53 protein-coding genes, 1 pseudogene and 5 riboswitches (1 of these 59 only partly in view) are annotated in these 57,671 nt (G+C 45.3%); of the genes and pseudogenes, 47 read left to right on the top strand and 7 right to left on the bottom strand.

Annotated elements, in window-relative coordinates; all coding sequences use genetic code 11:
* Window positions 1–135: 135 nt before the first annotated feature.
* The 3 genes from GKZ89_RS11005 (at window position 136) to GKZ89_RS10995 (ending at window position 4,523) form a co-directional block, all read left to right on the top strand.
* Window positions 136–1,620, top strand: a complete 1,485-nt coding sequence (locus GKZ89_RS11005; RefSeq protein ID WP_155112452.1) for a UDP-N-acetylmuramoyl-L-alanyl-D-glutamate--2,6-diaminopimelate ligase — start codon at window positions 136–138, stop codon at window positions 1,618–1,620.
* 105 nt (window positions 1,621–1,725) lie between these two features.
* The gene (locus GKZ89_RS11000; protein WP_155112451.1) at window positions 1,726–2,886 is read left to right on the top strand and encodes a D-alanyl-D-alanine carboxypeptidase family protein; all 1,161 of its coding nucleotides are present in this window, start codon (window positions 1,726–1,728) and stop codon (window positions 2,884–2,886) included.
* Between the two features lie 383 nt (window positions 2,887–3,269).
* Window positions 3,270–4,523 (top strand): cation:dicarboxylate symporter family transporter, encoded by a 1,254-nt coding sequence (locus tag GKZ89_RS10995; protein ID WP_155112480.1) that lies wholly within the window; start codon window positions 3,270–3,272, stop codon window positions 4,521–4,523.
* Window positions 4,524–4,560: 37 nt separating this feature from the next.
* Here the strand turns inward: GKZ89_RS10995 and GKZ89_RS10990 are convergent, their stop codons facing one another.
* Window positions 4,561–5,976, bottom strand: coding sequence for an amino acid permease (locus GKZ89_RS10990; RefSeq protein ID WP_155112450.1), 1,416 nt, complete (start codon window positions 5,974–5,976; stop codon window positions 4,561–4,563).
* A 102-nt stretch (window positions 5,977–6,078) separates the two neighbouring features.
* Window positions 6,079–6,257, bottom strand: a riboswitch (Lysine riboswitch).
* 197 nt (window positions 6,258–6,454) lie between these two features.
* Between GKZ89_RS10990 and GKZ89_RS10985 the strand changes: the two genes are divergently transcribed.
* The 11 genes from GKZ89_RS10985 to GKZ89_RS10935 all read left to right on the top strand — a co-directional run bounded on the left by GKZ89_RS10985 (window position 6,455) and on the right by GKZ89_RS10935 (window position 21,678).
* Window positions 6,455–6,652: a twin-arginine translocase TatA/TatE family subunit gene (locus GKZ89_RS10985; RefSeq protein ID WP_155112449.1), complete on the top strand. Its 198-nt coding sequence runs from the start codon at window positions 6,455–6,457 to the stop codon at window positions 6,650–6,652.
* Between the two features lie 225 nt (window positions 6,653–6,877).
* Window positions 6,878–9,241, top strand: a complete 2,364-nt coding sequence (locus tag GKZ89_RS10980) for a glycoside hydrolase family 10-like protein (RefSeq protein ID WP_155112448.1) — start codon at window positions 6,878–6,880, stop codon at window positions 9,239–9,241.
* 270 nt (window positions 9,242–9,511) lie between these two features.
* Window positions 9,512–10,837 (top strand): ABC transporter substrate-binding protein, encoded by a 1,326-nt coding sequence (locus tag GKZ89_RS10975; protein WP_155112447.1) that lies wholly within the window; start codon window positions 9,512–9,514, stop codon window positions 10,835–10,837.
* 70 nt (window positions 10,838–10,907) lie between these two features.
* Window positions 10,908–11,855: a carbohydrate ABC transporter permease gene (locus tag GKZ89_RS10970; protein WP_155112446.1), complete on the top strand. Its 948-nt coding sequence runs from the start codon at window positions 10,908–10,910 to the stop codon at window positions 11,853–11,855.
* Between the two features lie 17 nt (window positions 11,856–11,872).
* Entirely contained in the window at window positions 11,873–12,697 is an 825-nt protein-coding gene (locus tag GKZ89_RS10965; RefSeq protein WP_155112445.1) for a carbohydrate ABC transporter permease, read from the top strand.
* Between the two features lie 25 nt (window positions 12,698–12,722).
* Window positions 12,723–14,081 carry an FAD-dependent oxidoreductase gene (locus GKZ89_RS10960; protein WP_155112444.1) on the top strand — a complete coding sequence of 453 codons (1,359 nt, stop codon included), beginning with the start codon at window positions 12,723–12,725 and terminating at the stop codon, window positions 14,079–14,081.
* Window positions 14,078–16,636, top strand: a complete 2,559-nt coding sequence (locus GKZ89_RS10955; RefSeq protein ID WP_155112443.1) for a glycoside hydrolase family 38 N-terminal domain-containing protein — start codon at window positions 14,078–14,080, stop codon at window positions 16,634–16,636. Before GKZ89_RS10960 ends, GKZ89_RS10955 begins: the two co-directional genes overlap by 4 nt.
* Before the next feature lie 33 nt (window positions 16,637–16,669).
* On the top strand, window positions 16,670–18,346 hold the full coding sequence (locus tag GKZ89_RS10950) for an ROK family protein (protein WP_155112442.1): 1,677 nt from the start codon (window positions 16,670–16,672) through the stop codon (window positions 18,344–18,346).
* A gap of 145 nt (window positions 18,347–18,491) precedes the next feature.
* Window positions 18,492–19,454: an acetylxylan esterase gene (locus GKZ89_RS10945; RefSeq protein ID WP_155112441.1), complete on the top strand. Its 963-nt coding sequence runs from the start codon at window positions 18,492–18,494 to the stop codon at window positions 19,452–19,454.
* 1 nt (window position 19,455) lies between these two features.
* Complete coding sequence (locus GKZ89_RS10940) at window positions 19,456–20,982, top strand: DUF4127 family protein (protein ID WP_155112440.1); 1,527 nt, start codon at window positions 19,456–19,458, stop codon at window positions 20,980–20,982.
* Window positions 20,983–21,678, top strand: a complete 696-nt coding sequence (locus tag GKZ89_RS10935) for an N-acetylmannosamine-6-phosphate 2-epimerase (protein WP_155112439.1) — start codon at window positions 20,983–20,985, stop codon at window positions 21,676–21,678.
* 35 nt (window positions 21,679–21,713) lie between these two features.
* Here the strand turns inward: GKZ89_RS10935 and GKZ89_RS10930 are convergent, their stop codons facing one another.
* Complete coding sequence (locus tag GKZ89_RS10930) at window positions 21,714–22,619, bottom strand: DUF6612 family protein (protein ID WP_155112438.1); 906 nt, start codon at window positions 22,617–22,619, stop codon at window positions 21,714–21,716.
* Window positions 22,620–22,808: 189 nt separating this feature from the next.
* Window positions 22,809–22,950: riboswitch (cyclic di-AMP (ydaO/yuaA leader) on the top strand.
* Window positions 22,951–23,094: 144 nt separating this feature from the next.
* Between GKZ89_RS10930 and GKZ89_RS10925 the strand changes: the two genes are divergently transcribed.
* The 4 genes from GKZ89_RS10925 to GKZ89_RS10910 all read left to right on the top strand — a co-directional run bounded on the left by GKZ89_RS10925 (window position 23,095) and on the right by GKZ89_RS10910 (window position 27,444).
* Complete coding sequence (locus GKZ89_RS10925; protein ID WP_155112437.1) at window positions 23,095–24,342, top strand: dicarboxylate/amino acid:cation symporter; 1,248 nt, start codon at window positions 23,095–23,097, stop codon at window positions 24,340–24,342.
* 124 nt (window positions 24,343–24,466) lie between these two features.
* Window positions 24,467–25,063 carry an undecaprenyl phosphate transporter UptA gene (gene uptA, locus GKZ89_RS10920; protein ID WP_155112436.1) on the top strand — a complete coding sequence of 199 codons (597 nt, stop codon included), beginning with the start codon at window positions 24,467–24,469 and terminating at the stop codon, window positions 25,061–25,063.
* Between the two features lie 175 nt (window positions 25,064–25,238).
* A riboswitch (cyclic di-AMP (ydaO/yuaA leader) is annotated at window positions 25,239–25,380 on the top strand.
* 79 nt (window positions 25,381–25,459) lie between these two features.
* Window positions 25,460–26,116 carry a potassium channel family protein gene (locus tag GKZ89_RS10915; protein WP_155112435.1) on the top strand — a complete coding sequence of 219 codons (657 nt, stop codon included), beginning with the start codon at window positions 25,460–25,462 and terminating at the stop codon, window positions 26,114–26,116.
* Window positions 26,117–26,118: 2 nt separating this feature from the next.
* Entirely contained in the window at window positions 26,119–27,444 is a 1,326-nt protein-coding gene (locus tag GKZ89_RS10910) for a TrkH family potassium uptake protein (RefSeq protein ID WP_155112434.1), read from the top strand.
* A gap of 137 nt (window positions 27,445–27,581) precedes the next feature.
* Here GKZ89_RS10910 and GKZ89_RS10905 read toward each other — a convergent pair whose 3' ends face one another.
* Together GKZ89_RS10905 and GKZ89_RS10900 are read right to left on the bottom strand one after the other, a co-directional pair.
* Complete coding sequence (locus GKZ89_RS10905; RefSeq protein WP_155112433.1) at window positions 27,582–28,307, bottom strand: ZIP family metal transporter; 726 nt, start codon at window positions 28,305–28,307, stop codon at window positions 27,582–27,584.
* Between the two features lie 109 nt (window positions 28,308–28,416).
* Entirely contained in the window at window positions 28,417–29,403 is a 987-nt protein-coding gene (locus GKZ89_RS10900; protein WP_155112432.1) for an ABC transporter substrate-binding protein, read from the bottom strand.
* Window positions 29,404–29,574: 171 nt separating this feature from the next.
* Between GKZ89_RS10900 and GKZ89_RS10895 the strand changes: the two genes are divergently transcribed.
* The 5 genes from GKZ89_RS10895 to GKZ89_RS10875 are packed head-to-tail and all read left to right on the top strand — an operon-like array spanning window position 29,575 to window position 33,508.
* On the top strand, window positions 29,575–30,579 hold the full coding sequence (locus GKZ89_RS10895; protein WP_155112431.1) for a FecCD family ABC transporter permease: 1,005 nt from the start codon (window positions 29,575–29,577) through the stop codon (window positions 30,577–30,579).
* On the top strand, window positions 30,576–31,625 hold the full coding sequence (locus GKZ89_RS10890; RefSeq protein WP_155112430.1) for a FecCD family ABC transporter permease: 1,050 nt from the start codon (window positions 30,576–30,578) through the stop codon (window positions 31,623–31,625). The genes GKZ89_RS10895 and GKZ89_RS10890 overlap by 4 nt, the downstream gene beginning before the upstream one ends.
* 32 nt (window positions 31,626–31,657) lie before the next feature.
* Entirely contained in the window at window positions 31,658–32,473 is an 816-nt protein-coding gene (locus tag GKZ89_RS10885) for an ABC transporter ATP-binding protein (RefSeq protein WP_155112429.1), read from the top strand.
* On the top strand, window positions 32,466–33,248 hold the full coding sequence (locus GKZ89_RS10880) for an IucA/IucC family C-terminal-domain containing protein (protein ID WP_155112479.1): 783 nt from the start codon (window positions 32,466–32,468) through the stop codon (window positions 33,246–33,248). The genes GKZ89_RS10885 and GKZ89_RS10880 overlap by 8 nt, the downstream gene beginning before the upstream one ends.
* 2 nt (window positions 33,249–33,250) lie before the next feature.
* Window positions 33,251–33,508: a DUF2573 family protein gene (locus GKZ89_RS10875; protein ID WP_155112428.1), complete on the top strand. Its 258-nt coding sequence runs from the start codon at window positions 33,251–33,253 to the stop codon at window positions 33,506–33,508.
* A 1,122-nt stretch (window positions 33,509–34,630) separates the two neighbouring features.
* Here GKZ89_RS10875 and GKZ89_RS10870 read toward each other — a convergent pair.
* Both GKZ89_RS10870 and GKZ89_RS10865 read right to left on the bottom strand, forming a co-directional pair.
* The gene (locus tag GKZ89_RS10870) at window positions 34,631–34,987 is read right to left on the bottom strand and encodes a spore coat protein (protein WP_155112427.1); all 357 of its coding nucleotides are present in this window, start codon (window positions 34,985–34,987) and stop codon (window positions 34,631–34,633) included.
* A 24-nt stretch (window positions 34,988–35,011) separates the two neighbouring features.
* Window positions 35,012–35,278 carry a hypothetical protein gene (locus GKZ89_RS10865; protein ID WP_155112426.1) on the bottom strand — a complete coding sequence of 89 codons (267 nt, stop codon included), beginning with the start codon at window positions 35,276–35,278 and terminating at the stop codon, window positions 35,012–35,014.
* A gap of 229 nt (window positions 35,279–35,507) precedes the next feature.
* Here GKZ89_RS10865 and GKZ89_RS10860 point away from each other — a divergent pair, with 229 nt between their 5' ends.
* Window positions 35,508–36,425 (top strand): proline dehydrogenase family protein, encoded by a 918-nt coding sequence (locus tag GKZ89_RS10860; RefSeq protein WP_155112425.1) that lies wholly within the window; start codon window positions 35,508–35,510, stop codon window positions 36,423–36,425.
* Between the two features lie 44 nt (window positions 36,426–36,469).
* On the opposite strand, the gene GKZ89_RS10855 is transcribed toward GKZ89_RS10860, so the two are convergent.
* Window positions 36,470–36,619, bottom strand: coding sequence for a YuzL family protein (locus tag GKZ89_RS10855; RefSeq protein WP_155112424.1), 150 nt, complete (start codon window positions 36,617–36,619; stop codon window positions 36,470–36,472).
* 168 nt (window positions 36,620–36,787) lie between these two features.
* Between GKZ89_RS10855 and GKZ89_RS10850 the strand changes: the two genes are divergently transcribed.
* The 23 genes and pseudogenes from GKZ89_RS10850 to GKZ89_RS10745 form a co-directional block, all read left to right on the top strand.
* The gene (locus tag GKZ89_RS10850; RefSeq protein WP_155112423.1) at window positions 36,788–39,169 is read left to right on the top strand and encodes a 3-hydroxyacyl-CoA dehydrogenase/enoyl-CoA hydratase family protein; all 2,382 of its coding nucleotides are present in this window, start codon (window positions 36,788–36,790) and stop codon (window positions 39,167–39,169) included.
* 13 nt (window positions 39,170–39,182) lie between these two features.
* Window positions 39,183–40,358, top strand: a complete 1,176-nt coding sequence (locus GKZ89_RS10845) for an acetyl-CoA C-acetyltransferase (protein WP_155112422.1) — start codon at window positions 39,183–39,185, stop codon at window positions 40,356–40,358.
* 23 nt (window positions 40,359–40,381) lie between these two features.
* The gene (locus GKZ89_RS10840; protein ID WP_155112421.1) at window positions 40,382–42,166 is read left to right on the top strand and encodes an acyl-CoA dehydrogenase family protein; all 1,785 of its coding nucleotides are present in this window, start codon (window positions 40,382–40,384) and stop codon (window positions 42,164–42,166) included.
* Window positions 42,167–42,419: 253 nt separating this feature from the next.
* A complete protein-coding gene (locus tag GKZ89_RS10835; protein WP_162356746.1) occupies window positions 42,420–42,776 on the top strand; it encodes a Spx/MgsR family RNA polymerase-binding regulatory protein in 357 nt (118 codons plus the stop codon).
* A gap of 51 nt (window positions 42,777–42,827) precedes the next feature.
* Entirely contained in the window at window positions 42,828–43,211 is a 384-nt protein-coding gene (gene gcvH, locus GKZ89_RS10830; RefSeq protein WP_155112419.1) for a glycine cleavage system protein GcvH, read from the top strand.
* Between the two features lie 59 nt (window positions 43,212–43,270).
* The gene (locus tag GKZ89_RS10825) at window positions 43,271–43,516 is read left to right on the top strand and encodes a YusG family protein (protein ID WP_155112418.1); all 246 of its coding nucleotides are present in this window, start codon (window positions 43,271–43,273) and stop codon (window positions 43,514–43,516) included.
* Window positions 43,517–43,631: 115 nt separating this feature from the next.
* Window positions 43,632–43,973 (top strand): toprim domain-containing protein, encoded by a 342-nt coding sequence (locus GKZ89_RS10820; protein ID WP_241680216.1) that lies wholly within the window; start codon window positions 43,632–43,634, stop codon window positions 43,971–43,973.
* Window positions 43,974–43,992: 19 nt separating this feature from the next.
* Window positions 43,993–44,301 (top strand): thioredoxin family protein, encoded by a 309-nt coding sequence (locus GKZ89_RS10815; RefSeq protein ID WP_155112416.1) that lies wholly within the window; start codon window positions 43,993–43,995, stop codon window positions 44,299–44,301.
* A 280-nt stretch (window positions 44,302–44,581) separates the two neighbouring features.
* Window positions 44,582–44,686: riboswitch (SAM riboswitch) on the top strand.
* A 58-nt stretch (window positions 44,687–44,744) separates the two neighbouring features.
* Window positions 44,745–46,061 (top strand): O-acetylhomoserine aminocarboxypropyltransferase/cysteine synthase family protein, encoded by a 1,317-nt coding sequence (locus GKZ89_RS10810; RefSeq protein ID WP_430697138.1) that lies wholly within the window; start codon window positions 44,745–44,747, stop codon window positions 46,059–46,061.
* A 95-nt stretch (window positions 46,062–46,156) separates the two neighbouring features.
* Window positions 46,157–46,269, top strand: a riboswitch (SAM riboswitch).
* A 94-nt stretch (window positions 46,270–46,363) separates the two neighbouring features.
* Window positions 46,364–47,389: a methionine ABC transporter ATP-binding protein gene (locus tag GKZ89_RS10805; RefSeq protein ID WP_155112414.1), complete on the top strand. Its 1,026-nt coding sequence runs from the start codon at window positions 46,364–46,366 to the stop codon at window positions 47,387–47,389.
* Window positions 47,382–48,050 (top strand): methionine ABC transporter permease, encoded by a 669-nt coding sequence (locus GKZ89_RS10800; RefSeq protein WP_155112413.1) that lies wholly within the window; start codon window positions 47,382–47,384, stop codon window positions 48,048–48,050. The genes GKZ89_RS10805 and GKZ89_RS10800 overlap by 8 nt, the downstream gene beginning before the upstream one ends.
* 11 nt (window positions 48,051–48,061) lie before the next feature.
* Window positions 48,062–48,889 carry a MetQ/NlpA family ABC transporter substrate-binding protein gene (locus GKZ89_RS10795; protein ID WP_155112412.1) on the top strand — a complete coding sequence of 276 codons (828 nt, stop codon included), beginning with the start codon at window positions 48,062–48,064 and terminating at the stop codon, window positions 48,887–48,889.
* Between the two features lie 144 nt (window positions 48,890–49,033).
* Window positions 49,034–49,402, top strand: coding sequence for a carboxymuconolactone decarboxylase family protein (locus tag GKZ89_RS10790; protein WP_155112411.1), 369 nt, complete (start codon window positions 49,034–49,036; stop codon window positions 49,400–49,402).
* Between the two features lie 332 nt (window positions 49,403–49,734).
* On the top strand, window positions 49,735–49,887 hold the full coding sequence (locus GKZ89_RS20990; RefSeq protein ID WP_164502881.1) for a YuzK family famiily protein: 153 nt from the start codon (window positions 49,735–49,737) through the stop codon (window positions 49,885–49,887).
* 327 nt (window positions 49,888–50,214) lie between these two features.
* On the top strand, window positions 50,215–51,000 hold the full coding sequence (sufC, locus tag GKZ89_RS10785; protein WP_155112410.1) for a Fe-S cluster assembly ATPase SufC: 786 nt from the start codon (window positions 50,215–50,217) through the stop codon (window positions 50,998–51,000).
* Window positions 51,001–51,018: 18 nt separating this feature from the next.
* Entirely contained in the window at window positions 51,019–52,317 is a 1,299-nt protein-coding gene (gene sufD / locus GKZ89_RS10780; protein WP_155112409.1) for a Fe-S cluster assembly protein SufD, read from the top strand.
* Entirely contained in the window at window positions 52,317–53,537 is a 1,221-nt protein-coding gene (locus GKZ89_RS10775; RefSeq protein WP_155112408.1) for a cysteine desulfurase, read from the top strand. Before sufD ends, GKZ89_RS10775 begins: the two co-directional genes overlap by 1 nt.
* Window positions 53,527–53,964, top strand: coding sequence for a Fe-S cluster assembly sulfur transfer protein SufU (gene sufU / locus GKZ89_RS10770; RefSeq protein ID WP_155112407.1), 438 nt, complete (start codon window positions 53,527–53,529; stop codon window positions 53,962–53,964). The genes GKZ89_RS10775 and sufU overlap by 11 nt, the downstream gene beginning before the upstream one ends.
* Window positions 53,965–54,001: 37 nt before the next feature.
* Window positions 54,002–55,399 carry a Fe-S cluster assembly protein SufB gene (gene sufB / locus GKZ89_RS10765; protein WP_155112406.1) on the top strand — a complete coding sequence of 466 codons (1,398 nt, stop codon included), beginning with the start codon at window positions 54,002–54,004 and terminating at the stop codon, window positions 55,397–55,399.
* A gap of 635 nt (window positions 55,400–56,034) precedes the next feature.
* Window positions 56,035–56,178 (top strand): hypothetical protein, encoded by a 144-nt coding sequence (locus GKZ89_RS20985; protein WP_155112405.1) that lies wholly within the window; start codon window positions 56,035–56,037, stop codon window positions 56,176–56,178.
* A gap of 81 nt (window positions 56,179–56,259) precedes the next feature.
* Window positions 56,260–56,433, top strand: a pseudogene (locus tag GKZ89_RS10755) (DinB family protein); the annotation flags it as partial.
* A 204-nt stretch (window positions 56,434–56,637) separates the two neighbouring features.
* Window positions 56,638–57,552, top strand: a complete 915-nt coding sequence (locus GKZ89_RS10750; protein WP_155112404.1) for a hypothetical protein — start codon at window positions 56,638–56,640, stop codon at window positions 57,550–57,552.
* A gap of 84 nt (window positions 57,553–57,636) precedes the next feature.
* On the top strand, window positions 57,637–57,671 hold the beginning of the coding sequence (locus tag GKZ89_RS10745; protein WP_155112403.1) for a DinB family protein. Its footprint extends 436 nt past the window's final position; only the first 35 of its 471 coding nucleotides appear in the window; the start codon lies at window positions 57,637–57,639; the stop codon falls past the right edge of the window.

Here is a 57,671-nt window from a genome sequence, read left to right as displayed (position 1 = left end):
CGGAAGCGGAAATTACCGATCGGGACAAACTATACAAAAAACAGATGCGAAGGCTAGAAAATGCAGACGGGTTTCGAACCATTATGGAAGACAGGCCGCATGATGGCTAATAGATAAAATGAAGGAGTTTACCCCATGAATCTGCACCAATTACTTTTATCTTCAGCGATTTTTCCCCAGCATGTCCGGAATCTGAAGGAAAACATTGAAATTACAGGGATTACCTCTGACTCAAGATGTGTCCGGCCGGGAGATTTATTCATTGCCATCAGCGGCTATGAAACGGATGGGCATGAATACATCGAGGCAGCTTTACAGGCGGGAGCTGCAGCAGTGGCAGGAGAAACACCGCAAACAGAACTGCCAGTTCCTTATATCCGGCTCGAGGACAGCCGGAAGCAGATGGCAGCACTTGCCGTCTCCTTTTACGGCAACCCGCACACAAAACATAAAATGATCGGAATTACAGGCACAAACGGCAAAACCACTACCGCCTTTATGCTTAAGCATATATTGGAATGCGCGGGACACAGCTGCTCGCTTTTCGGTTCGGTTGCGAATTATATAAATGGAAAGTGGTACACTGCCTCCAATACAACCCCGGACAGCCTGGAGCTTCAGAAGCTGCTGTATGGGAGCAGGGATGAATTCGCTGTGATGGAGGTCTCTTCTCATGGCATCAGCCAGCATCGGGTAGAAGGGGTGGAGTTTGATTACGCCCTGTTCACGAATCTGGACCAGGACCATCTCGATTTTCATGAAACGATGGACGAATACTTTGATGTCAAATCGAAGCTTTTTAAGCAGATGAAAAAAAACGGAACTGCCGTAATCAATACAGACAGCAGCTGGGGAGAAAAGCTTTATGAAAACACAGCGGCTGCCGGCGGCAAAGTACTTGCCTTCGGTGAGAACCTGCAGGCCGATCTGATCCTCTCCGATTGGAAAACAAGCGATTTCCCTGCTGCTATTTTAAATGAAAGCGATACAAGAGGCCATTTTATGCAGCTCTCTACACCCGGGCTTCACAATGTATACAACGCAGGCCTCGCTTTTCTGACTGCATTGGAAATTGGAATTGAACCCAGAGTGATTCAGGACGCGCTGATGAATTTTCCGGGTGTTCCCGGCAGAAATGAAGTGTACAAGCGGGAAGGCCGGCCTTCTGTCATGCTTGACTATGCACACACAGCAGAGGCCCTTTATCACTGTCTGAAAACGGCAAAAGAGTGCGGAGCGGAACGGGTCTATCACGTATTCGGCTTTAGAGGAGGAAGAGATGAATCCAAAAGAGCCGATATGATTGGAATATCCGCCGATTTAAGTGATGGCTACGTTCTGACCTCTGATGATTTGAACGGAATGTCGGATGAAGACCAGATTCAACTTTTGCAGACTCTGCAAAACCAATATGGAAATGAAAAAGGAAGCATTGTTACGGACAGGCCGCTTGCGATCAGAAAAATGATTTTGCAGGCTTCACCGGGGGACTGGGTGGTCGTTACCGGAAAAGGAGCAGAGGCTTACAAACAGAGTTTCTCGCTGCCTTTTGCTTCAGATGGGGAAACCATCCGCTATCTGCTGGATGAGGACCCTCTGGAATATGAAAAAACCGAATAACGGCAATGGAGCCTCTGATAGAGGTTCCTGTTTTATTTAATGCCTGTTTTCCATTCGTTTACAAACTATACATATTATTGAGAAGGCAGCAAGGAGAATGCAGCGATGAAGTATATACTGATATTAACGATCCTTTTACCGGTCTTTTTGCTTCTTCCGTCTATGCAGGTGAAGGCGGGCGAAACAGATTTGGAGCTTCAGAGTGAATCTGCTGTGCTGATCGATGCGAAAACCGGCAGAGTACTGTATGAGAAGAACAGCAAAAACAGCATGTATCCGGCGAGCATCACCAAAATCGCCACCGCTATTTATGCGATCGAACAAGGACATACAGAGGAAGAAGCCGTTGTGAGCAAAGAAGCAAGGAACACAGAGGGAACGAAGGTTTTTCTGGAAGAGGGTGAGCGTGTCCCGGTAAAACGCCTCATTCAGGGAATGATGATTAATTCAGGGAATGATGCAGCCGTTGCGATTGCAGAGCATGTCAGCGGAAGCACCGGCAGGTTTACGGAACAATTAAATGATTATTTAAAAGCCCGTGTCGGGGTAGAGCAGACAAACTTTGTGAATCCAAACGGCTTATTTTCTCCCGAGCATCAGACGACAGCAGCCGATATGGCGAAAATAACCCGGTACGCCCTTAAGAATGAAGAGTTTGCTGAAATATTCGGGACTAAACAGTTGAAGTGGAAGGGCAAGTCGTGGGATACCACCATTTTTACCCATCACAAAATGATGAAGCAAGATCCCTATGAGGGAGTAACAGGAGGAAAGAACGGCTTTGTGAGCCAAGCCGGCTATACACTGGTTACTGCGGCAGAGCGAAACGGTCTTAATCTGATTGCCGTTACGCTGAAATCTGCAGACAGCAGTGGATCGTATAAAGATACGAAAAGCCTGCTGGACTTCGGCTTCAGCAACTTTGAAATGAAGAAAATAAGTCCGGATGCTGCTTTGAAGAACAGCCGGAACGGACAGCTTCAGCTGACCAAGGAAGTATCCTATGTGAAGAAGAAGCTTGAAAAGACCTCTACTGAGATTACGGATACGAATCACCTTGCAATAAAAGGGGAAGATGGTAAAGTGATTGCCACTGCAAAACTAACATCAGCTGAACCGAAATCCCAAGGGTTATCGGTCCCATCCGAACGGGAGGACCAGCCTTTTTCTCCGCTGACCTTTGCAGCCCCGGCAGCTGCGCTGCTTGGAGTCTGTATGACGGTTATCCTGATCCGCCAGGCAAGACGGCCTTCAAAAAAATGGTGAGGACATGGTCATTCATCTCCCATTTCTCCGCAAAATCTTCACTGCTTTAATAGACTCAGATGATTTATGCCTTCTTAATAGAAAACACCAGTCTCCTAAAGGCTGGTGTTTGAAGGCTATAGCAGAAGCACGTTGATGAGCAGCACTAAAAGCCGCCCATTCGTGCTTCTTTTTGGTTTGTTTAAATAGGTCTTTGACTAATATGCCTCTTATATATTTTATTAGAATATTTAAATTTATCTTACTAATCCCGTTTTACTAACGATAAGCTTAAAAAATAGGTAGAAAAATATATTGTAAAAAACTAAAATTTACTTTAAGATTGTGTACTATCCGTGTTCAAAGAGTTGCAGCTTATCACCCTTTTGTCCCATTTTCTTCTATTGAAAAAAATAAGTTTGGCTGGGCAAATATTAATCGGGCTGGCACTGGGAATTGCAGTAGGAGCCATTTTCTATGGCAATGAGGCAGTAGCAGGTTATTTGCAGCCAATAGGAGACATTTTCCTTCGGCTGATTAAAATGATCGTCATTCCGATCGTCATATCCAGTATAATAGTCGGCGTTGCAAGTGTAGGAGATACGAAAAAGCTTGGAAAGCTTGGCGGAAAAACCATTATATACTTTGAAGTAATTACGACCATTGCCATTATTGTCGGCCTTCTTTCGGCTAATTTGTTCCAGCCTGGCGCTGGAGTAGATAAAGAAGGACTTCAGAAAACGGACATTGGGAGCTATGTAGATACAGCTGAAGGCGTGCAGAGCCACGGCTTTGCAGATACGTTTGTAAATATCGTTCCATCGAATATCTTCACCGCATTCGTGGAAGGGGATATGCTTGCCATCATTTTCTTCTCTGTCCTATTCGGTTTGGGTGTAGCGGCAATTGGAGAACGGGGAAAACCGGTTCTTGCATTCTTTCAGGGTACAGCAGATACGATGTTCTACGTGACGAACCAGGTGATGAAATTTGCTCCATTCGGAGTGTTCGCCCTTATAGGAATCACTGTTTCTAAATTCGGTTTGGATTCTTTGATTCCGCTTGGAAAACTGATGATCCTCGTTTATGCCACAATGATCTTCTTTGTGGTTGTGGTACTGGGGATAACAGCCAAAATAGTGGGTGTGAATCTGTTCCATATTATTAAGCTATTAAAAGACGAATTGATTCTTGGGTTTTCAACATCAAGCTCCGAAACGGTCCTTCCGAAAATTATGGAGAAAATGGAGCGCTTCGGATGCCCGAAAGCCATTACTTCGTTCGTTATTCCTACAGGCTACTCATTCAATCTGGATGGTTCGACGCTTTATCAGGCACTGGCTGCTATTTTTATCGCGCAAATGTACGGAATTGATCTGAGCATTACCGAGCAGCTGACGCTGATGCTTGTGCTGATGGTCACTTCTAAAGGGATTGCCGGAGTTCCGGGAGTGTCGTTTGTCGTTCTGCTTGCTACACTCGGAACAGTAGGCATTCCGGTTGAAGGGCTGGCGTTCATCGCCGGGATTGACCGTCTTCTCGATATGGGCCGCACCGTCGTTAACATCATCGGAAACTCACTCGCTGCTGTGGTCATCTCTAAATGGGAAGGCGAGTTTACACCCGTCCCTCTTGAACAAGCTAGAAAAACGGCATAATAAAAAAAAGCGTCCGGCTTCGGACGCTTTTTTCGTTCTATTCATTAACCGTTTCTTGTGCCCTGCTTCCTTTCCTGTTCAGAAGCGGATAAATCGCAAATCCGATCAGGAACAACCCGATTCCGAGGAAGAAGGTTTTCAAATCAGAGGTACCTGAAACAATAACATACACGCTGTATAGAAGAGCAAGAGAGGCAATGATCCCTTCCCGTACTCTGGAACCTTTTATTTCATTGAATGTTTCTCCTTTGATCACCAGTTTCAAATAATAAACAGACGAAACGAGATAAGGAATTAAATAAGCAAGGGTTGCAGAGGTTGTGAGGAACGTGTAAGCCTCACTGATCGTGCCGGAAATCACGGAAAAAATGAACAGCTGGGACATGATGTTCGTTACTGTCAGAGAGAATACCGGGCTTCCCTTTTTATTGTTTTTCCCAAAAGATTTAGGGAAAATGCCGGATTTAGCAGCCTGGTAGGCAACCTCGGAGCTCATCAGAATCCAGCCAAGTGTTGATCCGAATAAGGAGACGAGAGCAAGTACAGCCATCGCTGTCCCGCCGCCCTCTCCCAGGAAGATGGCGAGAACATCTACAAACGGTTTATCCGATTGCATAAGTTCCTCTCTTGGAATGACGCCCATTGTTAAAAGAGTCGTAATCATATAAATGGCCAGTGCTACAAATAATCCGAAGATGGTGGCCTTTTTGACATCAGACTGTGATTTGGCCCGTCCTGATAAAATGACAGCCGATTCAATTCCCACGAATGCCCACAGTGTGGAAACAGCTGCGAGCTGAACCTGCTTGAACAGCCCTTGAGATACCCCTGCATCAGATTCGACTGCGAAATACCATTCGCCTGTGCTGATCCCCTGAAAAGCGAACAGTGCAGCCCCGATAAAGAGCATAAATCCGATGACTTTTGAAGCAGTAGCCGCAAAGTTCAGACGGCCGGCTGCGTTTAAATTGTTAACAAGAATGGTATGAGTGCCCCATAATAGTATGGTACAGACGATAAATGTAATCAGCCGCCCTTTTTCGATATCCTGGGAACCAATCGTGAAAAGAACAGCCGGATCCTTCATAACTGGAAGGAAAGCGGATAGATAACCGGCAAAACTTGTAATGATGGCCACGTTGCTGATCCAGTTGGCTACCCAGTACCCCCAGACCATGCTGAAGCCTGCTATCTTCCCGGACTTTTCCGACCGGAACATATCCTTCGCATAGCTTTGCGGGCCTCCGGTTAAATGCGGCTTGCGGATGGAAAGATTTCCAAATACAAAGGCGATCATCAGTACGCCCAGCCCGGTAACAAGCCAAGCGGAAGCGACTCCCATCGGACTTGCCATTTGAGCGAGTGTGCTTGGCAGCATAAAAATACCGGATCCGACCATGTTGCCGATCACAAAAGCAGACAGGAGCCAGAAGCCCCATTTTTTTTGTTCCATACGTGTAATCCTCCTATTGTTTTTGGAGGAAGGATGAGAGAATGACAAAATAAAAACACATGGCCTGGCCATGTGTTTAATCAACATAGTCGCCTCAACCTATCTCCTGATAGCGCTCCGCCATATGAATACAGCGGCAGTCCTGGACTTATTCAGTACAGGCCCAGCAGGACAGCAGTTGGTTCCGTCCAAGCTTCGGCACCTCTTCCTTTCTCCAGTCTTCACAAGCTCCAACAGCTTCAAACAGGATACTGATCATCGGTGCAACCTCTACCTCACTGAGATATGTAGTGAGGATTTATAATATTCAATTGCGATTCCTGCATATAATAAATGATTTTCCCCCATCCGTCAACGGTGCAAATTGGATTTCCCCCGAGTGAATGGAAGTCAGATATTTCAAAGAATTCGCTTGGAATAAATGGTCACATGCCCTATAATTTAGATAAGAGACTGTTAGACAAAGGGGTTTTATGAAATGGGCAGTTTAGGGTTTGGGGAAATTTTACTCATATTGGTCGTCGCACTGCTGCTGTTCGGGCCCAAAAAGCTTCCGGAACTGGGAAAAGCAGCAGGGAGAACACTTCGTGAATTCAAAAATGCCACCCGCGGAATGATGGATGAAGATGATGAGAAGCAAGGCAAGAAAGCAGCAGATGAGCGCTTAAGGCCGTAATAGATAAAACCAGCCGGAGTAAGATTGCCGGCTGGTTTTTTTATCTTTTTATTAAAGATAAGAATATGAAAATAATTTTCTATAATTTACTTAAAAATGAAATTTTTTTAAAATCAGCTTGTTTGTTCTCGGGAAGACATTTAGTATTAGATATTGAAAGCGCTATCACGAACCGCTCTGTTCCTCTGAGATATTTGCGCTACTAACCGAAAAGGAGAACAAAGAATGAACAAAAAAACGAGAGTCATAACCGGTTCTGTCCTTGTTTCAAGTCTTGTATTATCCTCCCTTGGGTTAACGGGAAATGCAGCTAACGCCTTGTCCAATCGGCCGGTAAATGTCATGACAGTTGAGGATCAATCGGGGGATCGGATGGCGATTAGTGGTGTTAACCAGCTGGCTAATGACAATAAGCTTATCGTGTTCAATGATGCTTTCAGCTACTACACTGAAACGAGAAAAGGAAGCAAAGAAGCAATATTAGAAAAAACCGGCCTGAATGAGTACAAAGTAGTCAGGCAAACTGATGGGGACAGTGCCATTCCGGAAAGTGGATTAGTCCTTTCAACGGGAACTGCTCCATCTGCTGAAGCTTCAAAATTTATATCTCAGTTAAGCATAGGGGAGACCATCAAGTTTTATGAACCAGTAGAAAAATCTCAGGAGAAAACCGCGGCTGCTGTTGATCCAACCCGTATTTCTAATCCCGCAGGCGCTCCTTTTGATGGATTTCGGGGCCCTGACCAATTAATTGTTTACACCCCTGCATTTGGTGATTCAACGAAGACCAATCAGTACGGATACGAAATTACGGTAGAAAATGGATTTGTGACGAAGCTTGGCGGCGGAGGTTCAAAGATACCGAAGAATGGGTTTGTTGTAAGCGGACACGGCATTGCTTCACAGTGGATTTCTGCTAATTCGATCATCGGGGCAAAAGTATCTGTCGATGTGAATGGGTTAGTAAAAATAACGCAGGATGTAGACAGTTTTGCTTTCCAGAGTGAACAGGCGATTAATCAGGCAAAAGCTTCAGTTGCTAAAGCAAAAGCAGAATTTATTGATGCGGATCTGCCAAATGCAGAGCTAGCCCTCCAATTAGGACAGGAACTTGTTGCAAAAGCAAAAGCGGAAACAAATCCTGCTGCAGCGCTTGATTTTACCCGCCAGGCGACCCAGGCTGCTTATGACGCATACTACTATTCTCTCCCTTCGCATACAGCTGAACAGCGTGCGATTTGGTACCGGCCCGAAGAGACAACGCTAGAGGGAGTCAAACAGGTATTGGATCGGATGGAGAAAGCGGGCTTTAACTCCGTGTATTTGGAAACAACCTTTCATGGATATACGATTTATCCAAGTAAAACAATGGAGTTGTATGGTTTGCCTGCACAGCATCCGAGATTCCAAAATGCTGATTACGCTCAGTACGGAAAAGACTTGCTGAAAGCCTACGTGAAAGAAGGAAAAAAACGAGGTCTCTCGATTCAGGCATGGACAGACGGCTTTATGGTTGGCGAAAGCAGTTTAGGGACACCTTCCCAATTTGCTGAATATCCAGATTGGGCAGCCATTCAGAGGGATAATGTAACGGGGAAACCTGCTCCTGATTCATCAAGTAAATACTACTGGCTGGATATTGCTCAGCCTGAAGTCCAGCAGTTTATGCTTAACATCTATAAAGAGATGCAGACCAATTATGATATTAAAGGGCTTAACATTGACTATATGAGGTATCCTCATCACTCTTTTGAAAAAAGTTACGGATTCAGTACCGAGGTTCGAAAAATGTATCAAAACGAATCCGGAATCGATCCATATACGCTCGATCCAAAAATGGATCCGGAACAATGGGAGCAATGGACAAAATGGCTTCAGGCCAAAGAGAATGAGTTTGTAGAAAGCTTACATGATCAGTCGAAGCAGTTGAATCCCAAATTTATGATGACAGCAACACCAGAGCCTGGACCAGAAGCGGCTCTTATAAGCGATTGGAAGAATGATATCGACGGAGTGATTCCACAGGCATACGGACATGATTTCAACAGCATTCAAAAAACGGTCCAGGACAGCAAAAAACTAATGCCTGATGGGACAATGTATTACACGGGAATTTATTCGTTTTATCATCACTTAAGCGAGATGGCAAGCGTAGATGATGTCATGTCCGCCAAATTTGGAACTTCTGGTGTCAACATGTTTGCATTCGGACAGGCAAGCGCTCCGTCTGTAGACGCTCTTGGTAAAGGTCCTTGGCGCGAAAAAGCTGTAAATCCAGGGGAAGAACCTATTTTGGCTGCATATACCGTCTTGAAAAAAATGGACAAACAACTTACGTCCATTTACTTAAAGCAAGGGGCTGTAAGTAAAAAAGAAGCGGATCATTTGAAGCAGGGGATCCGGATCATGAGACTCGCAGTACAAACAAATCCCCATAAAAGCTCCCAGGCATTTGATTCGTTTGTTGACTATACATCTTCACTCATTGAAAAAGATAAAATAAATCCTTTTGCAGGAGAAAGGATGAAAGAACAGGCTGAGGAAGCTTCTGGCTGGGTGGAATATGCAATAAAGCATCAGAATTTATAAAAAAGAGTAAACAGGGCTGGCTTTACATCTCTCAATCTAAGAGATTTCTAAAGCCAGCCATTTTTTTGAACGCGCAATGGTTCTTAATTAGGGATCAAAATCTAAATGGCTATTCTCACTAAAACTGTTTTAGAAATTAATTTTCAAAATAAAAATAACTTGTGAAATAATTTTACAAAAGGATTGAAAATTATTTACAGCCCTTGTATGATGAACTTAAGTAAAGAAAAGGAAACGCTTTCAAAATGTGATTGAGGGGGAGTAGGAGTTATGGGTAGATGGACAAAAAAGGTTGCAGCAGGTTCTATTGCAGCAGCACTTTCACTAAGCTTGGCAGCTTGCAGCGGGAAGGAAGAGGCTTCAGGATCTGGTTCCAAGTCTGAAGAATTATCCGGGAAGGTAACTCTTTGGACAGCATCATTAAAAGGAGAGCCTTTCGATACATATTTTAAGAAACTCGAAACAAACTTTGAAAAGCTTCATCCTAAACTGGATTTGGTGATTGAAGATATCCCTCAGAATGAAATGGAACAAAAAGTGCTGACTTCCCTGACAGGTGGAGATGTTCCAGATGTTGTAAACCTGAATCCTCATTACATGTCGAACATTGCAGCTCAAGGGGGCCTTCTTGATTTGACAGATATGGTCAGCGATGAAACAAAGAAGTCGTTTGTTGAAGGACCGTATGAATCAGGGATGTATGACGAGAAGTTATATGCGCTGCCTTGGTACTTAACAACCACTGTCTCCTGGTACAATGGCAGTCAATTCGATAAAGCAGGCATAAAAGAATTGCCTAAAGATACACAAGGAATCTATGACACTGCTAAGGCTGTAACGAAAGCAACAGGAAAACCATCTTACTATCCAGTCGTAAATGATGGGAATACGATTATGGAAAAAATGGTATCCCTTGCAAACGGTGAGCCAATTGTTAAAGACGGCAAGGCTTCATTTGAAGAGAACCAGGAGATACTTGAATTTTTCACTCTTACTCAAAAAATGTATAAAGAAGGCTTAATTCCGCAGGAAGCCGCAGAAGGTTCCCTTAATACAGGACAGCAGCTGTACATGGCAGGGAATGCATCTTTCCTTGAAGGAGGAGTGACGTTCCTTGGACCGGTTGAATCCGGTGCTCCAGATGTATATAAAGGGTCTAAAGCAGGGCAGCCGCTTGAATCCGGTGAAGCTCCTGTAAACGTTGCGGTCATGAACTTTGCCGTTCCGGCTAAAACAAAAAACAAAGAAGCAGCGGTCGAGCTGGCTGAATATGTAGCGAACCCAGAGAATCAACTGGAATTTGCGAAGACAGCAGGCACCGTTCTTCCGGCAACTAAGGAATCTCTTGAGGATAATTACTTCAAAAATCCGGGAGACTCACCGAAAGCACTTGGTATGCTTCAGGCCTCAGAATCGTTAAGCCGTGCTAAAGTTCTGATTCCGCCAACGGAAAACAGTGCAGATCTACGTGCAGCGACGAAAAACATCTTTGTTAAGAACCTTCAAGGCAAGCTGAAACCGGAGGTGGCTGTGAAGGAACTCGCTTCTGAATGGAATAAAGCCTTTGAGAAATCCGGTGAGAAAGTAACCTTCTAAATGTGTTGAACAAAAGACTAGCTTTGTATTCTTAAAGGCTAGTCTTCATTTTTTGAAAGGGGATCCTAAAATGAACAAAGAACCTGCTATTCTTCAAAACATCCAAACTAAAGCAGAACCCGTCCCCAGAAAGAAAAGACGCTGGGGAATGAAACTGCTGACACCATGGCTATTTTTGCTTCCTGCCATTTTGATTCTCGGGATTTTTCTGGTTCTTCCGATTCTGGAAGCTTTTAAATGGAGTTTCCTGGATTACAAAATCATTGCAGATACTGGAGAGTTTGTTGGACTGGAAAATTTCAAGGAGATTTTCACCGACGATAACTTCTGGCTGGCCCTCATAAATACGCTCGTATTTCTGGCCATTGTTCTCCCTATGAATATATTCCTTCCGATGGTTCTTGCCGTCCTTGTAAATCAAAAGATTAAGGGAGTCGGTATATTCCGGATCTTATACTACCTGCCGGTCATTACACCAATGGTCGTAGCAGCCCTTATGTGGAAAATGCTGTACTCTCAAAGCGGATTGATTTCAAAATTTCTTGTTTCACTTGGAGTGTTTGATTCTCCAACCAACCTGTTAGTTCAATCTTCTACAGCTCTTGCAGCTGTAGCTGCAATTACAGTTTGGAAGGGCCTTGGTTATTACATGATCATTTATTTAGCAGGTCTGCAATCGATTCCAAAGGATGTCTATGAATCAGCAAGCATTGATGGGGCATCGCTCTTTCAACAGTTCCGGCATATTACGGTTCCTATGCTGGTACCTTCTGTCACACTCGTTTCTGTTATGACGATTATTGCAGGTATGAAGGTGTTTGAAGAGATCGCGCTCACAACAAACGGCGGACCATCAGGTGCGACAACTACGCTGGTTATGTATATTTATGACAAGTTTAAAAGTCTGGATGTAAGCATTGCTTCCGCAGCAGGTCTTATTCTGCTGTTGCTCGCCATTGCAGCATCTCTCTTGCAAATGAAACTGACAAGCAAGCGAGAAGATGATTTAAGAGCATAAAGAGAAGGAGAGATATGATGGAAAAGAGACGCTTCAGTGAAAAAATTGGCGCTTATGCGGTAATGCTTTTCATTACCCTTATAACGGTAGGCCCTTTTCTTATTACGCTGTTCATTGCTGCCAAGTCACCAAGTGAAGGCATCTATGAAAATATTCTTCCTGCCGATCCAACGTTGGGAAATTTTCTAACGGCCTTTGAAAAAGCCAATTTCGGTACATATTTTTTGAATACAGTTGTAGTTACAGCAATTGCAATTCCCTTAAACCTGCTGTTTTGCAGTCTAGCCGCCTATCCGCTGGCACGGATGGACTTTAGAGGACGCAGTGTTGTGCTCGCTTTAATTATTTCTACAATGATGGTTCCTTTCCAGCTGTATATGGCTCCTCTTTTTCAACTGGCGGGAGAGCTTGGATTGCGTAATACACATATAGGTTTAGTTGTTATGCAAGTATCTACGGCATTCGGGATTTTCCTGATGCGCCAAGCATACTTAAGAATCCCAAAGGAGCTTGAAGAGTCTGCTTATTTGGATGGTGCGAACAAATTTAAAGTCTGGTACATGGTAGCCATGCCGCTAGTAAAACCGACCCTCGTGACCCTTGCAATCTTTACATTTATGGGAACATGGGGCGATTATTTATGGCCGCTGATCAATTCGACGGAAAGCAGCATGTATACACTTTCTATAGGGCTGGCTCAGCTGTCTCAGAACTTTGATGGGTCTAACTTAAAGCTTGTCAGTGCAGCGTCAATTCTGACGACAATCCCGACTTTGCTGATTTTCATTTGGCTCCAAAAGTATTTCATATCGGGTGCTACAGATGGTGCGGTCAAAGGATAAGAATCGATATCAGGAGGCAGAACGGATGGACACACTATCTTTTTTTGGACGGAACCTGCCCATTCTTTATAAAGCTGACTGTGTCGTAGCAGGCGGCGGAACTGCAGGTGCAGCGGCTGCCATAGCTTCGCTGGAGGAAGGTCTGCAGACGGTTGTGGTTGAAAAAACAATTTCTCTCGGCGGGACTCAGACAAATGCACTGGTCTCACCGATGATGCCTACTTATATGAAATGCAGTCGGGTAAACCGATTAATTATTGAGAGATTAAGCAGGGAGAACATTCAAACGGATGATGGAACGACAGCATGCAGCTGGTTCAATACTGAATCGTTGAGTTTCGTATTGGAGGAGCTCATCGCAGAGCGCGGAGGCAGCATTTTATATGATGCGAATATCGTTGACTGCATCAAAGAAGGCAGCAGAATTACACACCTGATCATTAACACCTGTGAGGGTCTTGCCGCAGTACAGGGCAAAACGTTTATCGATGCAACGGCGGACGCGCTTCTTTCACGTATGGCAGGAATCCCGGTTGAATCCGGCAACGATAACGGAAATAACCAGCAAATTTCCTTCCGTTTCGAGATGGCAGGTATTGATATCGAAGCTTTGAGGAGTTTTTTGCTCTCCAAAGGTGAGGCTTTCTGTAAAATCGAAAATCCAGCTTTCTTTGAAATTGCGATGGTGCCGGGTAAAGGGCACGTTCTGGAATCCTTCTTTCGAAAAGGATTGGAAAACGGAGATTTGCTGGAAGAGGATCTGCGTTACTTTCAAGCCTTTACCCAGCCTGGAAAAGCTGGGGTCATGTCGTTTAATTGTCCGCATATCCCGGGTATCCATCAGACAACAAGCGCCATCCTCCGATCTCAGGCTGTTACAAAGGGCCGGGAAATGATTCACAGGTTAACCCGGTTTTTACCGGACTACATCCCGGGATTTGAACGTGCATTCTTAGTGAAGGAAGCGTCTCAGCTTGGCATCCGGGAGTCTTATCGAATTGTCGGACAATATGTGTTAACGGAAACAGACTATGTCCGGAAAGCCAGATTTCCTGATGGAATTGCAAGGGGCGACTGGTATATCGATGTACACAGCACGGCAGCCGAACGGGTGGAAGAAGTAAAGTTTTCACGCGGAGAATATTATGAAATTCCCTATCGTTCATTGATCACAAATGAAATTTGCAATTTGATTGCCGCAGGAAGGCATATCTCCAGTACATTTTTAATGCAGGCCTCCCTAAGAATTCAGCCTACAGTAAGAGATGTAGCAGAGGCGGCAGGAATTGCATGTGCTTACTCGGTTCGGAACGGAGTATGTCTTAATCAATTAGACGGAGCAATCATAAAACAGCGGCTGGGGATAGCGGAGGAGCAGCGATGAAATCTATAACTGAAGTTCATGTCTTAAATCATACTCACTGGGACCGGGAATGGTATGAATCGTTTGAAGAGTTCCGCTACAAGCTTAGGAATGGTATGCGTTATGTGGATGAACTGCTTTCTTCCGGAAGAATTGAATCTTTTTTTCTGGATGGTCAAACCATTGTTCTGGAAGATTATCAGGAGATTGTCAGCGAGGAAGAGTATGCACGGTTCACTGCATGGATTCAAAAAGGAAAAATAGAAGTTGGACCATGGTATCTTTTGGCAGACGAATTTTTAGTATCAGGTGAATCCATAGTGAAGAATCTGGAGACAGGCATAAAAAAAGCAAAAGAACTGGGCTCATCATGGAAGATTGGATATTTGCCTGATACGTTCGGCCATGCAAGTCAGATGCCGCAAATTTTTAAGGGGTTCGGAATTGATACAGCCCTAGTTTGGCGCGGTGCTGTCTCGGACCGATACGAAACAATGTGGGAGGCACCGGATGGAAGTGAAGTGTTTACTTTTGTGCTTCCGTTATTTGACGGCTATTACCAGACCTTTTTAAAGCACGAAGATTTCATGGATAAAGCAAGAGACTATCTTGAAAAAAACAACCCCTTTTTGACCTTTGGAAAAGCTTTGTTTATGAATGGGGCGGATCATACGTTCACCGCAAGCGACTTACATAAACGATTGGAAAAGTTGAATGAAACCTTCCCTGGTATTACCTATAAGCAGTCCCTTATGTCTGAGTATATACAGGCTTTTGAGGGAAAAAAACCTGTACGGAAAATATGGGGAGAACAGCGTGATTCCTCTAAGATTTTTATTCTCCCGGGTGTTTACTCCACTCGTTCTTACCTGAAGAAGCATAATCAAATGTGTGAGGATGCGGCGATAGGAACGATGGAAGCAATAAATGCGTGGACAAACGGACGCACAGACTCGAGGCATTTTATCGACTATGTCTGGAAGCTGATCCTTCAGAATCAGCCCCATGACAGTATTTGCGGATGCAGCATTGACGAAGTCCACGAAGAAATGGAAACGAGGACCAGGAAAGTACTGAGCGCGATCAGCCAATTTGCCAAGGATACACTTAACGATGAATATCCTTTTGAATATTTGGACGAGAAAACCGAAAAGCGATATCTGTACGCTGTCAATAATACTCCGATAGAGGATGTATACAGGGTAAGAACGGAATTAAGAGTTCCTGCTGCCCTTGACTTAGGAGCGATTAAGCTGTATCACCTCGATACAGAAATCCCTTTCGATGTAATAAACAGAGAAGGAAAGGAAGAGTTCCTGAGACACATTCTTGCGGAGCCCCATTACGCGCAGTATGCCGTCTATGATGTGGAATTCATGCTCCCATTTGCAGGGGTGGAAACGAAACGAATTACGGTTGAGATGGAAGCCTCAGAAACAAAGGTTATTGAACATGCTGCATCAGATTTTATAGAAAATGAATTTTATAGAGTTGAATGGAATGATGGCGGACTAATTATCACGGATCGGGAAACCGGGACAGTGTATGAAAATCAGCATGTATTCATATCAACATTGGATGCAGGTGATACATACAATTACTCCCCCCCTATAAATGACCGATTAAGCCAGTCAACATTGACTGCGGTTACCGATATAAAAAAGGGGAAGACAGGACAATCAGCCACCCTTCATTATGAAATGGCAGTTCCGGCCGCTTTAAACGCGAATCGAACAGGTCCAAATGAAGAGACAGTCCTAAATAAAATGACTGCGGTCATCAAGCTGTATACAAAGAAACGGCTCGTTTCATTTCACACAAAGATTTACAATCAGGCGAAAGATCAAAAGCTTCGAATCGGGTTCGCTACAGGAAAGACGGATAGAAGCTTCGCTGACACTGCCTTCGATCTGATCGAACGATCTACACTCCGGGAAAAGGTCATGGATGCCCCTCACAATAAGGAAGCAGTTATGAACCAGTATCCAACCTATTCTACCGTCATCGCAAATAAACATCAGCTTATACAGCGCGGACTTCAGGAATACGAAATTGACCAGTTGAACGGAGAAGATTATGCGTTTCTCACAGCTGTCCGAAGTGTCGGGTGGCTCTCAAGACGGGATCTTCGAACAAGGGGTAACGGAGCAGGGCCGGGCTTTGAAACTCCGGGAGCCCAATGCATTGGAACGTATGAATTCGAGTATGGACTGATTCTCGGACAGCAGCACCATTCACTGAACGAGGCCAAATGGCTGCGTCAGCCTATACTAACTCAGCAATCGGGTGCATTTAAAAAAGAAAATAGATTATTTAAGCAAACTTCATCGAATATTGTATTTTCATCCTTTATTCAAAAGGAAAAGGATTCAATTGATATCCGGCTGTTTAATCCCTCATCTGAAGTGAACACCACGGAACTTCATTTTGGATTTGAGCCTGAGTTGATTACGGAGGTTGATTTTTTAGGCAAAACCTTGAAAACATATGAAGCGGCTTCAATTACGGCCGTTTCGTTCAAGCCTAAACAAGTTAAAACGATTCGCATAAAAAAAAGAGAGCATAGTGAAGACTAGTCGCTCCTGCCATAGAAAAGAAGGTGATAACCGATGAGGAAATTTATAGCATTTGATATTGGCGGGACGTTAATTAAATATAGTGTCCTTCTGGAAGACGGAACATTTGCAGCAAAATATGAAGTGGAAACAGATGCTCACCTCGGTGGTGCAGCTATTGTTGAAAAAGTAAAAGACTATGGAAAAAAACTTGCAGACGAGCATGATATCAATGGTATTTGTATTAGCACAGCGGGGCAAGTGGATTCAAAGGAAGGAAGTATTTTATATGCTTCCTCTCTCATACCGGAATACACCGGTATTCCACTGAAAAAAGAACTGGAGAACTTTTTTCAATTGCCAGTTGAAGTAGAGAACGACGTAAATTGTGCGGGCCTGGCTGAATCGTGGATCGGAACTGGGAAAGATGCGAAAAGTATATTTTGCCTGACAATCGGCACCGGTATCGGTGGGAGTTATATCCTGGATAATAAGCTTCATACAGGGCATAGCTTCAGCGGAGGAGAAATTGGTTACATTCCAATTGAGGGAAGCCAGCTGCAGGAACTTGCTTCGACACGCATTTTGATTCAGAACGTTGCAAAGTTAAAAGGTATCAGTGAACAGGATATTGACGGAAAGGAAATCTTTAATCTGGCATTAGCAGGAGATAAAGTGTGCATCGACCAGATTAACCGTCTTGTCTATTACTTATCGAAAGGCATTGCAACAGTTGCTTATATGATGAATCCAGAAATGATCATCATCGGTGGCGGGATCACTGCCCAAAAGGAATATCTGTATCCGCTGATCATGGAGCAGCTCGGTAAAGATCTGATACCGGCCATACTGAATAAGACGCAGATTGAGATTGCTAGAAACTTAAATGATGCTGGCATGATAGGGGCACTCCGCCACTTTCTTCTGCAGGAATCACTTCAGCCCCTTAAAAGTATGACGGCTATTATAGAATCAAACATGCATAAATTAACGAAAAGGGAGCAAATGATCGCAAACTTTATTATTTTGAACCTGGAAGCAGTTCCGAATAAAACGATTTCAGAAATGTCCAGACAAATTAATGTTTCAGAGGCTACAATTACAAGGTTTTGCCAAAAACTTGAATTTGGATCGTATAACAAGCTAAGGCTTATGGCAAAAGAAGCAACAGTGAGTACCAGAATATACGAACCTGCAAACCCATCGTACTTGACGGATGTAAAACATTCTTACTTGAACATGCTTAAAAAATGCGACAGCTTATATGATTTAGCGGATATTCAAAAATTTTCAAACCAGCTGCTATCAGCAAAACAAATTTTTCTATACGGAACGGGAGAAATGTCAATGGTCGCCAGTCAGCTGAAGTTTAAGCTGATGAAGCTTGGGATTGCAGTTGATACGTTTTCGAGCAGTTATGAAAGAGAAATGTCTTCCTATGCCTTGACACCCGAGACCGTTGTAATTGGATTATGTACCACAGGGTATTCTTCTGACATAGTGGGGATTATGGATAACGCAAGGAGCAGGGGAGCTGTAACGATTGGCATTACCGGTCAGCAAGATTCTCCTTTAGCAAGGGCTTCAGATGTAAAATTGCTTATCCCGGCCGCTGAAGAGATAGAGGGAAACAGCAGCTCTCTAAGTGAAGTGTCCGCATATTACCTGCTCGATATTGTATTTAAAAACATGCAGGAAAATCAAATAAAGGAATTAAACCGGAAAGTATAAAGCGATGCTAGTGAATTAGCATGTGAGCTTCGGTACCGAGAAGGTCTGCTGTCTATTCTTTTTTATGAGGTGGCTAATCCATTCCGCTTACAGCGGATAAGTAATGCCTTCTCCTGCATCTTAACGCTGATTTCGGGGAGAAATTATGAGCCTTTTTGATATGCCATTCGAAGAACTTGAGGAATATAAACCATCACAGACTAAAAATGATGATTTTGATTTATTTTGGAACGGCAGAGTGAAAGAAAGCAGGTCTCAGCCGCTCAATATAAAGATCAGTCCGCGTCCTTACTGGGTAGAGGGGATTAATTTATATGAGGTTTATTTTGACGGTTTTCGAAATTCAAAGATATATGGATTATATGTGCATCCTCTAAAGAGAGAAGCGGGAATGCCTGCTGCTGTTATTTTCCCAGGGTACAATTGGAATACCATTCAGGCCCATTATGCTTTTAAATATGCGGTACAAGGCATACCTGTACTTCTGGTTCAAGTCAGGGGACAGAGTATCCAATCTCCTGATTTGAATTTTTACAGCAATGGAGGACCATCAGGATGGATGACACAAGGAATTTCAGATGCTGACCAATATTATTACAGTTATGTTTACATGGATGCTTTCCGGAGTATAGATGCCATCAAAGAAATATCAGGCAGCACAAAAGTATTTTTAGAAGGAGGAAGCCAGGGCGGAGCGCTTGCAATTGCTGTTGCTGCCCTTCAGCAGGATATCTTGTTTACTTGTGCAGATATCCCTTTTCTTTCCCATATCAGAAAGTCTGTTGAATTGGCAGCTGAAGGACCATATCAAGAAATTCAGCATTATTTCAGAGTGCACGATCCTCTGCACAAAACAGAAAAAATCGTTTATGAAACTCTTAGCTATATAGATTGCATGAATCTTGCAGGAGGCATTGGTTCTCCAGTCATGATTGGTATTGGTCTTGAAGACAACGTGTGCCCGCCATCCAGCGGATTTGCTTTATATAATCATCTATCCGGGGAAAAGCAGATTAAAGTCTATCCGGAATTCGGACATGGTCTATCTCCAATTCATGAAGAAGAGAAGTTAAAGTTTGCTGCATCTTTCATTAAAGGAGGATCTTAGTATGAAAATTCTATATATACCGATTGATGAACGCCCTTGCAATATAGAATACGTTCAAAGAATTGCGCAAACTTCTTCTCACATTAAGCTGATTTGCCCGGATAAAAAACGATTGGGAAGAAAGAAAGAGGCAGCAAACGCAGATGGTTTATGGAAATGGATTGAAGATAACGTGGCAACTGCGGAGGCTCTTATCCTCAGTATAGATATGCTCCTTTATGGCGGTCTGCTTCCTTCCCGCTTGCATCATCTGACAGAAGCAGCGAGCTTAAACCTGGCAAATCGATTGCGAACGATTAGAACGAACTACCCGGACCTGCCAATTTATGCTTCAAACTTAATCATGCGGACTCCAAGTTACAGTTCCAGTGATGAAGAACCTGATTACTACGGGCAGTGGGGACGCGAACTGTTTTTGCGTGCTTTTTTACAGGACAAACAGAGCCGTACAGGCCTTCTGGAATCAGAAGCTGCCCAGCTTTTCAAAATTTCATCTGTTCTCCCTGCCGAATATATAAACGATTATGAGAAAAGGCGAGAGTTCAATTTGAAAGTCAATATGCTTATGCTTGACCTGATTGAGGAGGGCGTTTTAACCTTCTTGGCTTTTCCACAGGATGACAGTGCGGAATATGGCTATACAGCTATTGATCAAAAGGAAGTTTCAAAAAAGCGGGAAGATCTGCGGCTTTATAACAGAGTTCATATCTATCCCGGAGCAGACGAAGTTGGTGCCACATTGCTCACTCGCGTCTATAACAGCATAAAAAAGCAAAGGCCCAAAATATACCCTATATGGAGCAGCACTGCCGGGCCAGAGCTCATTCCATTGTATGAAGACCGGCCTTTTGCGGAAAGCATGAAAGCGCACATCCTTGCTTCTGGCTGCGCTTTGGCCAATTCCCCGGATGATGCCGATCTTATCCTTGCTTATAATACTCCAGGTCGGGTGATGCAGGAGTCAAGGGAACAAGTGCAAAAAGATATATCCTATAGCAGCTTCCGCAATATGCTTATGTTTACAGAACAAATCACGGACTTTGTGCAGGCAGGTAAAGGTGTTATCGTTGCGGACTCCGCTTATGCTAATGGAGGGGACAAAGAGTTAATTGCTTTATTGGATGATGCCCAAGTGCTCGACAGACTGCTTTCGTATAAAGGCTGGAATACAAACTGCAATACTCTAGGCACAACCATCTGTCAAGGTGTACTAGCGGATAGAAGAAAAACCGAGTCAATTAAAGAAAATCTCATTTATCATTTACTAGATGACTTTTTTTATCAGGCTGAAATCCGGCAAGAGATGACGATGGGATTCTCAAATGAAAGCAATCTGACCTATTTTGATTTAAAAAAAGACGCTGAGCGTATCAGTATAAAACGAGATCTCCTTTTGGAAGAAAGATTTACTGGCTTTATCCGCTCCAGTTTTAATGATGTCAAAATTGAGCAAATCAAAACGTATGCTCCCTGGAACAGAATGTTTGAGTGTGGAATACAAGTGAAACTGAGATTCGGAGGATTATAAATGCTGGATAAAATAAAAAATGGGTTAGTGGTGTCCTGTCAAGCATTAGAGGGGGAGCCGTTATTTGGAGCCGGGATAATGAAACATATGGCAGAAGCTGCAAAGAGAGGTGGAGCTGCAGCGATACGTGCCAACGGAGCTGAAGACATTAAAGCGATAAAAGATTACGTGAATTTGCCCGTAATTGGAATTGTTAAGTCAGAGTATAGCAATTCTGATGTATACATAACACCGACTTTAAAAGAAGTGCAAGAACTTGTTGACGTCGAAGCTGACTTGATCGCGCTTGATGCTACATCCCGGCTTCGTCCAGAAGGAGTTACTCTATCACAATTTATGGAAGAGTTAACAAGTATTTTCCCGGAGCAAAAATGGATGGCAGACTGCTCCACAATAGAGGAATGCAAACTGGCGGAGAAGTTAGGCTTTGATTGTGTAGGAACAACTCTATATGGCTATACGGATGAAACGAGCGGCAAAATGCTCTACGATGAGGACTTTAAATTTTTAAAAGAAGTTATTTCAAATGTAAACATTCCCGTGATTGCAGAAGGCAACGTCCTTACCCCGGAAATGGCTGCAAAAGCAGTAACCTATGGAGCGCATGCAGTAGTAGTTGGCGGGGCGATAACCAGGCCGCAGCAGATAACAGACCGCTTTGTTAAAGAAATTTTAAGCAAAAGGGAGATTCAGTAAACGAAAAGGCCCTCATAAAGTTGAGGGCCTTTCTATTACTTAGCCGAATCCATAATCTCCTGCGGCACAGCCAAATCTTTGATTTCATTATATTGCCCAAAGGTACCGTTCATGCTTTGGTTCATTTTCACTTCCTGCCCTTCAATTGAAGCGGTCATATCAAGTGTGACGTCCGCTGTTTTCTGCAGGAAAGTCTCTTTATCGAGGGTATAGCTCATATCCAGTGAGGTGACTTTTACTGAGCTGCCGTCTGTACCGAGAGCGGCTGCCGCTTCGGTGACCATGTCGCTATAGGCGCCCAGGACTTCTTGATCGGTGCTTGAGATGGAGATGACGTAGCCTTCTTCATTTTCTTCAAAATCAACCAAGTCTGCTATTCCCACAAGAGACTTGAGCTGATCTTCCGGTTTAGGCTGGATAAGAGCACCTGGTGTCGGCTCCTTTGTCCACTCAGCCCCATTTTGGGAAGCGTAGGTAGCATCTTCAGTAATATAGTATTCAGAATTGATGGTCTGGCCGTTTCCGTTATACGTATCCTTGTTATGAATAATAAACGGCTCATAGCTGTTTTCGGATTTTAACGTGCCGGATACATCTATTTTTGTTTCGCCGTCATCAATCATTTGCTGAATATCCATTTCAGAAGAGAAACTTGTTATTTGTGCGTATGCTTCCATGGATTTCTTAAGTGCTTGTTCTGCATCCATTTCTTCCTCTGCGGGAGGTGCTTCCTCTTCGGCGGTGCTGACTTCCACAGTTTCAGAAGAATTTTCTTCTGCTGCCGCTTCTTCAGTGTCCGCTTTTTCAGCTGGCTTCTCTTCAGCAGCGGCCTCTTTGGAGGATTCAGACTCAGATGTTTTTTCGCTGCTTCCGGCTCCGCATCCAAATAGGGCGATCGATAAAACGAGGAACAGAGATGTCACTTTTAACGTTATCTTCAACGAATTCACTCTCCACTATCAGGTTATGTTTCTAAAATTTCCTTACCCTAGAAAAAAATGGATTAAACGTATTTTTTGCGGCTTTAGACCTGTATAAGTTATAGTTTTTACCAGACCGGTATTTAAGAATAGGAAAAAATTAATAATTGCAAAATAACAAACTATTCGTATATAATAAACAGACAAGCTGATATTCATGCGCTTAATCCCATAAGGGAGCGGGGGAACCATACTGTGCACAGCACTAGGGGTGAATCCTTTTGTTAGAAAGGCGGACAAATCTCTTCGTCCGAATCCGACAGCTAACCTCGCAAGCCGGAAGAGACCTGGAGTAATTATGATTAGATCATACTGGCCGCGGGAGTCTCTTCCCGTGGCCTTTTTGTACGGTCTTGCTGGTTTGTGGAAGAGGGAATAAGGGAAAAAATAGGCAGCTTTCATATTATTAAAATTTTCTGATAACGGGAGGTATTCTATGAAACTAGCTACAAAAATTATTATTGGTCTAGTCGCAGGTGCAATTGTCGGAATTATCTTGAATGTTACATCTCCAAGTCTGTTCGAAACCCTGAACACGTATTTATTTAATCCTCTGGGCCAAATCTTCCTTAATTTAATCAACATGCTCGTTGTACCGATTGTTTTCTTTTCTATTACACTTGGAGTGGCCGGACTGGGAGATCCGAAGAAGCTTGGACGGATTGGGGTAAAGACGATTCTGTTTTTCCTTTCAACAACAGCGATTGCCATTATTCTCGGACTTACAGCAGCAACCGTGATCCAACCGGGTAAAGCCGGGGAATTTAATACAGCGGATGCCAGCTATGAAGCAAAAGAAGCTCCGTCTGTTTCTGAAACACTGCTGAACATTTTCCCGAAAAATCCGATTGAGGCCATGGCGAATGGCGATATGCTTCAGATTATTGCATTCTCGGTTTTTGTAGGTATTGGACTTGCCATGCTCGGTGAGAAAACAGCTTCCGTAAAGAAGGTGCTTGAGCAGGGGAATGAATTGATGATGTATCTAGTTGGTCTTGTCATGAAGTTCGCTCCATACGGAACGTTTGGTTTAATCGCTACTGCCATTGGAAGCCAGGGCTTTGATGCCATAAAAGCGATGGGCTTATACTTTATCGTAGTATTGCTCGTACTGGTTGTTCATGCTTTCCTGACGTACGGAGGAAGCATTATGCTGTTTGCAAAAAAGAGCCCGATCTGGTTCTTTAAGGGGTTTGCGCCTGCGATGACAGTGGGCTTCAGTACCTCATCAAGTAATGCAACACTGCCGATCTCTATGGAAACGGCTCAGAAAAACCTCGGCGTTCCGAAACAGATCAGCTCGTTTGTTCAGCCGCTTGGTGCGACCATCAATATGGATGGGACAGCCATTATGCAAGGGGTCGCCACGATCTTCATTGCACAGGTTTATTCTCAAAATCTTACATTGACCGAGATGCTGATTGTCGTTCTCACGGCTGTACTGGCAAGTATCGGAACAGCAGGTGTGCCGGGAGTAGGATTGATTATGCTTGCACTTGTTCTTAACTCTGTCAGCCTTCCAGTGGAAGGGATCGCTTTAATTCTCGGTATTGACCGTCTTCTGGATATGGCCAGAACAGCTGTCAATATTACAGGAGATGCAGCATGTGCTGTCATCATTTCAGAATCAGAGAAAAAGAACGGAAATTATCAAGTGGAAGAGCCTGCAGCAAAGAGCGTATAAACAGCAAAACACAGGGGGGCCTGGCATCTATATGCCAGGCCCTATTTGTTGGAAAAATGATTGAATACCTGTCCATCTGCGGCGTATAGTAAATAATAGAATTTAATTTTAAGGGAGCATGAACATGAAAGAAATGATTTTTGGTCTGCTGGAAATGCTGGCTGGCCTCGGTTACTTTGGCATTGCAATCGGGTTGATGATTGAGATCATCCCGAGCGAAATTGTGCTCGGATACGGGGGATACCTGATCTCCCTTGGCAGAATTGAATTTTTTGGCGCGGTTGTTGCAGGGGTTATCGGAGGTACCTTCGCCCAGCTGTTTTTATATTGGCTTGGTTATTATGGGGGGCGCCCGATCCTTGAAAAGTACGGAAAATACCTATTGATTCAAAAAAAGCATTTGGACTTATCTGAACAATGGTTTGAAAAATACGGCACAGGAGTGATCTTTTCAGCCAGGTTTATTCCGGTTGTCCGGCATGCCATTTCAATCCCGGCCGGAATTGCCAAAATGCCTGCATGGAAATTTATCGTTTATACAGTAGCCGCTATCATTCCGTGGACGATTCTTTTCCTGTATCTCGGCATTCAGCTCGGGAGCAACTGGATGCATATTAAGGAATATGCGCAGCCATACATCATTCCAATGGTGATCCTTTTCGCATCGGCAATTGCTGCTTATGTACTGATAAAGAGTTCTAAAAAGCGGAGAGCAGCTTAAATCAGCAGTTTGTCCATAATCTAAGAGAATGAAAGGTACAGTAAGGATAGAGAGGATATTCTTCATAAATAGTGTAATTAAGCAATAAATCACTTAAAATCAGCGAATATGAACCTTTACTATCAATCTCAGCAGGAGTAAGATACATCCGTATTGATAAAAAATCTCGTTTTACTTACCGATATCGCTTAATCCTTTTGGAGCGGGGGACCCAATTTTTACGTGCATCTGCACTGGGGGTGAATTCTTATTTAAAGAAAGGGCTACTTCCGGCCCTAACCCGACAGCTAACCCCGTAAGCGTTCTGAAGAGGCAGATGAAACTTGTGTAAAGCACAGGGGCATTCCTCTGTGCTTTTTTGTGTGTTTTTTTACTTTAGTTAGGGAGACATCATGGATGAGTAAACAATTTGCAGTCTTTGGACTTGGCCGGTTTGGCGGCAGTCTTGTGAAAGAATTTCATGCCCTTGGCAGAGAGGTTCTGGCCGTGGATAAGGATCTGGTGAGAGTTCAGCAGTACGCAGAATATGCGACGCATTCCGTTCAGGCAAATGCAATAGATGAAGAGGCGCTGAAGCAGCTCGGCGTCCGGAACGTGGACCATGCGTTTGTTTCTTTAGGAGATGATATCGAAGGAAGCATCCTGACATCTCTTTTATTGAAGGAACTGGGGATAAAAGAAGTGTGGGCTAAGGCGCAGAATGAATACCATCAGCGCGTACTGGACAAAATCGGAGTAAATCGGGTGATCCATCCTGAAAGAGACATGGCAAAAAGAATCGCCCACTACATTATTTCAGAGAAGATGGTCGATTATATAGAGCTGTCTAAGGTGCACAGCATGGCAGAACTGGCCGCCACACAAAAGGTCTGTTCCAAAACGCTGATGGAGTTGGACATACGGAGAAGGTTCGGCTGCAATATAGTAGGGATTCAGCGAAACGAAGATATGCTCGTTTCACCTCCTGCTGATGAAAGAATTCTTCATGGTGACATTTTGCTTGTTATCGGAAAAAATGAAGACATTTCCCGTTTTGAAGAGGAAGGAATGTAGCAATGAAGATGCCGAAAGTGATTAAGCTAAAACCGTCACAATTGCTGGTGCTGACCTTCATGACCGGCATTACGCTTGGGACTTGTCTGCTGAAGCTCCCGATCTCTACAACTGAGGGGATCTCATGGGTGGATGCATTATTTGTTTCAGCTTCTGCGATGACAGTAACCGGTCTGTCAACGGTTGATCCAAGTACCGCTTTTACGATGTTCGGGCAGGCTGTAATCGCGCTGCTTATTCAAGTAGGAGGACTTGGAATCATGTCTTTCGCTGTCCTGATTTATATGATGCTTGGCAGGAAGGTTGGAATGAAGGACCGGCTCATTATGCAGCAGGCTCTAAATCAGACCAATATCGGCGGAGTCATCCGGTTGGTGAAATATATGTTTATTTTTGCTTTCGCCATCGAGCTTGCAGCCATGATCTTCCTGGCATTCGTATGGGTACCTGAATTCGGCTGGGTAAAGGGTCTTTTTTACAGCTTGTTCCATGCGATATCTGCCTTTAACAATGCGGGATTCGGTTTATTCTCTGATAACCTGATCGGATATGTCGGCAACCCGATCATCAATATCGTGATCAGCTTCCTTTTTATCGTTGGGGGAATCGGGTTTACAGTCCTTGTAGACATGTGGCAGAAAAAGAAGTTCAGGAAATTCAGCCTCCACACAAAAATCATGCTGATTGCTACGCTGGTCCTGAATCTTGTCTCCATGCTCGTTTTGTTTGTTCTGGAATATGGGAACCCGGGAACACTTGGCAGCCTCTCACTGGGAGATAAGCTGTGGGCTTCCTGGTTTCAGGCTGCTTCTCCCCGCACAGCAGGGTTTAACACATTGGACATGGGCGCCATGCATGAGGCATCCTTGTTTTACATCATTATCCTAATGTTTATCGGTGCAGGAAGTGCGTCAACCGGAGGCGGAATCAAACTGACTACCGCCCTCGTTATCCTGCTTGCTACTGTTACCTTTTTGAAAGGGAGAAAAGAGATCAATATTGGAAGGCGCTCTCTGGATTCCGGCTACATAATCCGCTCTCTTTCCATCACGATCGTTGCCATCCTGTTTGTGATTTCCGCCATTTTTCTAATGACCATTACCGAGGATGAATCCTTTTTGGAGATCCTGTTTGAAGTCGTATCAGCTTTCGGAACAGTCGGTCTTTCCATGGGAGTGACAGCCTCTTTTTCCTCCCTTGGAAAGCTGATCCTTGTGTTCATCATGTTTCTTGGGAAGCTTGGACCGCTGACCCTCATCTATTCCTTAGCGACACCGGCAGCTAAGAGTACGTACCGCTACCCGAATGAAGATATATTGACAGGGTGAATCCATCCATTGTTTCGCTTTACGTTATGCACGTTGACCAGGTTAATGAAGGGACCTCCGTCTAAGACGGAGGTCCCTTCATTAGCTGTCACATATGTATGAGAAAAACTGCCTTCACCTGCACAGCCCCTTTGCGTTCATACTTGAGTCAGGATCATCGAACACAATACGCCAAGCGCAGTAATCATCCCCACGATTGGCCCGCCTTCCTCAAATGCTTCCGGCATCATCGTAGCTGCCACCATCGCGATAATCCCGCCGGCAGCAAATGCACCAATCGAGGCGGTCAAAGCCGGAGAGGCCTCCTGGAGGAAGGAATAGCCGAGCATTGAGCTTCCTGTTGCGAGAGCAACGACAATGATCCACATCAGCAATACCTTTCTCCTCGAATACCCGTCCTTTAACAATCCGCTCGTACTTGATAATCCTTCAGGGAAATTACTGATGAAAACAGCGATCACCATTAAAACACTTACCGTACCCTGCTGCAGAATGCTTACCCCAATGATGACAGATTCAGGAATGGCATCAATTATGCTCCCGATAAATATCGAGATTCCAGAATGGTTCTCCGGATTTTTTTCAGATCTTTTTCTTTTATGGCCGCCTTTGCTCGCGATGATTAATTCGCTTACAGTAAAAAGGAGGGCGCCTCCCAGAAATCCGAGGGAAGTAGCGGTCATGCCCCCGCCTTCCAGGGACTCTTCAAGGAGATCAAAAGAGGCAGCGCCTATCAATATACCGGTTCCAAAAGACATAATCCAACCAACAGCCCGTTTGGGAATCTGAAAAAAAATAGCCGCAAGTGCCCCAATGAGAATTGATGATCCGGCAAAAGCACCCCATAAAATCGCCTGTCCCATCTACTCACATCCATTCCTAGTACTCACTAGTTTAACCATACCCCAACGGTCCAGCCGGTATTCGCAGGCACACAAAAAAGCAGGAGACCTTTGGTCCCCTGCTTCCTGCTTATTTTTCTACATAATATTTTTCAATTTCATCCAGCATTTTATTGGCTGCCATGACGCCGCCAGCTGTATTCCATACTGCGTCATCGACTTTGTGTGCATTGCCTTCTTTCACAGCGCTCAAGTTCTTCCAAAGTGGATCTTCGGTGAAATCCTCTTCCATTTTAACGCCTTCTGTATCGCCTGCAGGGGCATAAGTAAAGTAGAACAGCTTATCTGCGTCCATTTGCGGGATGGCTTCTTTTCCGACTTCTCTCATAAATTGATCTTCCTTGTCGGCAGCAAACAGCTTATCTGTTTCCTCTGTATGCTTGATTCCAAGCTGGTCAAGAATGACTCCGGAGAAAGAATCTTTATAGTAGATGCGGGTTTTCCCTGCCATAAAACGGACTACAGAAACTTTCTGGGAAAGCTGGTCTCCAGCCTTCTCTTTAATCGAATCAATTCTTCCGTCGAAATCAGCGATCACTTTTTTGCCCTCTTCTTCACGATCCAGCGCTTTAGAGTAAAGGGAAAAGTTTTCCTTCCAGTCTCCTCTCAACGTTTCAGTGAAGACCGTCGGTGCAATCGCACTTAGTTTTTCATAAACCGCTTCCTGGCGCATTTTGTTGCCGATGATCAGATCCGGTTTAAGAGCAGCGATTGCTTCTGCGTTTACTTCGCTTTCAGTTCCAACCACTTCAACATCTTTCATATCATTCTTAATATGCTCGTACCATGGATCGCCAAGCCAGGATTGAACGGCTCCAACAGGTTTAACGCCCATCGCAAGCGCAGCTTCTGTACCTTCATTTGTGAGGACCACTACGCGTTCAGGCTTCTTGGGTACTTTGGCTTCACCCATCGCATGCTTAACTGTAAAAGTCTCTTTCTCGCTTGCCTCTTCCTTATTTGAATCTGTATTGCCGCCGCATGCTGCAAGCAGCAGAGTAAGGCATAGCAATAATGCAGTCAGACTGAGCCATGGCTTTTTATATGTATTTCTCATCTTGGTACCCCCGTTTTGATAATGATTTTCATTTCCAATTAAAATAATAATTGCCGAATGTATGCGATGTCAATATGTAATTGAAAATGATTTTCAAATTCAATTACTTTTGTTACAATAATCGTAGACTATATATGTCTAATCTAGATGATTCGCATACGGAGAGTAAATATGCTGTTTAAGTCATTTTCCCAAAAATTATTTCTATTGATCGCACTAACCCTTATTCTCGTTGTAAGCATGTGTTCAAGTATTGTGTATGGCTATGCACGCACAGACTGGGCGCTCGCTTATCAGGCTTTTACAGAGTTTAACGGCTCAAATGAACATATAATCCTGACGACCGTCAGGCTTCCAAGAGCATTAATCGCTGCACTGGTCGGAGCAAGCCTTGCCATTGCAGGGGCTATCATGCAGGCTTTGACAAAAAATCCTCTCGCTTCACCGGGTGTCTTTGGAATTAATGCAGGTGCAGGCTTTTTCGTAGTCGCGGCAGTTTCCATTTTTCATGTCTCATCCCTTGCCGCATACACATGGCTTGCTTTTCTCGGTGCCGCAGCTGCAGCGTTTACAGTCTATTTTGTCGGAGCAATGGGGCGGGAAGGGCTGACCCCCGTAAAACTCACACTCGCAGGAGCTGCGATTGCCGCATTATTCAGCTCGCTGACACAGGGACTTCTTGTGATCGATGAAGCGGCTCTGGATCAGGTCTTGTTCTGGCTGGCCGGTTCCATTCAGGGAAGAAAGCTTGAGGCGCTTGCATCAGTTTGGCCTTATTTGGCCGCGGCGTTTATCATCTGCGCTTTCCTTGCACCAAAAATCAACATTTTAACAATGGGTGAGGATGTAGCAAGAGGGCTTGGTCAGAAAACGGGAACAGTAAAGCTTTTTGCAGCTGCCGCCGTAATCCTGCTTGCAGGAGGAGCAGTGTCGGTATCGGGACCAATCAGCTTCGTTGGAATTGTCATTCCGCATCTTGCCCGGTACCTGATCGGAAACGACCACAGATGGATTATTCCCTACTCGGCTGTCCTTGGCGGAATATTGCTGACGGTTTCCGATATTGCTGCCAGATATGTTATCATGCCGGAAGAAGTTCCTGTAGGAGTCATGACTGCTCTGATCGGCACACCTTTCTTTATCTATATCGCGAGAAAGGGGTTTGATCAGGCATGAAGAAGCATTGGACCTTCCGGCTTTGGAAAATATCCTTTTTAATAGATAAGAGAGCTGTGAAGGTGTTCTTCGCAGCGGCTGCTATCCTGCTGCTTGGCTTTTTAGTGAGCACTGGTGCCGGAGAAGTCATGATGAGCCCTATAGAAGTGGTGAAATCAATGGCAGGCTTCGGTACAGATATGAATATGCTGATCATTTCTTCATTCAGGATGCCTAGAATTCTGGTTGCCATCCTAGCTGGGATCTGCCTGGCTGCAGCCGGTGCCATCCTTCAGGGAATTATCAGAAATCCGCTCGCTTCGCCGGATATTATCGGCATTACAGGTGGTGCATCTCTTGCAGTTGTTTCATTTCTGGCATTCTTCAGTGATAAAAACAATGCATTGACCGTAAGTATTCAATGGATGCCTGTGGCTTCGTTCCTCGGAGCGCTGATTGTCGGATTCATCGTCTACGCACTTTCCTGGAAGGGCGGAGCTTCCTCATTTCGCCTTGTCCTGATAGGAATCGGCTTCTCCCAGCTTGCAGATTCCCTGACAACGCTGATGATGATCAAAGGACCGATTCACCAGGCTGCACAGGCTAACACATGGATCACAGGCACCGTTTATGGCGCCACCTGGCAGCAGGTGAAAATTATGCTGCCTGTCACAATCGTTCTCCTTTTATTAACTGCGGCGGTTGTCCGTACAGTCAACCTGCAGGGGCTTGGGGATGATCTTGGCACCGGAGCGGGAAGCTCCGTCCAGCGGAACCGTCTGCTGCTCCTGCTGCTTGGTACTGCATTAACCGGTACAGCGGTGGCGTTTGCCGGAGCGATTGGATTTGTCGGGCTAATGGCGCCGCATATTGCCAGAAGGCTTGTCGGGTCATCATTTGGAGCCATGCTCCCGGTTTCAGCTGTCATAGGAGCTTTTCTTGTCATGATTGCCGACCTGGCCGGAAGGACACTTTTTTCACCGCTGGAAATTCCGGCAGGCGTGTTCACGGCAGCAATCGGCGCACCTTATTTTATCTATTTGCTGTATAAAACGAGAAATACGTAATAGCAGCTTCAATCAATAAAGGGGCGAGATATATGAATGCAATCGAAACGAAATCTCTTACACTCTCCTATGGAGAGACGCTGATCATAGATGAATTGGACTTAACCCTTCCAAAAGGGGAGATAACCGTGTTTATCGGAAGCAACGGGTGCGGGAAATCCACGCTGCTCCGGTCGCTGGCCCGGCTGCTCAAGCCGAGCGAAGGCTCCGTCCTGCTGGAAGGCGGATCCATTGCCAAGCTGCCGACAAAGGAGGTAGCCAAAAAACTTGCTATCCTGCCTCAAGGACCTTCAGCTCCGGAAGGACTGACCGTTCTGCAGCTTGTTAAGCAAGGACGGTATCCTTATCAGAATTGGCTCAGCCAGTGGTCAAAGGATGATGAAGAGGCTGTTCAGAAGGCACTGAAATCCACCAGGATGCTTGAACTTGCGGACAGACCGGTAGATTCGTTGTCAGGAGGCCAGCGCCAGCGTGCCTGGATAGCTATGACCCTCGCCCAGGATACGGAGATTATTCTTTTGGATGAACCGACCACCTATCTCGATATGACGCATCAGATTGAAATTCTGGATTTGCTTTTTGAATTGAACGAAAAGGAAAACCGTACGATTGTAATGGTGCTGCATGATTTGAATCTCGCTTGCCGATACGCCCACCACCTCGTTGCGATCAAGGACCGGAAAATCCATTCACAGGGGAAGCCGGAGGAAGTCATCAGCTGCAGCCTGGTTCAGGAAGTTTTTGAAATGAATTGTGAAGTCACAGTCGATCCATTGTTCGGGACACCGCTCTGCATCCCGCATGGAAGAGGGCGCTGTATACTGAAAGAAGTGAGCATGAATGGCTGAATACCTTAAAAAGGAACTGGCGGAATTGGATAAATTCCGCCTGGGCAGAACACAACTTCACTCCACTCTTTCTGTAGAAGTGAGTGAGCTTTTAAAAGAAGCACAGCTGGAAGCATATCTGGACAAGGCCGGTCCTAAAATTGATGCGCCCGACCGGAAAACAGCTGTTTCCCTGTTAATGAAGCGATATGGTTTTCTTGCAGCCCTTAGTTTATATTCGATGACCGTTTTTGAAAAAATGCCGGACTTGCGCCCTGGAAATTTATCACTGGAAACAGATGATCAAGACCCTTTATGGCTGCCTTCTTTTTATTTTCACAAGATGGAAGCTTCTGTTCCCGAAGATTTCCCAACCCGGGCAGACTGGCGTGACTCAGCATTAAAACAGCTTTTTTCTGAGAACATTCACCCGCTGATCCAGACAGGAGCGAGACTTACAGGAATATCCAAGTGGATCCTGTGGGAAAATGTCTGCATCTACGTAAGATGGATGTATGAAACTCTTCTAAGTACACCACCGGAAACGCTGGACCTGCAGCGCGCTGAAGAAGACTTTCAATTCGTGCTCTCTGAAGCTGATGGGTCATTGTTTGGAGATTTTCATTATAATCCGCTGGCACGTTTCAATGGCGCCATCTCAATCCAGCCGGAGACAGGCCGTGAAATCCGCATGAGAAGGACATGCTGTCTGTTTTACCTAACCTCAGAACGCGGTGCGCGATGTAAAACCTGTCCTGCGCTGTGCGCCAAACTGCCAAAAGGATACGGAGGATGACAATGGATCAAAAATTCAAAGACCAGTTCGACGGTCTGCTTGAAAAGTATTCAGACCTCCTGGTAGGAAGCCAAAACGAACACCAGCAGGAAAAAGTCAAATTATGGTCACTTTACACCCACATGGCTAAAACCATGCCAAACCTTGTCAGGCACTGGAACTCCGAATACCCCGAATTTAAAGAAACGATGAAAACCATCAGCACTGAAGTAAAAGAAATGAACGAAAAACACAGAGAACAAAACCAGAAAAAAGATTGAACACCGGCAGCGGACATGCAGCCGGTGTTTTTTGATTTTTTGGGAGGGGGATAGGAGGTTAATGAATTCGGCATGTAGTTAGTGTGAATCGGTACGTAAAAGATTCGGCTCGGCACGAAAAAGAAGGGTCTTGGCACGTAAAAAGAGTTTGGCACGAAAATACTGTGAATCGGCACGTAAAGGATCTTGATCGGCATGTGAAAAGCAGCGTCCGGCACGAAACCGAGGGGTTTTGGCATGTAAAAAAAGTTTGGCACGTAAACGATCAGGCTCGGCACGAGAAGAGCAGATTCCGGCACGAAACCGAGGGGTTTTGGCACGTAAAAAAAGTTTGGCACGTTAATAGTGTGAGTTGTCACGTAAAGGATCAGGCTCGGCACGAGAAGAGCAGATTCCGGCACGAGAACGAGGGGTTTTGGCACGTAAAAAAAGTTTGGCACGTAAATAGCGTGAATTGGCACGTAAAGGATCAGGCTCGGCACGAGAAGAGCAGAATCCGGCACGAGAATGAGGGGTTTTGGCACGTAAAATGAGTTCGGCACGTAAATAGTGTGAATCGGCACGTAAAGGATCCGGCTCGGCACGAGAAGAGCAGATTCCGGCACGAGAAAGAAGGTTTTTGGCACGTAAAAAGAGTTTGGCACGAAAATACTGCAAATCGGCACGTAAAAGATCCGGCTCGGCACGTGAAGAGCAGAATCCGGCACGAGAACGAGGGGTTTTGGCACGTAAAATGAGTTCGGCACGTAAATAGTGTGAATCGGCACGTAAAGGATCCGTTCCGGCAAGTGAAGAGCAGAATTCGGCACGAGAACGAGGGGTTTTGGCACGTAAAATGAGTTCGGCACATTAATAGTGTGAGTTGGCACGTAAAAGATTCGAATCAGCACATAAAAAAACCACCCGCGGGTGGTTTTTTCTATACTTTGGCCGAGTGCCGTCCGGTCGAGAGCTCCACCGTCTCTCACGGCTAAACGAGCGCCCTCCGCTTTTCTTATTCTCCAGCTCCGGCGGCTAGGCCCTCGAGGTCATAAGCCATTTCACCTGCGGAAGGAAAGACCACCTTCCTCCGGTGAACTGTCTTATGCTTGTCGGGCCTGGGCAAGCCGCCTCCGCTTTTCTTTATTGCATCATGCCGCCGTATGGGTTTTGCTGCTGGGCGTAGCCGGAGAATTGCTGGTGGGATTGCTGCATTTTCTGCGGCTGTTCTGCTTCGACTGTGTACCAGCCGTGTTTGAACATGAGATCGTACAGATGTCTTTGGCAGTTTTGTGTTTCGTTAAAGATCGACTGAATGTCTTTGTACAGGCTCTCATGGCTCATTTCGTTCATTGCTGTACAGTAGGCATCTGTCATGTATTTTTCGGTAGCGAGGATGTCGTTTACAAAATCGCGCTCGTTCATTTGAGGAGTTTTAGGAACCTGGGTTTCCGGGTTTCCGATTTTCCCTGACTGCTGCTGGTTTTGATTCTGGTTCATTTTCCTGTCTCCTTTAGATGCTGATTATTGAAGCGGGGGCTGGGTTTGGGATTGGTTGGGCTGAAGGTGGCTCAGCACCGTCTGATAATGGCGGCTGTGCATCTGGCCTGCCTTCTCAAGTTCCATTTTCAGTTCCTGGTTCTGGCATTGCTCCGCGAAAAAATGCGCTTTTTTCATGGCCAAAAGATTCCATGAAAGCATATCCTGCAAGTAAAGGTGGTCTTTAACAGATACGACTTCCGGCGGCTGGGTCATGGCATTTGATTGGTTTTGCATAGGCTCCTGCTGCATGAAATATCCTCCTTTAAGATCATTAATCCTACCTATCCTTCCACTAAATGGGATGATCTTATTCATTGACAGGAAACGACAGTCTGAGATAAAAAATGATATTCAAATAGTCAGAAAGGTGATAAAATAATAATAATTGAAGGCGCTTTATATAGTAGAGGAATGACTGCCCGATACAAAGGATTTTATTTTTCAGATATAATGTATGCGTTTGCAGGAGGAATGACCAATGGAACAGGTAATGCGCAATTTTTTCTTGTTTTTATCTAAAAACCGCAGTCTTACCAGAGTAGCGAAGAGGTATGGCCTGAAATTCGGTGCAGCCCGATTTGTAGCAGGAGAAACGATTGAGCTTGCAACAGAAGCCATCCGGCAGCTGAATGATAAAGGTCTTGAGGTTACGATTGATTATCTGGGAGAATTTGTTGACAATGCGGAAGAAGCGAATGAGATGGCGGATAATTCCATTAAAGCTATAGAAGCGATCGGCAAAGAGAGACTGCAGTCGCAGCTTTCCTTGAAGATGACTTCAATGGGACTTGATATCTCCGATGCGCTGGTCATGAACAATATGCGGAGAATTTTAGAAGCAGCGAAGCGGAATGACGTATTCGTAACGATTGATATGGAAGACTACAGCCGCTGCGGGAAAACGATTGAAATTTTCAAAAAGCTAAAGCAGGAATACGATAACGTAGGTACTGTTATTCAGGCCTATTTGTACCGCACAGTGGAAGACATGGAGGATCTAAACCAGTACAGTCCGAACCTTCGTCTTGTAAAAGGAGCATATAAGGAATCTCCTCAAGTGGCGTTTCCTGAAAAATCGAATGTAGACGAGAACTTCAAAAAAATCATTAAAATGCATTTGCTGAATGGGAACTATACAGCCATCGCAACACATGATGAAGCGATTATCGATTATACGAAAAAGCTGGTTGAAGAGCACAGCATCCCGCTTGATCAGTTTGAATTTCAGATGCTTTTCGGAATCCGTCCCGAACGGCAGCTTGAACTCGTGAATGAGGGGTACAAAATGCGTGTGTATGTGCCTTACGGCAGCGACTGGTACGGGTATTTCATGAGAAGACTGGCTGAGCGCCCCGCCAATGTTGCATTTGTTTTGAAAGGTGTCATAAAGAAGTAACCATAAAAGACCCTCACCTTCTGAAAGAGGAGGGTCTGCATGGGTTATTCCTCTCCCATGTTCTGCTTCTTGTACTGCTGATTTGTGCTTGTGCGCTTCCCGCCGCCGTCATGTTCATTGACAGGGCCTGCGTTCCCTTTAACACTTGCCGCACTGACACCGGCCTTAGAAGGATTCTTTTTCAATTTAGCCATTTTCCTCACCTCCATATAAAAGTATCGTGCCTTAAACCGGTGCGAAAAATCGCAGGAAATCCATTAAATGTATTGAAGAAATTTTCTAAATCTTTTATAGTAGAAGCGAGGAGAAATTTTTTTGAGGGAAAAATGAATGAGTGTTCATTCAAATAAGGGGGAAAACTTATGGTCCAGCAAATTAATAAAGCTGCAGTGCTAGGCTCCGGTGTAATGGGATCCGGAATTGCAGCACACTTAGCAAACATCGGGATCCCTGTATTGCTGCTCGACATCGTACCTAGGGAGCTTACCGGGGATGAGCAGAAAAAAGGACTGACACTGGAGGATTCGGCTGTAAGAAGCCGCTTAGCCGGAACAGCCATTCAAAAATTATTAAAGCAAAAGCCCGCACCTCTTACTTCCAAAAAGAACCTGGCTCTGATAGAGGCCGGAAATTTCGAAGATCATATGCACCGCCTTTCAGAAGCGGATTGGATTATTGAAGTGGTTGTTGAAAACCTGGACGTAAAGAAAAAAGTTTTTGCCCAGGTGGAAAAACACCGGAAGCCGGGGAGCATTGTGAGCTCCAACACATCCGGAATTTCAATTGAAGCCATGTCCTCAGAATGTTCGGAGGAATTCAGAAAGCATTTTCTTGGAACACATTTCTTTAATCCGCCGCGCTATCTGAAGCTTCTTGAAGTGATTCCGACGAAGGATACAGATGAAAAGGTTCTTCAGTTTATGAAAACTTTCGGCGAGGACGTACTTGGCAAAGGCGTTGTGCATGCAAAGGACACACCGAATTTCATCGGGAACAGAATCGGAACCTACGGACTTCTTGTAACGGTTAAAGAAATGCTTGAAAAAGGCTATAGTGTCGGAGAAGTGGATTCAGTTACAGGACCGCTGATCGGCAGGCCGAAAAGTGCCACGTTTCGGACACTGGATGTTGTAGGACTTGATACATTTATACACGTTGCAAACAATGTGTATGAAAACATAGATGAGAAAGAAAAAGAAGTTTTCAATGTTCCTTCCTTCATGAAGAGGATGCTTGAGAACGGATGGCTTGGAGCTAAATCGGGACAGGGATTCTTTAAGAAAGAAGGCAGGGATATCCTTGAACTGAACCCTGAAACTCTGGAGTACAGTCCAAGACAAAAACTGAGTGCTGCTTCCATAGAAATGGCAAAGCAGGCTAAAGGATCACAGAAATTGAAAGCGCTTATATACGCCGATGACCGTGCAGGACAGCTTCTATGGGGAATTACAGCTCCTACCCTGGTCTATTCTGCTAAGCTCCTCGGTGAAATCGCTGATGACATTGTATCGATTGACCAGGCAATGAAGTGGGGGTTCGGCTGGGATAAAGGACCTTTTGAGCTTTGGGATGCAATCGGACTTGAAAAATCAGCGGCAAAGCTTAAAGAGCAAGGATACGAGATCCCTTCTTGGGTTCAGGAAATGATGGAAAAGGGCCACGCTTCTTTCTACATTGAAGAAAACGGTGTCCGCTTCTATTACAGCAACGGTGAATACCGGAGAATCGAAACGAATGAGAAAGCGATAAACTTGAGAACGTTGAAAGAAACGAAAGGTGTCATCAAGAAAAATTCCGGCGCCAGCCTGATTGATCTGGGGGACGGTGTAGCCCTGCTGGAATTCCATTCTCAAAGCAACGCCATAGGTATGGACATCATCCAGATGATCAACTATGCGATCGATGAAGTGGCACTGAACTATAAGGGGCTTGTCATCGGAAACCAGGGTAAAAATTTCTGTGTAGGCGCCAACCTTGCGATGATTCTCATGGAAGCGCAGGATGATAATTTCTTCGAGATCGATATGGTCATCCGCCAGTTCCAAAATGCGATGCAGAGAATCAAGTACAGCGTAAAACCTGTAGTAGCCGCTCCGTTCGGCATGACTCTCGGCGGAGGAGCGGAAATATGCCTTCCGGCTGCGAGAATCCAGGCTTCCAGTGAAACATATATGGGGCTTGTGGAAGCCGGTGTCGGACTGATTCCTGGCGGAGGCGGAAACAAAGAACTTTACTTAAAACATTTGAACAGCCTGCCGAAGGGAATGGATTTTGATCTCCAGGATGTTGCGAATAAAGTATTCGAATCAGTTGCAATGGCGAAGGTGTCCACCTCTGCAGCTGAAGCGCGTGAAGCCAATTTCCTTGATTCAAGGGACGGAATCAGCATAAATGGTGATCATTTGCTGTTTGATGCCAAGAGGGTTGTCATCCAGCTTCATGAAAACGGCTATCGCCCTCCTGTAAAAGAAAAAGTGCCGGTCACAGGGGAAAGCGGCTATGCTACTTTGCTTCTGGCTGCACAGACGATGCATCTTTCAGGCTACATTTCCGAGCATGATTTGAAGATTGCCAAAAAGCTTGCTTATGTACTGTCAGGCGGAAAAGTGCCGTTCGGTACAAAAGTTGATGAGCAGTATTTGCTAGACCTGGAAAGAGAGGCATTTTTAAGTCTTGTCTCCGAAGGGAAATCCCAGCAGCGCATGCAGCACATGCTTGTAAAAGGCAAGCCGTTACGTAACTAAGGAGGGGTACAGAATGAGAGAAGCGGTCATTGTAGCAGGTGCGAGAACACCTGTCGGAAGAGCGAAAAAAGGAACGCTTGCCAGTGTGCGGCCGGATGATCTGGGAGCGTTGGCTGTAAAGGAAACGTTAAGACGGGCAGGTAACTATGAGGGCAACATCGATGACCTGATCATTGGTTGTGCGATGCCGGAAGCAGAGCAGGGACTCAACATGGCGAGAAACATCGGGGCGCTTGCAGGACTCCCGCATACTGTCCCGGCTGTAACAATCAACAGGTATTGTTCCTCGGGTCTTCAAACCATCGCGTATGCAGCAGAAAAAATTATGCTCGGCCATTCGGATACGATCATAGCAGGCGGAGCAGAATCTATGAGCCTTGTGCCGATGATGGGTCATACGATCCGTCCGAACGCGAAACTGGCAGAAGAAGCTCCGGAATACTACATGGGGATGGGTCATACTGCTGAACAGGTAGCCAGGAAATACGGAGTGAGCAGGGAAGACCAGGATGCGTTTGCAGTCAGAAGTCACCAGCGAGCAGCAGCTGCCATTGAAGCCGGCAGGTTCGATGAAGAAACGGTTCCTGTAGAGGTTACACTCCGGACAGTCGGATCGGATAATAAATTGAAAGAAAAAACGGTTTTGTTTTCCAGGGATGAAGGTGTACGCCCGGGAACGACTCAGGATGTACTGGCAAAGCTGCGTCCGGCCTTTAACGTAAAGGGTTCTGTCACTGCCGGAAACTCTTCTCAGACGAGTGACGGTGCAGCAGCAGTGATGGTCATGGACCGCGAAAAAGCAGAAGCTCTCGGGCTAGCGCCAATGGTGAAGTTCAGGTCCTTCGCAGTAGCAGGTGTACCGCCTGAAGTTATGGGGATCGGCCCGGTTGCAGCGATTCCGAAAGCACTCAGAATGGCAGGTTTAACTGTAGAGGATGTTGGCCTCTTTGAATTGAATGAAGCCTTTGCTTCCCAATCCCTTCAGGTAATCCGTGAACTCGGACTTGATGAAGACAAGGTGAATGTAAATGGAGGAGCCATCGCACTCGGCCATCCGCTCGGATGTACTGGTGCAAAATTAACGCTGTCCCTCATTCATGAAATGAAGAGAAGAAATGAACAGTTTGGCGTTGTCACGATGTGTATTGGCGGGGGAATGGGCGCAGCAGGTGTATTCGAATTAGTTTAATAGAAGAATCGGAGGGAAAGAGAATGGCGAAATCATTAGAAACGGTAACAAAGGGCGGAAGCTTTTTAGTTGAGGATACAGCATTTGACCGCGTGTTCACACCGGAGGATTTTACAGAAGAACACAAAATGATTGCAAAAACAACAGAGGATTTTGTTGTGAATGATGTGCTTCCGCAGCTTGAAGACATCGAACAGCATCAGTTTGATAAATCTGTAAAGCTACTGAAACAGGCTGGAGAACTTGGCCTTCTCGGTGCAGATGTGCCGGAAGCATACGGGGGGCTTGGTCTTGATAAAATCAGTTCGGCCCTGATTACAGAGAAATTTTCACGTGCAGGAAGCTTTTCACTATCCTATGGGGCCCATGTAGGGATTGGATCTCTCCCGATCGTGCTTTTTGGAAACGAGGAGCAAAAGCAGCAGTACCTTCCTGATCTGGCAACCGGACAGAGAATCGCTGCCTATGCACTCACAGAGCCTGGTTCCGGTTCAGATGCTCTCGGAGCAAGAACGACAGCGAAACTGAATGCAGAAGGAACTCATTATGTGCTGAACGGGGAGAAGCAGTGGATCACAAACTCTGCTTTCGCTGATGTGTTCGTCGTATACGCTAAGGTGGATGGCGAACACTTCTCTGCTTTCATTGTAGAAAAAGAATTCCCTGGTGTTTCCACCGGTCCTGAAGAAAAGAAAATGGGGATCAAGGGATCTTCTACAAGAACATTAATTTTGGAAGATGCGCTCGTTCCGAAAGAGAACTTGCTTGGTGAACTCGGAAAAGGGCATGTCATCGCCTTCAATATCTTAAACATCGGCCGCTACAAGCTTGCAGTCGGCACAATCGGCGGTTCAAAACGCATTATCGACGTTTCCGTTCAATACGCCAATCAGCGTCAGCAGTTTAAAACACCGATCTCCAAATTCAGCCTTATTCAGGAAAAACTTGCGAACATGGCTTCCAAAACATACGCAATGGAAAGCTCAGTTTACCGGACAGTTGGCCTTTTTGAAGAAAGAATGGGTCTGCTTTCAGAGGAAGAGCAAAAAGACGGCCGGGCAGTTGCAGCCTCCATTGCTGAATACGCGATTGAGTGCTCGCTTGGAAAAGTATTTGGATCTGAAACTCTTGATTATGTAGCAGATGAAGGCGTACAAATCCACGGCGGATATGGCTTTATGCAGGAATATGAGGTAGAAAGAGCCTACCGTGATTCAAGGATCAACCGGATTTTCGAAGGAACGAACGAAATCAACCGCCTGCTTGTACCGGGAACGTTCCTCCGCAAAGCGATGAAAGGCGAGCTTCCGCTTCTTCAAAAGGCTCAGGCCCTGCAGGAAGAAATCATGATGCTGATGCCGGAAGAAGTTGGAGACGGTACGCTCGAACAAGAGAAATACCTGCTTAAAAACGCAAAGAAGATCGGCTTGCTGATCGCTGGTGCTGCAGCCCAGAAATATGGCCAGGAGCTGCAAAAAGAGCAGGAAATCCTAGTGAATATTGCTGACATCGTCAACAACATCTATGCGATGGAATCAGCGATCCTGCGCACAGAGAAAGCAATTGCTGCTTCAGGTGAAGCGAAAAACAGCCAGAAGCTCCTTTACACACAGGTGTATTGCCAGGAAGCATTCAATGAAATCGAAGCTCATGCAAAAGAATCGCTTGTTGCGATCGAGTCCGGTGATTCCCTGCGCATGATGATTTCCGCTCTCCGCAAATTTACACGCTTCACACCAATCAATGTCATTGCGAAAAAGCGTGAAATTGCTGCTGCCATTATTGATGCAAACCGATACGTGAATTAAGAACGGTTACGCAGGTGCCTGGCACCTGCGTATTTTTTTGCAGTCTGGATTGGGCAGATGGTGCTCGGATGAGACGCTTTTATTTCCCTGTAAATCCAAGTACTGCTTCCTTTTACAGCAAGTACAGATCAATGGATTCCTGAATGGGAATAGCTCGTTCTTGCAAACATTCTATAAAGATGAGTAAAATAGGACTGTAGCTTTGCAAACAGCAGGCAGCCATTTTTTCAGGCTTTGCTGTACAATGAGGAGGATTAGCTTGGATTTTTACTGGTATCCTAAGTGCGGTACATGCAGAAAGGCCAAGAAGTGGCTGGAAGAGCATGGCCATAAGCTGAACGCCATACATATTTCTGAAAATCCTCCGGATCAGGATGAGCTGAAGGGTCTTTGGAAGAAAAGCGGCCTTGAGTTAAAGAAATTTTTTAATACAAGCGGTCAGAAGTACCGGGAGCTTGGATTAAAAGACCGGATTTCCGGCATGTCCGAGGAGGAGATGCTCGAAGTGCTGGCATCAGACGGGATGCTCATTAAAAGACCGATTACGGCTTCTGATGATGCGGTAACGATCGGGTTTAAAGAGGCCGAGTTTGAGAACGTATGGAAGTAAGAAGAGACTCAGTCTTTTCCATAAAACAATCGAAAATGTGGAGGGAACAGGATGAATACACCAAACGAACTTCGTTATTCTGAAGAGCATGAGTGGGTTAAAGTTGAAGGGGATAAAGTACGCGTAGGTATTACGCATTTTGCACAATCCGAACTTGGAGACATCGTCTTCGTTGAGCTTCCTGAAGCCGGAGCTGAAATTAAAGCGGATGAGCCTTTTGGTTCCGTAGAATCAGTTAAGACGGTTTCTGAACTGTATGCACCAATCAGCGGTAAGGTTGTCGAAGTAAATGAAGACCTTGATGACAATCCGGAATACGTAAATGAATCCCCTTATGAAAAAGCGTGGATGATTGTGATTGAGCCGGCTGATAAGAGTGAGATCGAAAACCTTATGACTGCTGAGCAATACACAGAAATGACCAACGAAGACTAATTTACCCAGCATGAATCCTTCAGGTTGAGCAAATCCTATAAGAAAAGGAGGGGCTTGACTTGACGCTTAAAAAGCAAAGGATCGATGTGACAGATAAGGTAACCGGCAAGTTTGCCGACGGGCAGCTGAATCTTTACCTTGATGATCAGCCGATCGGATCGATGACATACGGTGACGGCGGAAGCCGGTTTCAATTGAACAGCGGTTTGGAGCAGTCCGAGAACCGTTTCTTTCAAATGGCCGATGTTCCTTCCAAACCGGATGAAAAGTATGTTGATTGTGATGATGAGAACGGCTGGTGTTAATGAAAAGGCAGTGGACCCTTCCACTGCCTTTTCATGCTTTCTGACACACCTGGCAGGAAACATCGCATTCAGGAGAGAATAGGATAGAGAAAGACAAAACGAACAGGTGATGGTCATGGCGGAGGCTCCAAAAATCATTATTGTAGAAGGCAAAAGCGACAAGATCAAAGTGCAGGAAGTCATTAATGAACCTGTCGAAATCATTTGCACAAACGGGACCATCAGTCTTTCGAAAATGGATGAATTGATTGATGAGTACTTTCAAAACGAGGTTTATGTGCTGGTCGATACAGATGAGGCTGGAGAAAAGCTGAGAAAACAATTTATCAGAGAATTTCCTGAAGCTTCTCATTTATATATTGATAAAATGTATAAGGAAGTGGCGGCTGCACCGGAGCAGCACATCGCCTCTGTCCTGCTTGGAGCGAATATAGACGTTCAGGCGAAATACCTATAGCAAGGAGTTTCTTATTAATATGATTGAAATAAAGAAAGAACAGCTTCCCGCATTAATGGAGCAGGAGACATTTATTCTCTACCTTTACACGCCATTTTGCGGAACATGCCAGCTTGCGAAAAGAATGCTTGAAGTTGTAGATGAAACCCTGCCGGATGTTTCTTTTTATAAAGCGGACCTTAATTATCTGCCCGGCTTTGCTGAAGAATGGGAAGTGGAAAGTGTCCCATGCTTGCTGGTGTTCAAAAATGGGCAGCTGAAAACAAAACAATATGCCTTTCAGTCAGTAGAATTTCTCTATCATTTGATCGTAAAAGACGGCGCCTAAAGCGGCGTTTTTATTTTTTGGGCTATCGTTCGCTGCTTTAACACCTGAAGAATGGAGCGAAAGGCGAAAGAAAAACTTCAGGCTAAAGAGAAGCGGGACAGGTGAAGCCAACATGCTCCCATTTCGAAGCAAACACCTTAAGCAGAAACTGCGGGAGCTGAGCTGGTTTTAAAAGCTAATTTTCAAAATCCCCGGAATTTCCCTATATTTCTCGGGAAATAAGGTAAAGCTTTTGTTTGCAAAAACCGCTCAAAAGAGTTAATATATAGAAAATTCAATAATCTTATCGAGAGCATCGGAGGGGTCTGGCCCAAGGAAGATGCAGCAACCGGTCAATGGATACGGTGCTAAATCCAGCAGAAGAGAATCTTCTGGCAGATGAGTCGAACGGATGCGAGCCTCTTCTGCGGAAGAGGTTTTTATTATGACAAGGAGGAATGGAAATGGGAGAGAAGGGTTTCAGACAGGAAACACTGGCAGTGCATGGGGGACTAGTCAAGGATACGGTTACTGGAGCGCGTGCTGTTCCGATTTATCAGTCCAATGCCTATTTGTTTAAAGATACGGATCATGCTTCTGATCTCTTTGCGCTGAAGGAACCGGGCTACATTTATTCAAGAATTCACAACCCGACAGTAACCGTACTGGAAGAGAGAGTTGCACAGCTGGAAGGCGCTGCCGGTGCACTTGCGGTATCGAGTGGAATGGCTGCGATTACACTCGCTATCCTCAACATCGCGGAAGCCGGGGATGAGATTGTTGCGGCATCCAATCTATACGGGGGAACCTACAATCTTTTTGCTGTAACGCTTCCTAAATACGGCATAAAAACAATCTTCGCCGATGCATCCGACCCTGAAAACATCCGCAAGGCGATCACCCAAAAGACAAAAGCTGTTTTTGGTGAAATCATCGGAAACCCGAGCTTAAATGTGCTTGATGTAACGGCCGTTGCCGATATTGCACATGAAGCGGGGATTCCCCTTATAGTTGATAACACTTTTGCAACGCCTTATTTGTGCAAGCCGATTGAATATGGAGCGGATATCGTGGTTCATTCTGCAACAAAGTGGCTTCTTGGAAATGGAACCACTCTTGGAGGAATAATCGTGGATGGGGGCAAGTTTGACTGGTCCACCGGGAAATTTCCTTCCTTTGTTACACCGGATCCAAGCTACCATAACATCGTTTATGCAGAGGCACTTGGAGAGCTTGCATATATCGTGAAAGCCCGTGTCCAGCTGCTGAGGGACCTTGGGCCGGCGCTTAGTCCGAACAGTGCCTTTCAATTTACACTAGGCCTGGAGACGCTGCATGTCCGTATGAAAGAACATATTGCCAATACGAGAAAGACAGCAGAGTACCTGCAGCAGCATCCGGCAGTGAAGTGGGTGCTCTACCCTGAGCTTGACGGGCATCCTTCAAAGTCACTTGCTGAAAAATATCTCCCAAAAGGTGCTGGGGCGGTGATCGTTTTTGGGATTGACGGTGGTTTAGAAGAAGGAAAGGCGCTGATCAATCAGGTGAAGTTATGGTCGCATGTGGCGAATGTAGGGGATGCAAAAAGCCTGATTATCCATCCTGCCAGTACGACCCATCAGCAGCTTGGGGCAGAAGAGCTTGCCAGTGCAGGGGTTTCAGAGGATTTAATCCGGCTTTCTGTAGGAATTGAGCATATTGAGGATCTGCTTGAGGATCTGGGAGATGCCATTTATGGTGCTACAGGAAGAAGGATCGAACAGACTTCAGGGCAGGGGTAATTTTTGTTGACACGTAAAAACCGTCATGATAAAATCACTTTCAGATCTGAAATTTTTAAAAATTTTAAACCATTCCAATTGAATAATAGATTGTTCTCTTATTTAGAGAGGTGGAGGGACGTGCCCGATGAAGCCCGGCAACCGTCAGTCAGATGACTGAAATGGTGCCAATTCACTCAAAACGCTTGAGCGTTTTGAAAGATGAGAGAAAGGTATCCTGAATGATTATGCCTTTCTGCTCGTTTGCAGAAAGGCATTTTTTATTGCGAATTTCAGATCCATGACTGAAAGAAGGTGAATGCATGATTACATTAAAAGACGTGTCCAAAGTATACTCTGTGAAATCCGGCAGCATTACAGCTGTAGATAAAGTGAACCTGGAAGTGCAAAAGGGTGAAATTTTCGGGATCATCGGCTACAGCGGTGCGGGCAAAAGCTCGTTAATCAGACTATTAAACGGTTTGGAGACCCCGACTGCCGGCAGTGTAGAGGTGGCAGGAAACCGGATCGGTGAAATTAAAGGCAGCAAACTGAGAAAAGCACGGCAGGAGATTAGCATGATCTTCCAGCACTTTAACCTTCTCTGGTCAAGAACAGTCAGCGAAAATATCGCATTTCCGCTAGAAATTGCCGGAATTCCTGTTTCCAAAAGGAAAGAGCGGGTGAAAGAGCTGATTCGCCTGGTCGGTCTGGAAGGAAGGGAACACGCGTATCCCTCTCAGCTAAGCGGAGGGCAAAAGCAAAGGGTTGGAATTGCCAGGGCGCTCGCCAATAACCCAAAGGTTCTCCTTTGTGATGAAGCGACTTCCGCACTCGATCCGCAGACAACAGATTCAATTCTTGAGCTGCTTGTCGACATCAATCAGCGCCTGGGTCTGACGATTGTATTGATCACCCATGAAATGCACGTCATCCGGAAGATCTGCCATAAGGTTGCCGTGATGGAGGATGGAAAAGTTGTTGAAGAGGGAGAAGTGCTGGACGTCTTCAGGAAACCGAAGGCTCCGATTACGAAGCGCTTTGTGCAGCAAGTAACAGAACCGGAGGAGACGAAAGAAACCATCGCTCATCTTATCGATTCCTATCCTTCCGGCAGAATCGTGCAGCTCACCTTCGTCGGCGATGCGACAGAGCAGCCGGTCGTAACGAGCCTGATTAAAAATTACGATGTAAAGGTGAACATCCTTCAGGGAAAGATTTCACAGACACAAAGCGGCGCATACGGGGCATTGTTTCTCTACATTGACGGGGAAGATACGGAAATGGACCGGGCCCTGCAATTTCTCACAGACAATCATGTAGAAGTGGAGGTGGTGGCAAATGCTTGAACAATTACTTCCTGAAGTGAACTGGGATAATGTTTGGCTGGCCGCATCTGAAACACTTTACATGACCGGGGTATCCGTTCTGGCCACTTTTATACTGGGTATTGCCCTCGGCCTGCTTCTGTTCCTGACGTCAAAGGGGAACATTTGGGAAAACCGGCTCGTCAACGGGATCACATCCGCATTCGTGAATGTGTTCCGGTCTATTCCTTTCATCATCCTGATCATCTTGCTCATTCCGTTTACAAAAGCGCTGGTCGGTTCCATGCTCGGTGCCAATGCCGCACTTCCTGCCCTGATTATCGGAGCAGCCCCATTCTATGCACGGATGGTGGAAATCGGTTTAAGGGAAATCGACAAAGGTGTGATTGAAGCAGCAAGATCCATGGGTGCTTCAACGGGGACGATTATATGGAAAGTCCTGCTGCCTGAATCCATGCCCGCTCTCGCCTCGGGAATCACGGTTACGGCGATTGCATTGGTCGGCTACTCTGCGATGGCGGGTGTCATTGGAGCGGGTGGACTTGGAAATCTCGCTTATCTTGAAGGATTCCAGCGGAGCAACAGCCAGGTAACGTTAACGGCTACTGTTCTCATATTGATTATCGTGTTCATCCTCCAATTTATTGGAGATTTTATAACAAGAAGAATAGACAAACGCTAGGGGGAAAAGAAATGAAAAAATTAGTAGTAAGCACACTATTTGCCGTATCTGCATTTGCACTATCTGCTTGCGGAGCAGGCGGGAATTCAGGCAGCGGAGAAGACAGCAGCAAAATCGTCGTAGGAGCTTCCAACGTACCGCATGCTGAGATTTTGGAAGAAGCGAAGCCTCTTCTGAAAGAAAAGGGCGTAGATCTTGAGGTTAAAACGTTCCAGGATTACATCCTTCCGAACAAAACACTCGCTGATAAAGAACTGGACGCAAACTATTTCCAGCATATTCCATATTTCGAATCCCAAATCGCTGAAAATGATTATGAGTTTGCCAATGCTGGCGGCATTCACATCGAGCCGATCGGCGTTTATTCCAAGAAGTACAAATCCCTTGAAGAACTGCCTCAAGGTGCAACAATCATTATGAGCAACTCGGTAGCTGACCACGGCCGGATTTTAACTATGCTTGAAAGCGAAGGGCTGATCAAGCTGAAAGAAGGCGCAGACAAAACGAAAGCTACTGTTGAAGACATCGCAGAAAATAAAAAAGAGATCAAGTTCAAAGCGGATGTAGAAGCGAGTCTTCTTCCGCAAATCTACAACAATGATGAAGGCGATGCCGTTCTCATCAATACGAACTATGCCATCGATGCCGGGTTAAATCCTCAGAAGGATGCCATCGCTCTTGAAGGGGCAGAGTCACCATATGTAAACATCATTGCAGTAAATAAAGGGGATGAAGAGAAAAAAGAAATCAAGGCACTTGTGGAAGTTCTGCATTCTGAAGAAATCCAGAAGTTTATTGAAGAAAAATATGAAGGTGCTGTCGTACCTGTAGATAAATAATGAACATAGAGCCCTGCTGGAAGAAACAGTGGGGCTCTTTATTTATTATGCCAAGAAATAAAACGAAAAAGCAGCACGGGGTGCATGGCTGCTTTTACTGGTGGCATACTAATTCCGACCTTTACGGAATAGGAGTGGACAGGAATGGAACATATGGAGCCGCGAAACTCTACAGAAGCTGCGCTGCATCAATACAAAATGGGGTTGGGTGCATTTACACAAAAGATGCCGGAGTTTGCCCATCAATTCAATGCATTTACTGAAGCCTGTTTTCAAGAAGGAGAGCTTTCCCAAAAGGAAAAGCAGCTGATCGCTCTTGGAATCAGCCTGTATTCCCAAGATGAATACTGTATTATCTACCATACGAAAGGCTGCCTTGACCAGGGCGCCTCTGAACAGGAAATCCTTGAAGCAGTAGGTGTAACGGCAGCATTTGGAGGCGGAGCAGCAATGAGCCAGGCTGTAACCCTCGTCCAGGAATGCATGACAGAGCTTAACCAGCTCAAACAATAACCGGTTCGAAAACACCTTCAGCACAGTCTGGATGGTGTTTTTTATTTATGGCTGAGTCTTAACGAAGGATGCAGACGGCTCATTCCCGCATGGTTATCCCATTCTTTTATAAAACATTAAACGCAGTTATACGGAGCGATTTGAAGGAAAACTGCATCTAAATGTTTAACGAACGGCATATCCGGCTAAGTGATAGATAAGAGCAATATTCAGGCACTCAGTCAATTTGGAACGAAGTCAGCAGTTTGGTATCATTAAATCTGTTGATAAAACTGAAAGGATGATTCATTATTCTTACGCAGCAGAAGCTGGAACTTGAGCATACGGCCGAAATGGAAAAAGCAATGCAGCAAGCCCATGGAATGAGTTATGCAGAGTATGGCAGCAAGCTGGATAATCGTCTGAAGGTTGAACAGGAACGTGAAAGAGACTACAAAGAGAGTCAGCGGATGGTGGCTGAACATCAGCGCCAGGCACATTCGTAAATTATGAAGGCTTGAGAGAGGACCGTTATGGGAACGGTCCTTTTTTCCTGTTTTTGTATTCCATCTGTTTAATGGTATGATAAGGGTTCATGGCCCTGCCGGATCCACCCGCGGTATCTGTGTAACGGTTGTATTCAGATTTCATTTGTTATAAAATTAGAATGAGAATAAAATGAGAATGATTTGTTTATGTAACAAGGAAAGAAAAGCAAAGGCCAAAGTGGAGCCTGCAGCTGATTCTGCAGGATTTTTTGCGGAAAACAGGCACATTTCTCAGGCTGAGAGCTGATCTTTACTCATAAAATCCGTATCACTGGAGGTAGTATCATGTCAGGTTCAACTTTAACAATTAAGGATTTACACGTTGAGATCGATGGTAAAGAGATTTTAAAAGGTGTTAATCTTGAAATTAAAAGCGGAGAGTTCCATGCCATCATGGGACCGAACGGAACGGGTAAATCCACTCTTTCCTCTGCTATTATGGGCCACCCTAAATATGAGGTGACTAAAGGAAGCATCACATTCGACGGGGAAGACGTTCTTGAAATGGAAGTAGATGAGCGCGGTCGCGCGGGACTTTTCCTTGCGATGCAATACCCAAGCGAAATCAGCGGCGTAACGAATGCTGACTTCCTTCGTTCATCCATCAATGCGCGCCGTGAGGAAGGACAGGAGATTTCATTGATGAAATTCATCCGCAAAATGGATGAAAACATGGAGTTCCTTGAAATGGATCCGGATATGGCACAGCGTTACCTGAATGAAGGCTTCTCAGGCGGAGAAAAGAAGCGCAATGAAATTCTTCAGCTTATGATGATTCAGCCTAAAATTGCGATTCTTGATGAAATCGACTCCGGTCTTGACATCGATGCCCTGAAAGTGGTTTCCAAAGGAATCAATCAAATGCGCAACGAAAACTTCGGCTGCCTGATTATCACCCACTATCAGCGCCTTCTTAACTATATTACACCGGACAAGGTTCATGTTATGATGCAGGGCCGAGTTGTTAAATCCGGCGGACCGGAGCTTGCTCAGCGTCTGGAATCAGAAGGCTACGAGTGGATTAAAGAAGAACTGGGTATCGAAGACGAAACTGTCGGACAAGAAGCGTAAGCGTTAGGAGGGCTCAATTTGGAAACGCAAATCAAATTTGATAAAGATTATGTAGCCGGCTTTTCCGAAAAGCAAGGCGAACCGGATTGGCTGAAAGACCTTCGCTTGCAGGCGATGGAGAAATCGGAAGAGCTTCCGATGCCGAAACCGGACAAAACGAATATCACCAAATGGAATTTCACTGAATTCTCCGGTCATTCAGCAGAGCCGGAAAGCTATGCTTCCCTGAATGATCTGGATGAGGCCGTAAAAATTCTTGTAGATACAGAAAGCACAGACCAAACGCTGTACATCCAGCGTGATCAGACTCCTGCTTATATTTCTCTTTCCGAAGAAGCGAAAGCGCACGGAGTCATCGTAACGGATATTTTTACAGCGGCTAAAGAGCACAGCAGCCTGGTTCAAAAATACTTCATGCAGGACGGCGTGAAGGTGGATGAGCACAAGTTAACAGCACTGCATGCAGCACTGCTTAACGGCGGGGTGTTCGTATACGTACCGAAAAATGTTGAGCTTCAGGCACCGGTTCAGGCTGTATTTGTACATGAAGATGCAAAAGCTGCTTTCAACCATGTCCTTGTAGTCGCAGAAGACAACAGCTCTGTTACCTACGTTGAAAACTACATTTCCCTTAAAGAAGAGGAAGCGGTATTCAATACAGTATCAGAGGTCATTGCCAATTCAAATGCCCGCATCACATACGGAGCAGTTGACAATCTTTCCAAAAACGTAACGGCATACGTGAACCGCCGCGGTATCGCAGGGCGTGATGCACGGATCGAATGGGCACTCGGCATGATGAACGATGGAAATACGGTATCAGAGAACGTGACCAACCTTATTGGCGACGGTTCTTTCGGAGATACAAAATCAGTTGTTGTTGGCCGCGGACAACAGTCCCAGAACTTCACAACAAAAGTTGTACACTTCGGCAAGAACTCCGAAGGGTACATCCTGAAGCACGGCGTGATGAAAGACAGCGCCTCATCCATTTTCAACGGAATCGGAAAGATCGAACATGGCGCTTCTAAATCAAATGCAGAGCAGGAATCACGTGTCCTGATGCTTAGTGAAAAAGCCCGCGGAGACGCCAACCCGATTCTGCTGATTGATGAAGACGATGTAACTGCCGGCCATGCTGCATCTGTAGGCCGCGTGGATCCGCTTCAGCTCTTTTATTTGATGAGCAGAGGAATTTCACAGGCAGATGCTGAACGCCTTGTTATTTTCGGATTCCTTGATCCGGTTGTCCGGAAAATGCCGATCGAAGGAGTTAAAAAACAGCTGGTTGAGGTAATTGAAAGGAAAGTCCGCTAATGGACTTTTCTTATATCCGTAAACAATTTCCGATTCTGGACCAGAAGGTAAACGGAAAAGATCTTGTTTATCTGGACAGCGCGGCAACTTCCCAGAAGCCGCTGGCTGTTATAGATGCGCTATCCAAGTACTACCGCGAGTACAATTCGAATGTACACCGCGGCGTTCATACACTTGGCACGAAGGCAACCGACGGATATGAAGGCGCGCGCGAGAAAGTCCGCCGCTTTATCAATGCCTCTTCCACTGAGGAAGTCATTTTCACTAGAGGGGCGACAACAGCTCTTAATATAGTAGCTCTAAGCTACGCACGTGCCAATCTTAAGCCTGGAGATGAGATTGTCATCACACACATGGAGCATCATGCCAATGTGATTCCGTGGCAGCAGGCTGCAAAAGCAACTGGCGCCCAGCTGAAATACATTCCGCTCCAGGAAGACGGAACGATCTCACTTGAGGATGCAGAAAACACCATTACCGGAAACACAAAAATCGTTTCCGTAATGCAGGTTTCAAATGTGCTCGGATCCATCAACCCAGTTAAGGAACTGGCTGCCATCGCTCATAAAAATGGTGCCATTATGGCTGTAGACGGAGCCCAGAGCACACCGCATATGAAAGTGGACGTCCAGGATCTGGACTGTGATTTCTTTGCTTTTTCCGCTCATAAAATGTGCGGCCCGACAGGTACCGGTGTTCTGTACGGGAAAAAGGCGCTTCTCGAGAACATGGAGCCTGCTGAGTTCGGCGGGGAAATGATCGATTTCGTCGGTCTTTACGAGTCAACCTGGAAAGAGCTTCCGTGGAAATTTGAGGCGGGGACCCCGATTATTGCCGGTGCGATCGGACTCGGGGCAGCCATTGATTTCCTTGAGGAAGTCGGTCTTGACAATATACTGGAGCATGAGCATAAGCTTGCAGCCTATGCAATGGAAAAAATGTCCGAAGTGGAAGGTTTGACGATTTACGGTCCTAAGGAAAGAGCCGGACTTGTTACCTTCAACATTGAGGATGTCCATCCGCATGATGTAGCTACCGTATTGGATGCTGAGGGTATTGCAGTGCGTGCCGGCCATCACTGTGCACAGCCGCTGATGAAATGGCTGAATGTATCCTCCACAGCAAGGGCAAGCTTCTATCTGTACAACACGGAAGAAGACGTTGATCAGCTTGTCAGCGGGCTAATCAAAACGAAGGAGTACTTCACAAATGTCTTTTAACAATAATCTGGACACTCTGTACCGTCAGGTGATCATGGATCATTATAAGAATCCGCGCAACAAGGGAGCGTTGGAAGACAGTCTGACGATTGATATGAACAACCCGACTTGCGGCGACCGGATCCATTTGACGCTGAAAATCGAAGACGGTAAAGTAACAGACGCAAAGTTTGACGGGGAAGGATGCTCGATTTCCATGGCATCCGCCTCCATGATGACCCAGGCAATCAAAGGCCAGGATACAGAAACAGCCCTTAAATTATCGGAAATCTTTTCAGATATGATGCAAGGAAAAGAATACGATGATACGATAGACTTAGGGGATATCGAAGCTCTGCAAGGAGTTTCCAAGTTTCCTGCACGCATCAAGTGTGCGACGTTGTCCTGGAAAGCGATGGAAAAAGGTGTTCACAGCCAAGAGCAGTGACAGTAAATATAAACTATTAAAGAAGGAGTGAAGACGGATGGCTAAAAAGATGCCTGATATCGGGGATTACAAATATGGCTTTTCTGACAAGGACGTCTCCATCTTCCGTTCCAAGCGCGGTTTGACTAAAGAGATTGTTGAAGAAATCTCGCGCATGAAGGAAGAGCCGCAATGGATGCTCGACTTCCGTTTGAAATCACTTGAACATTTTTACAATATGCCAATGCCTCAATGGGGCGGAGATTTGAACGCACTGAACTTTGACGAAATTACGTATTACGTAAAACCTTCTGAGAAGTCCGAGCGTTCATGGGATGAAGTACCGGAAGAAATCAAGCGCACGTTCGACAAGCTTGGTATTCCGGAAGCAGAGCAAAAATACCTTGCCGGTGTTTCTGCCCAGTACGAATCCGAAGTCGTTTACCACAATATGAAGGAAGACCTTGAAGAAATGGGAATCGTCTTCAAGGATACGGACAGCGCATTGCGTGAAAATGAAGATCTTTTCCGCGAGCACTGGGGCAAAGTCATTCCACCGACCGACAACAAGTTCGCAGCCCTAAACTCTGCAGTATGGTCCGGCGGATCCTTCATTTATGTTCCTAAAGGAGTAAAAGTCGATACGCCGCTTCAAGCGTACTTCCGCATCAACTCCGAAAACATGGGGCAGTTCGAGCGTACGCTGATCATCGTTGATGAAGGCGCGCACGTGCATTATGTTGAAGGCTGTACAGCACCGGTTTACACAACCAACTCCCTTCACAGTGCCGTTGTGGAAATCGCAATTAAAAAAGGCGGCTACTGCCGTTATACAACGATCCAGAACTGGGCGAACAACGTGTTCAACCTCGTTACGAAGCGTGCTGTCTGTGAAGAGCAGGCAACAATGGAATGGATCGACGGAAACATCGGCTCCAAACTGACAATGAAATACCCGGCTGTTGTCCTGAAAGGTGAAGGCGCGCGCGGAATGACGCTTTCCATTGCCCTGGCAGGAAAAGGCCAGCACCAGGATGCAGGAGCGAAAATGATCCACCTTGCACCGAATACGTCTTCCACCATCGTGTCGAAGTCCATTTCCAAGCAAGGCGGAAAAGTAACGTACCGCGGAATCGTCCACTTCGGACGCAAAGCGGAAGGAGCCCGCTCCAATATCGAGTGCGATACGCTGATCATGGATAACAAATCCACTTCCGATACGATCCCTTACAATGAGATTCTCAACGACAACATCTCATTGGAGCACGAAGCGAAAGTTTCAAAAGTATCCGAAGAGCAGCTGTTCTATCTCATGAGCCGCGGAATCTCTGAAGAAGAAGCAACCGAAATGATCGTAATGGGCTTCATCGAGCCATTCACAAAAGAACTTCCAATGGAATACGCCGTAGAAATGAACCGCCTGATCAAGTTTGAGATGGAAGGTTCCATCGGATAAATGATAAAAAGCCTCGGTATATCAGCAATATACCGAGGCTTTTTTGTGTGTAAATGGGTGTCATGCCAACTTTGCCCAACTCGAAAGTTAGTGTCTTCTTAAGTGGCTATGTTAAAGCATGGTGTTCATTTTTTGCCAATTGTTGATTAAAGCGGAAGGCGTAAGACGCCCTGCTAAGAGCAGCGGGACAGGTGAGACCCCGCAGTGGCGAAGCCACGAGGAGGCTAACCGCCAGCCCTCCGAAAACGAACACCTGCTAGCTGCAATCAACAGCCCAATTCGACAGAGCCTTAATAAAAGGAGTTGTAAAATCTTATATAAGGAGGAATAATAACCATAAATAGATAATTTCTAAAGTTTTTACTGATAAATGCAAAGTTAGTTGAAACTAATAAAGTAATAAGGTTTACTTCAGTAAAATAAGGTATATTATACTTATTGAACAGATTCTCTTTAAAGATAGGCTATATTTAAGCGTGGTGTTCATTTTTTGACACCTGCTGATTGGAGCGGAAGGCGTAAGACTCCGTGCTAAGAGCAGCGGGACAAATGAGACGTAGAAAGCGAGCGCCTGCTAGCTGCAATCAACAGCCAAGTTTAACGGATCTTAAAGATAAAAAAAGTAGGTGAACAAAGTGGGAAAATATCAATTGGATTCCAAAGGTCAGGCAGCTGTGACAAAGTTTCATGAAAAACAAACGTCTGCCAAATTTGATAAAAAGAAACAACTTGAAAAACTACGTGCGGAGTATTTGGAAAAGAAGCAAAAAAACAGATAACTAATACGTATGACAACATAGGGAGAATATATGATCCCTATGTTTTTTTATTCGAATTTTTTCAATAGCTTCTGCATCTAACAGGAACTATTGTCCGAAGAGAAGGTTGAGAGCGAAGTAAAAGGGTTCCCTGTATCGGCGCAATGGTGGGAGATACTTGGAAATGCTGCAACACATAATGCTTATCACATCGGACAGATCATTTTTATCCGTAAGCTGCAAAATAGCTGGGATGAAGATGCTTTCGAAGGATAATCATATACTTAATTTAGGGTAAAGCAGAGGACTTGAGTCTTAAAGAAGACCGGAGCGGGTGTGTATAGAAGAGTTACTTGCAGGATTGCTGACTACCCTTCCCCATGTCTATTGGCTCAATTTCCAACCTTCAAAAATCTGTAATCCTTCCTTAACAATCGCTTGCTATGGTTAAAAGGAGACCAGATCAGGAGGAGATTAACCGTGAAGAAAACCGCTGGAGCTATACTTATTTCGCTTATGGCTGCGTTTCCTCCATTAGGAAATGCGAGCGCATCCGAACTGGACCTCGCATCCAAGTGGGCACCCGTCCATTACCAGGACACGGACAGTACGGATTATGATGCGGACTATCTGACTGCTGCCAATTTTGACGGAGACTGGAACATGCGCAACAATTGGGAGAATCAGAGCCAGGATCTAAGAAAACTAAAGGGAAGCGCTTATTATTCTGTCTCGGAAACGGAAACGCACTGGTTCGTCATCTACAGCTTCTACCATCCGCGTGATTGGACAGACTATCCTGATTTCGTGCTGGATACTCATGAAAATGATTTGGAAGGTGCGATGATGATTGTCAGAAAGGATGGCAGTCCATCTGGCAGCCTCGAAGGCATGGTCACGGTGTTCCATAATCATTTTTACTCGTATACTCCTGCCGGCAGCCCGCTGACAGACGGTGAAGAAAACATTGATGGGACAATTCAAATGACAGATGGCAGACCGGCGACCTTCCAGGAAGCGAAAGGACATGGTCTGAAAGCGTGGGACGGAAAAGAATTTCCCGGCGGAGATGGGGTCATATACAAACCGGCAGGGGAAGGCAGCGTTCCTTCCAGCGGGAACGGCAGAAATGCGGCTTATAAGCTGATTTCTGTAATGGAACCGGATGGCCTGTGGGATCGCAGGAATAATAGCGAAACGTATGCTTCTTTCGGAACTTTTGCGGGGGATAATGGGAAAGACAACGCCGCGAATGCACCTTGGGGCTGGGATGACTCAGATGACAGCCCGGGAAGAGGCGCGATGGCGCTTGATCCTGCTGCCCTGACGGATGCTTACTTTGACGGACTTGGGGCCTTCAGCAGGAATTATGCAGTGAACCCATATCAGGAATAAAGTGAAAAACCCGCCGTATTGGCGGGTTTTTTTAAAGGGATAGAAGCAGAGCTGCCGAATAGTTGCTTCAAGGAGGAGATGACAATGCAGCGAAATGAACGACTGATTGAATTACTGGA

Origin of the sequence: Metabacillus mangrovi (assembly GCF_009711125.1) — a bacterium.
In the GTDB taxonomy this organism is placed as follows: Bacteria; Bacillota; Bacilli; order Bacillales; family Bacillaceae; genus Metabacillus_B; species Metabacillus_B mangrovi.
Note: the sequence above shows the minus strand (reverse complement) of the source record. Positions and strands in the feature narration are given on the sequence as shown.

Excerpts from the sequence above, each read along its gene's own strand:
- GKZ89_RS11005 (WP_155112452.1), top strand. The coding sequence starts at position 136 with ATGAATCTGCACCAATTACTTTTATCTTCAGCGATTTTTCCCCAGCAT.
- GKZ89_RS11000 (WP_155112451.1), top strand. The coding sequence starts at position 1,726 with ATGAAGTATATACTGATATTAACGATCCTTTTACCGGTCTTTTTGCTT.
- GKZ89_RS10990 (WP_155112450.1), bottom strand. The coding sequence starts at position 5,976 with ATGGAACAAAAAAAATGGGGCTTCTGGCTCCTGTCTGCTTTTGTGATC.
- GKZ89_RS10985 (WP_155112449.1), top strand. The coding sequence starts at position 6,455 with ATGGGCAGTTTAGGGTTTGGGGAAATTTTACTCATATTGGTCGTCGCA.
- GKZ89_RS10980 (WP_155112448.1), top strand. The coding sequence starts at position 6,878 with ATGAACAAAAAAACGAGAGTCATAACCGGTTCTGTCCTTGTTTCAAGT.
- GKZ89_RS10975 (WP_155112447.1), top strand. The coding sequence starts at position 9,512 with ATGGGTAGATGGACAAAAAAGGTTGCAGCAGGTTCTATTGCAGCAGCA.
- GKZ89_RS10970 (WP_155112446.1), top strand. The coding sequence starts at position 10,908 with ATGAACAAAGAACCTGCTATTCTTCAAAACATCCAAACTAAAGCAGAA.
- GKZ89_RS10965 (WP_155112445.1), top strand. The coding sequence starts at position 11,873 with ATGGAAAAGAGACGCTTCAGTGAAAAAATTGGCGCTTATGCGGTAATG.
- GKZ89_RS10960 (WP_155112444.1), top strand. The coding sequence starts at position 12,723 with ATGGACACACTATCTTTTTTTGGACGGAACCTGCCCATTCTTTATAAA.
- GKZ89_RS10955 (WP_155112443.1), top strand. The coding sequence starts at position 14,078 with ATGAAATCTATAACTGAAGTTCATGTCTTAAATCATACTCACTGGGAC.
- GKZ89_RS10950 (WP_155112442.1), top strand. The coding sequence starts at position 16,670 with ATGAGGAAATTTATAGCATTTGATATTGGCGGGACGTTAATTAAATAT.
- GKZ89_RS10945 (WP_155112441.1), top strand. The coding sequence starts at position 18,492 with ATGAGCCTTTTTGATATGCCATTCGAAGAACTTGAGGAATATAAACCA.
- GKZ89_RS10940 (WP_155112440.1), top strand. The coding sequence starts at position 19,456 with ATGAAAATTCTATATATACCGATTGATGAACGCCCTTGCAATATAGAA.
- GKZ89_RS10935 (WP_155112439.1), top strand. The coding sequence starts at position 20,983 with ATGCTGGATAAAATAAAAAATGGGTTAGTGGTGTCCTGTCAAGCATTA.
- GKZ89_RS10925 (WP_155112437.1), top strand. The coding sequence starts at position 23,095 with ATGAAACTAGCTACAAAAATTATTATTGGTCTAGTCGCAGGTGCAATT.
- uptA (WP_155112436.1), top strand. The coding sequence starts at position 24,467 with ATGAAAGAAATGATTTTTGGTCTGCTGGAAATGCTGGCTGGCCTCGGT.
- GKZ89_RS10915 (WP_155112435.1), top strand. The coding sequence starts at position 25,460 with ATGAGTAAACAATTTGCAGTCTTTGGACTTGGCCGGTTTGGCGGCAGT.
- GKZ89_RS10910 (WP_155112434.1), top strand. The coding sequence starts at position 26,119 with ATGAAGATGCCGAAAGTGATTAAGCTAAAACCGTCACAATTGCTGGTG.
- GKZ89_RS10905 (WP_155112433.1), bottom strand. The coding sequence starts at position 28,307 with ATGGGACAGGCGATTTTATGGGGTGCTTTTGCCGGATCATCAATTCTC.
- GKZ89_RS10900 (WP_155112432.1), bottom strand. The coding sequence starts at position 29,403 with ATGAGAAATACATATAAAAAGCCATGGCTCAGTCTGACTGCATTATTG.
- GKZ89_RS10895 (WP_155112431.1), top strand. The coding sequence starts at position 29,575 with ATGCTGTTTAAGTCATTTTCCCAAAAATTATTTCTATTGATCGCACTA.
- GKZ89_RS10890 (WP_155112430.1), top strand. The coding sequence starts at position 30,576 with ATGAAGAAGCATTGGACCTTCCGGCTTTGGAAAATATCCTTTTTAATA.
- GKZ89_RS10885 (WP_155112429.1), top strand. The coding sequence starts at position 31,658 with ATGAATGCAATCGAAACGAAATCTCTTACACTCTCCTATGGAGAGACG.
- GKZ89_RS10880 (WP_155112479.1), top strand. The coding sequence starts at position 32,466 with ATGGCTGAATACCTTAAAAAGGAACTGGCGGAATTGGATAAATTCCGC.
- GKZ89_RS10875 (WP_155112428.1), top strand. The coding sequence starts at position 33,251 with ATGGATCAAAAATTCAAAGACCAGTTCGACGGTCTGCTTGAAAAGTAT.
- GKZ89_RS10870 (WP_155112427.1), bottom strand. The coding sequence starts at position 34,987 with ATGAACCAGAATCAAAACCAGCAGCAGTCAGGGAAAATCGGAAACCCG.
- GKZ89_RS10865 (WP_155112426.1), bottom strand. The coding sequence starts at position 35,278 with ATGCAGCAGGAGCCTATGCAAAACCAATCAAATGCCATGACCCAGCCG.
- GKZ89_RS10860 (WP_155112425.1), top strand. The coding sequence starts at position 35,508 with ATGGAACAGGTAATGCGCAATTTTTTCTTGTTTTTATCTAAAAACCGC.
- GKZ89_RS10855 (WP_155112424.1), bottom strand. The coding sequence starts at position 36,619 with ATGGCTAAATTGAAAAAGAATCCTTCTAAGGCCGGTGTCAGTGCGGCA.
- GKZ89_RS10850 (WP_155112423.1), top strand. The coding sequence starts at position 36,788 with ATGGTCCAGCAAATTAATAAAGCTGCAGTGCTAGGCTCCGGTGTAATG.
- GKZ89_RS10845 (WP_155112422.1), top strand. The coding sequence starts at position 39,183 with ATGAGAGAAGCGGTCATTGTAGCAGGTGCGAGAACACCTGTCGGAAGA.
- GKZ89_RS10840 (WP_155112421.1), top strand. The coding sequence starts at position 40,382 with ATGGCGAAATCATTAGAAACGGTAACAAAGGGCGGAAGCTTTTTAGTT.
- gcvH (WP_155112419.1), top strand. The coding sequence starts at position 42,828 with ATGAATACACCAAACGAACTTCGTTATTCTGAAGAGCATGAGTGGGTT.
- GKZ89_RS10820 (WP_241680216.1), top strand. The coding sequence starts at position 43,632 with ATGGCGGAGGCTCCAAAAATCATTATTGTAGAAGGCAAAAGCGACAAG.
- GKZ89_RS10815 (WP_155112416.1), top strand. The coding sequence starts at position 43,993 with ATGATTGAAATAAAGAAAGAACAGCTTCCCGCATTAATGGAGCAGGAG.
- GKZ89_RS10810 (WP_430697138.1), top strand. The coding sequence starts at position 44,745 with ATGGGAGAGAAGGGTTTCAGACAGGAAACACTGGCAGTGCATGGGGGA.
- GKZ89_RS10805 (WP_155112414.1), top strand. The coding sequence starts at position 46,364 with ATGATTACATTAAAAGACGTGTCCAAAGTATACTCTGTGAAATCCGGC.
- GKZ89_RS10800 (WP_155112413.1), top strand. The coding sequence starts at position 47,382 with ATGCTTGAACAATTACTTCCTGAAGTGAACTGGGATAATGTTTGGCTG.
- GKZ89_RS10795 (WP_155112412.1), top strand. The coding sequence starts at position 48,062 with ATGAAAAAATTAGTAGTAAGCACACTATTTGCCGTATCTGCATTTGCA.
- GKZ89_RS10790 (WP_155112411.1), top strand. The coding sequence starts at position 49,034 with ATGGAACATATGGAGCCGCGAAACTCTACAGAAGCTGCGCTGCATCAA.
- GKZ89_RS20990 (WP_164502881.1), top strand. The coding sequence starts at position 49,735 with ATGGAAAAAGCAATGCAGCAAGCCCATGGAATGAGTTATGCAGAGTAT.
- sufC (WP_155112410.1), top strand. The coding sequence starts at position 50,215 with ATGTCAGGTTCAACTTTAACAATTAAGGATTTACACGTTGAGATCGAT.
- GKZ89_RS10775 (WP_155112408.1), top strand. The coding sequence starts at position 52,317 with ATGGACTTTTCTTATATCCGTAAACAATTTCCGATTCTGGACCAGAAG.
- sufU (WP_155112407.1), top strand. The coding sequence starts at position 53,527 with ATGTCTTTTAACAATAATCTGGACACTCTGTACCGTCAGGTGATCATG.
- sufB (WP_155112406.1), top strand. The coding sequence starts at position 54,002 with ATGGCTAAAAAGATGCCTGATATCGGGGATTACAAATATGGCTTTTCT.